Raw genomic sequence first — 57671 nt, 5'->3', positions numbered from 1 at the left:
GCTATGGGGTCAAGACGCCCTACACCATCTGCTTCGCGCTCTGGTGCCTCGCGACGGCCCTGACCGGTTTCACGAGCACCCTGATGGCGCTGGTGATGATGCGCGTCATCGTCGGAGCGGCCGAGGCCGTGGTGATGCCGGCCAGCTATCGCTGGATCCGCAACAATTTCAAGGAAGGCCAGAACGGCACGGCCGTCGGCTTCTTCGCCATGGGCAACAAGTTCGGGCCGGCCATCGGCGCGCCGGTCGCGGCCTGGCTGATCGTCAACTACGACTGGCGGATGATGTTCATCCTCACGGGCGTGGCCGGCCTGATCTGGCTTGTGCCGTGGGTGCTGCTGGTCAAGAACGACCGTCTCCGGGGCGAGGCGGCGGTGGCGCAGAAGGCCCAGGCCGCGTCGGTGTCCCTGGCCAGCATCCTCGCCAGCCCGCTGGTCTGGGGCGCGATGATCGTCAACTTCTGCTACGGCTACTTCACGTTCTACTGCATGACCTGGATGCCGGCCTATCTGGTCGAGGAGCGCGGCCTGTCGCTGAAAAGCTCGGGGCTCTACACATGCTTCAGCTTCGCCGGCATCGCCATCGTCGCGCTGATCGCCGGATGGGCCGCCGACAGGATCATCGCCCGGGGGGGCAACGCGGTTTTCGTTCGCAAGGCCTTCGTGATCGCCGGCTTCGTCGGCGCCTGCACCGTCCTGCTCGGCGCACGGGCCCCGTCTTTGGAGATGGCGCTGTTTTGGAACGTGTTCTCGCTGTCGTTCCTGGGCCTGGCCACGGCCAATAATCTCGCCCTCACGCGTCTTACCCTGATCCCCGCGCCGGCCGTGGGCCTGGTGACCGGCGTCCAGCAGGTGGCCACCAGCCTGGCCGGCGGGGTCGCGGCCAGCCTTTCGGGCTGGCTGCTGCAGGTCAGCGGCAGCTACGAGCTGCCCATGTTCGTGATCTTCGTTTTCCTGCTGATCGGCGCCCTTGCGACCTGGATCCTGCTGCAGCCCAAGTGGGCGCCCAAGGTGGCGCAAGCCGCGCCGGCGACGACCTAGTCCAGGAGGATGCTCATGACACAATCCCTCAGGCTCGAACGCTATACCCGAACCGCGGTGGTCCTGCACTGGCTCATCGCGATCCTGATCCTGGGCAACCTCATCCTGGCGCTCGTCTCGGCCAATTCCGCGGGACCGCTGCACAGGACGGCGCTCGATCTTCACAAGTCTGTCGGCTTCAGCGTGCTGCTGCTGAGTCTGGTCCGACTGGCTTGGCGCCTCTACCGGCCGCCGCCCCCGATGCGCGAGGGCAAGGCTTGGGAACGCGCGGCGGCCGAGATCGTCCACGTCGCCTTCTACTTCCTGATGGTGCTGATCCCGGTCCTCGGCTGGGTGGTCAGCTCGGGCGCCAAGACCCGCCACGCCATCAATGTGCTGGGCTGGCATGCGCCGTTCCTGCCCGTGATGTCGGGCAAGCAGTTCACCGGGCCGTTCATGGATACGCACCGGCTGCTGGGCTTCACAATGGCCGCGCTGCTGATCCTGCATATCGGCGCGGCGCTGAAGCACAGGTTCCTCGACAAGGACGGGGTGTTGGGACGGATGTCGCTGTGGCCGCGCCGATCACAGATCGAGCAGGATGCGGTCTAAGCCAGGTCCGAGCGCGACAATCAATGAGCGTCGCCACTGTTTGAATGACCCGGATGATCCGCGCTTGGTCATTCTTGGATCGACGATGCGCGACGAGCGCCTCGGAGGGTCTTCGCCCAGGGACGGGGACACCAAGGATTTTGGGAGGACGGCGCCCTTGAAGAGGCCCGCTTCAAGTCCGGCGCCCCAGAGCGCCTCGTATTTCGATCCGGAACGGGCGCTCTGGCTGTCGCGCCACATCCTGCCGCACGAGCACGCGCTGCGGTGCTGGCTGCTCAAGCGCCGCCAGCTTCTCGTCGATGTCGACGACTTGATCCAGGAGAGCTACGCCAAGCTGGCGGCGCTCAAGTCCGTAGGTCACATCGACAACCCGAAGTCCTATTTCTTTCAGACCGCTCAATCTTTGATCCTGCAGCAGGCCAGACGCGCCAAGGTGGTCTCGATCCTGGCGATTGAGAACCTGGAGGCTGCGGGCCTGACCGACGAGCTCTCGCCGGAGCGGCACGCCGCAGGTCGAGAGGAGTTGAGGCTTCTCAATCAGGTTCTGGCCGAGTTTCCGCGGCTGCGTCGCGAGGCCTTCCGGCTGCGCAAGGTCGAGGGTCTTTCACAGAAGGACATCGCCGCCCGCCTGGAGCTTTCGGAGAAGGCGGTCGAGAAGCACATCGCCAAGGCGGCGAGCCTGCTGATGAATTTCTACGGTCGTGGCGGGAAACGCGGATCTGGCGCATCTATGAGGGAGACCATCCGCATCCGGTTCGCGCGTGACCAGACGAGAGACTAGCAAGGACATCGATCGAGCGGCCGCCGCGTGGGTGGCGCGCACCGACCGTGGTCCGCTCACCGACGCCGAGCGCCTGGCCCTGAGCGCGTGGCTGGAGGCCGACGCCCGTCGCCAAGGCGCATTCGCCAGGGCCAATGCGGTGATGGCGCGGGCCGACGAGGCGCGGCACTCGACCCTGGATTCCGCCTACGCCCTGCGGTCAGTCCATGGTGGGCGTCGCCAGCTGGTCGCCGCGGGCGTGGTCGCCGCTCTGGGCGGCGTGGGCCTCTGGGGCGCGCGTTCGTGGAGCGCGCCGATGGTTCTGCGCTCCTCCAGAGGCGAGGTGCGCCGCGTGCCCTTGTCCGACGGCTCGAGCGTGACCCTGAACACCGCTTCGCTCCTGAAGGTGCGCTTCACCCCCCATGTCCGTGAGGTCGCGCTGCTGTCGGGCGAAGCGCTTTTCAATGTGGCGTCGGACCGCTCAAGACCCTTCACGGTTGAGGCGGGCGACGTGCGCCTGCAGGGGGGAGCGACCAGTTTCGTCGTGCGCAAGGACGACAAAGGCCCCGTGCGAGTCATGGTCCAGAGCGGCCAGGTGAAGATGAGCTGCAAGGGCGCGCCCGCGACGCTGGTCGTGGCCGCCAACGCCGCCGCCGTCGCGCCGGACGCAGGCCTTGGTGCGCGAACGCTACCGCCGCCGGTGCCGCTGGACGCCGACGAGGTCGCCCGTCGGCTCAGCTGGCAGGACGGCATGCTGGCCTTCAATGGCGAGACCGTGGGCGAGGCCGCGGCCGAGTTCGCGCGTTATTCCTCGACCCGCATCATCATCGAAGACCCCGCCCTGGCCGCCGAACCGTTGTCGGGCCTCTATGCGTCGAGCGACCCCGCCGGCTTCGCCCGCGGCGTGGCCTTGTCGTTCGGCGCGCGCGTGGTCAGCGACGCCGACGGCGTCCATGTCGTCCGCTAGCTTGGCTTCTCGCCGAGCCTCAAGCCGATCTTTCGAAAAATTTGCGCGGACGGCCGGGGGAAAGTCCGCCCCGATGCATCTATTCCCAAAACAAGCAGGCGACAGCCTGTCGAGGGGGGACGATGACTCGCTATTCACGCATGTTCTGTGGAGCGTCGCTGGCGGCGCTGCTGGCCGCAACTGGCGCCGCGGCCCAGGAACGCACCTTCGATATCGCCAGCGGCCCCGCTTCAAGCGCGATCCCCATGTTCGCGCGCCAAGCCGGCGTCCAGATCATCGCGCCGGCCGCCCGCCTCAAGGGCGTGGTCACGCCCGCGCTGAAGGGGCGACAAGACGCTCGTGTCGCGCTCAAGACCTTCCTGGTTGGAACCAATCTTGAGATCGCGTCCGACAATGGCTCGGTGGTGATCCTGCGCCAAGCGGGGGCCGCTCCTGCCCCCCAGGCCGGCCCGACGCCCGCCGCGGCCGCTCCGGTGAGCGCGCCGACGGACCCCGCCGATGACGGCGCGGCGTCGGTCACCGAGGTCGTTGTCACCGGCTCGCGCGTCATCCGCAATGGCAACAACAGCCCGACCCCGATCACGGTCCTCCCGGCGGACGACATCCAGCGCGTCCAGCCGACCACGATCGCCGATGGCCTGAACCAACTGCCGGTCTTCTCCAGCCCGCGCAACCAGTACGGCAATCCGAACGCCGGCGTCGGCGGCGGGGCGGGCGGCAACGCCGCCGCCAACCAGTTGAACCTGCGCAACCTGGGCTCGGTGCGGAACCTGATCCTGCTGGACGGCCATCGCGTGCCGCCGACCTCGGTCAACGGCATCGTCGATGTCGACATGGTCCCGCAGATGCTGCTGCAGCGGGTCGACACGGTGACCGGCGGCGTCTCGGCCGTGTATGGTTCGGACGCGGTGACGGGGGTCGTCAACTTCATCACCGACACCAAGTTCACCGGCGTCAAGCTCAGCGCCCAGGCCGGGGTTTCGAAATACGGCGACGCCGAGCAGCAGAGCGTCGGCGTCGCCTACGGGACGAACTTCGCCGACGCGCGCGGCCACTTCGAGATCAGCTACGAGCACCGCAACGACGAAGGCGTGGCCCGCCGATCGGACCGGCCGTGGTTTCACCAGCAGAGCATCAGCGGCGCGGGCACGACCGCGGCGCCCTACCAGCTCTACAGCGACGTCCGCCTGCTGAACTTCCCGTTCGGCGGCAAGATCACCAACGGTGTCCTGGCCAACCAATACTTCGCGGCCAACGGCGTGCTGAGCCCGTTCGCCAACGGCGCGGCGATCAATGGCTCCACCTGCTGCCAGGTCGGCGGGGCGGGCGGCTACTACGACTCCTCGCTGAAGGCGCCGCTGCGTAGCGATCAGGTCTATGGCCGGGTCGACTACGACGTGACCGAGACCGTCCATGGCTACGTGGCGGCCAGCTTCAACGACAAGCGCAACGAACAATTCCTCACGCCGCCGCTGATCAGCAACGTGACGATGAACAGCGCCAACGCCTTCCTGGCCCCTGCCTATCAGGCGCAGCTGGCCACGGCGGGGCAGACGACGTTCGCCTTCAGCAAGATGTTCGACCAGGCGCCGCGCCTGAATCCGGTGGCCGAAGAACGCCAGTACACGATCAATGCGGGCCTGGACGGCAAGTTCGGGGACTACAGCTGGGGGATCAACTACACCCACGGATCGGCGCGCCTGGCGACGACGCTGAACGCCAACCCGAACAACCAGCGCCTGGCCGCCGCGCTCGACGCGGTGATCAATCCGGCGACCGGTCAGCCGGTCTGCTACGCGGCCCTGGCCAACAGCGCCTACGCCAACTGCATCCCGCTGAACGTCTTCGGCCCGACCTCGGCCAACGAGGCGGCGATCAACTACATCATGGGCAGCACGCACATGACGGCCGATACGGGTCTCGACGCCCTGACCGGTGAGATCGGCGGCTCGCCGTTCTCGACCTGGGCCGGCCCGGTCAACGTCGCCCTGTCGGGTGAATACCGGAAGCTGAAATACCACTCGACCAGCGACGCCCTACCGACAGACCGGGCCAACTGTTCGGGCCTGCGCTACAACTGCACGGCTGCGACGGCGCTCTACCAGAACACCTTCGCCGCGCGCACGCCGGTCAGCGACACGGTCAAGGAGGTCGCCGCCGAAGTCGACGTACCGCTGCTGGCCGATTTCGCCCTGGCCAAGTCGCTGAACCTGAACGGCGCGGCCCGCTACACCAGCTACGAAACCAGCGGCAAGTACTGGACCTGGAAGCTGGGCGTCGACTGGCACCTGACCGACGATTTGCGCGTCCGCGGCGCCCGTTCGCGAGACATTCGCGCGCCGACCCTGGACGACCTTTACGCGCCGGCCTCGGTCAACACCCTGACCAACAAGGACGAACTGACCGGCCTGACGCCAGGCCTGTCCGCGGGCACCTCCCCTGTGCCCGGCCTGTCGGCGGGCAACGCCGGCCTGAAGGCCGAGATCGGCCACACCAGCACGCTCGGCGTGGTCTGGCAGGCTCTGCCGCGTCTGAGCTTCGCGCTCGACGCCTACTGGATCAAGATCACTGACGCGATCTCGAACATCCAGGGCTTCAACCCGACGATCCAGAAGGCCTGCTACGACAGCGGGGGCTCCTCGCCCTATTGCGCGCTGCAGACCCGCCCGCTGGGTTACGCCAACACCACGGCGGCCAACCTGGTCACCAGTTGGACCTCGACCGTCATCAATATCTCGGAGATCGAGAGCAACGGCGTTGACTTCGAGGCCAACTATTCGGGCGCGCTTTTTGGCCGGCCGCTGTCGCTGCGCGGTCTCGCGAGCTACCAGCCGCACATCTACTACCGCACGCCCGCCCTAGTGACGATCGACGCCGCCGGCAGCGCGTTCGGCACCAACGGTCTGCAGGCCAGCCCGAAATGGCGTCTGACCGGCTTCTTCCGCTACGCGGTCACCGACACAGTGACGATCGACGTGATGGAGCGTTGGAGAAGCGCGCTGAAGCACAGCGCCGATCCGACCCAGGTCTGGACCAACAACCACCTGGGGACCTTCGCCACGACCAACGTCAACCTCCTGTTCAAACCCAAGAACGGGTTCGGCGACGCCGAGTATTTCCTGAACGTCCAGAATCTCTTCAACGCCACGCCGCCGGCGACCGCCTTCTTCGGGGCGGCCACCATTCCGGGGCAGTTTGGCGGCTTCGCGATCGGCGACGATCCGACCGGCCGCTACGTCACGATCGGCGCGCGCATGAAGTTCTGATCCTCCCCCCGGGAAGCCTCATCTCCCGGGGATACTGCACCGAGGCGGCGAACCCTGGCGCTCACCCGCTGCGTCGTCGCCTCGGTCCTTTTTCCAGCGTCGCAACGCGGCGCCGGAAGAAACCATTTTCCCGCCGGGCTCGCGTCAGCGCGCTCGGCCTAGTCGGGACAACGCCTATGCTTGGACGACGCGCTGGCGCAACGATCGCCGCCCTTCTGACCTTGGCCCCCGCGAATGCATGGGCGCAATCCACGCCGTCGGCCGAGCGCGCGCCGGTCCGGATCGAGACGGGATTGCTGACCGGCGTCGCCGGCCGCGATCCCTCGATCACGGCCTACAAGGGCGTTCCCTACGCGGCGGCGCCGGTCGGCGCCTTGCGCTTCCGCCCGCCCGCCGCGCCCGCCGCATGGCAAGGCGTCCGCGCGGCCGATCGCTTTGGCGCCCTGTGTCCGCAACCCCAGGGCGGCGGACCGCCGCCGACGGGGGCGATGGACGAGGACTGTCTGACGCTGAACGTCTGGACCGGCGCGGCTTCGGCCAAGGAGAAACGCCCTGTCCTGGTCTGGATCTATGGCGGCGGTTTCCTGAACGGGACGGGGGCCAATCCGGAATTCGACGGCGAGGGCCTGGCTCGCAAGGGTGTCGTCGTCGTGACCTTCAACTACCGCCTCGGCGCGCTGGGCTTTCTGGCCACGCCCGAGCTCAGCAAGGAAGCCGAGAGCGGCGTCTCCGGCAACTATGGCCTGCTCGACGACATCGCCGTGCTCAAGTGGGTTCAGCGCAACATCGCCGCGTTCGGCGGCGATCCCGCCCAGGTTACGATCGCGGGGCAGTCCGCGGGCGCTGGCTCGGTGGGCTTCCTCACCATGTCGCCGCTGGCCAAAGGCCTGTTCCATCGCACCATCGCCCAGAGCCATTCCCGCTATCCCCGCGATCCGGACCTGCGGTTCCTGTCTGTGTCCTACCGGACCCGCGCGGCCGCCGAGAGCGCGGGCGCGGCCTATGCCGGAGCCCGTGGCGCCCGCACGCCCGATGAGCTGCGGGCTCTGCCGTGGCAAAAGCTGATCGAGGGCAGCGACGCCGTCGACGCCTCGGTTGAAACCGGCACGCCGGCCAAGCCGCCGCTGTTCCGCCCCGTGCTGGATGGCTGGGTGATCCCCTCCACCTATGACGTCGCCCTGGCCAAGGGCGCGTTCAACGACGTGGTCGTGGTGACCGGCAACAATCGAGACGAGACGGGAGCCGTCCCGGCCACGGCCTTCGCGACCCTGCGCGCCCGCACGGGTCCGCCGCGCGCCGGCGCCCCCCAGGTCAGCGTCACCTTGGCGGACTATGTCCAGGCCGCTCGGACCAAGTACGGCGCCCTGGCCGACGCGTTCCTGAAGCTCTATCCGGCGACGAACGACGACGAGGCCGCCTTGGCCAGCAACGCGGCGGCCTACGACAATAATCGCAGCTCGACCTATCTCTGGGCGGTCGAGCGCGCCAAGCGGACCACTCGGCCGATCTTCACCTACTGGTGGACCCACGCGCCGCCCGGACCGGGCCACGACCTGCGCGGCGCCTATCACGGCTCGGAGATCAACTACGCCTTCGGGAACCTCTACGCGACCGATCGGCCGTGGACGGCGGAGGATCGCGCGATCGCCGAGCGGATGTCGTCCTACTGGGCCAACATCATCAAGACCGGTGACCCGAACGGGGCGGGGCTGCCGACCTGGACGCCGTTCGATCCGGCCGCGCGCCAGGTCATGATGCTGGGCGACCAGTGGGGCCCGACCGCCGTCGCCGGCAGCCCCGAGAAACTCGATTTCTGGCGTCGGTTCTACGCCGCCCAGGCGGCCTGGTGAACGGGAGGGCTGAGATGATGAACTCGCGATCCGAACACCGCGCGGCGACGGTGCTGGGGGCGGCCGTGCTGGCCCTGGTGCTGGGCGCCAGCGCCACGCCGGCCTTGGCCTGGCAAGCCGCGACGTCACCGCCTGTCCAACTGGGGCCTGTGCGGGGCGAGGGATACAGGACGCAGTACCTGCGGCTGGCGCCGCAAGAGACCGAAGGCCTGCTCTACGAGCCGACACGGCCGGGGCCCAATGCCCGGATCGCGCTGGTCTATGCCCATCCCAACGCCAACACCTTCAACGAGCCGATCGGGCGGGAGATGGCCGCGCGTGGGTATCGCGTCGTGATGGTCAACCATCGGGGCGACACCGCGCCGGAAGCCTATCTGCCGTCGATCTCACGCGGCCTGGCCTTCGCGCGGTCCCTGCCGGGCGTGACCCGCGTGATCCTGGTCGGCCACAGCGGCGGCGGGCATCTGGTCACGCTCTACCAGAACGTCGCCGAGCATGGCCCGGCCGCCTGTAGCGGTCCGGAGAAGATTTATCCCTGCAAAGTCGAGGGGCTTTCGGACCTGACCAAGCCCGATGGCCTGATCCTGCTGGATCCCACCCTCGGGGCATTCCACCAGATGAGCGCGGTCGACCCGGCGGTCGGCGACGACCAGCGGATCGTCGCGTTGGACATGTTCGCGCCGGCCAATGGCTACGACCGGGCCGGCAAGCGCGCGATCTATAGCGCCGCGTTCGCCCAGCGGTTCTATCGCGCCCAGGCCGATCGCAACGCCCGAATCGTCGGCGAGGCTCAGGCGCGCCTACGGCTGATCTCGAACGGCGAGGGGCTCTTCACCGACGACGAACCGCTGGTGATCTCCGGCCTAGGGCAGCAGGCCGCTGGCGCCAGGCTCTATCAGCCCGACGTCGCCTTCGCGGCCCATACCAAGGCGGCCCACGCCCTGCTGCGCGCCGACGGGACGATCGGAGAGGAGGTCATCCGCTCGGTGCGTCCGCCCAGCGGCCAGCAGACGCCGGCGGCGCTGGGTTCGCTGAGCCTGATGACCCAGAACACCACGGTGCGGCGCTTCCTGGCCGCCTCGGCCATCCGCACGAGCGCCGACTACGCGATCACCGCCGACGACATCGTCGGGGTCGACTGGCGCTCGGCCATGACCTCCACCCCCGCCAACGCGGAGGGCGTCAGCGTGCCGACCCTGGTTCTGACCATGAGCTGCCACTACCTCGTCGTGCCGGACGAGATCATCTTCGACCACCTGGGCTCGAAGGATAAGACCTTCGCGGCCGTCGAGGGCGCGACCCACCTCTTCAACCCTTGCCGTCCCGAGTATGGCGACACGGTCAAGCGCACCTTTGACTTCGTCGACGGCTGGCTGAAAGGGACGGGGCGATTCTGATGGGCGCGGCGATCCCGGCCCTGTTGGCGGCGCTCGCCCTGCTAGGCCGCGGCGATCGCGCCTCGATCCCCTATGTCGACGCGCACTCCCACCTTCTGACGATCATGGCGCCCGACGAGGAGATCGCCTTGTTCCGCGCGGCGGGTCTGGCCGGGGTGGTGATCATGCATCCAGACCCGGAAGCGCTCGAGCGGGTGGCCAAGCGGCATCCTGGCTATGTCACGCCCTCGATCAGCCTGGCGCGCACCGCCGGAATGACGGGCTTGCGGCCAGGCCCCGAGGCCGTCTCGGCCTTTGCGCGCCTGCAGGCCAAGGGAAGCGTGTGCGGTTTCGGCGAACTGCCCACCCGCTACGATCCCGCCCTCTATCCGAGCGACGCGGCCTCGTTCGGCAGCCCGTTCCGCCAGCGAATCTATGCGCTCGCGCAGGGTCGCAAGACGCCGGTGTCGGCGCACGTCAGCCTGGAATCTCCGGAGACCATCGCCGCCGTCGAGGCCGTGGCCGCCGATCATCCTGACATGCCGCTGATCCTGGCGCACGCCGGATGGAGCGCCGAGGCCGACCTTATCGGCCGACTGATGGCGGGCCATCCCAATCTCTACGCGGACCTATCGATCCGGCTGGATCCGGCGCGAGCCGACAATCCCAATCTGCGCCTGTCGATCCTGACCGCCGACGGCGTCTTGAAGCCCGAATGGCGTGCGGTGATCGAACGGTTTCCCGGCCGGTTCCTGTTCGCCATGGACGTCACCGAGGCCAACCGTCACGGCCGCATCCCCGAGTTGCTGGCCACCGCCCGCCGGGCGTTCGCGCCGCTCCCCCGCGAGGTCGAGGACGCCGTGGCGCACGGCAACATCCAGCGACTGATGCGCGGCTGCCGCCCGCCTGGTCGCTAGCACCCCCGAATGGAAGAGACGTCATGCTGAAGTCGCTCCTCGTCATGACCGTCGTGGCCGTCGCGCCCTTCACGGTCCAGGTCCAGGCGGTCGAGCATCCCATCGGCCGCGCCGGCGCGCTCGTGCGCTATTGCGACGCCGACGTCACTGTGCGGGACAAGGACGGCAAGCTGGTCGTCGTGGCGATGGCCAAGGGCTGGACCGTGGTCACGGCGCGCCCGGTCCCGCTCGACGCCGTCAGGCCCGGCGACTTCGTGGCGACGATCAATCGCAATGTCGACGCCACCACCGGGCGCGCCAGCGAACTGCGGCTGTTCGAGCCGGGCTACCGTCCCGAGGTGGGCACCCACGACATGCCGCTGCCGGGCACCTCGATCACCCACGGGACCGTCGTAAAAGCGCGCAAGAGCCAAGCAGGCCTGGAACTGGACGTGACCTATCCCGGCGGCGGCCGCCGCATCCAGGTTCCGGCCGACATCCAGCCCATCGCCTACGACGTCCACCCTCGCGATTTCGCCAAGCCCGGCGTCAGCGTGTCGGCCGTGACCCGCCGTGACGCCGACGGTGTCTGGCGCGCTGGCCGGATCATGATCCAACCCTGAGACCCGGATCGAATATCTTTTTTGGAGATGACGATGTTCAAGAAGATCGCGATCGCGACCATGGTCGTCCTGTCGCTCTCGGCCGGGGCGGCGTTGGCGTTGGATGGCCGGGCCGTGATCGAAGCCCGCCAGGCCTATTTCAAGGGCATGGGCAAGGAGATGAAGGCCTTGAACGAAGGCGTTCGGTCGAACACCGACGACGTCGAGGCGCTGAAGCGCGGCGCCGCCGCGCTGAAGGCCGCGTCCCCGAAGATGATGTCGCACTTCCCGCGCGGCTCGGGCCCCGAGGTCGGGGTCAAGACCGGCGCGAAGCCGGAGATCTGGACCAAGGGCGCAGACTTCAAGTCTGACGCCGAGGCCTTCATGCGCGCCGCCGACAAGCTGGATGTCGCCGCCCGCACCGGCCAGATCGCGACGATGAAGCCGGCGGTCGCTGAACTGGGCGCGACCTGCAAGGCCTGTCACGACGCCTTCCGCAACAAGGACAACTGAGGCATGGCGCGCGCGGCCGTTGCGATCTGGGACCTGCCCATCCGCATTTTCCACTGGGCGCTGGTGATCCTGGTGGGCCTGGCCTGGTGGTTCCAGGAGACCGGGAACCTCAACCTGCACCGGATCGCCGGTTCCTCGGTCGTCGGGCTGCTGGTTTTCCGTTTCTGGTGGGGCGTCTTCGGCGGGACCACCGCGCGCTTCTCGACCTTCGTGAAGGGGCCCAAGGCGGTCGCGGCCTACGCACGGTCGCTATTCTCGGCGACCGGCTCGTCCCCGGGGACGGGCCACAATCCGCTGGGCGGCTGGAGCGTCATCGCCTTGCTCGCCTGCCTTGCAGCGATCCTAGCCGGCGGCTTGTTCGCGGTGGATGTCGATGGCCTGGAGGCCGGCCCGCTCTCGGTGTGGGTGTCGTTCGAGAGCGCGCGACTGGCTTCGAAGATCCATGGCCTGGCCTTCCAGGGCTTGGAGGCGCTGGTGGTGATCCATCTGCTGGCCATCGCCTTCTACGCCGTCTTCAAGCGCCGGAATCTTGTTGGGCCGATGGTGACCGGTGGCCAGGTTGAGCGCGCGGCGACGCGGGGGGCGGCCTGGGCGCTGGCGGTCGGGATCGCACTTGGCCTGGCGGCGACCTCCGTCCTGCTCCATCTGAGCGGAACATTCTGATGCGTACGCGACGAGAGACCGTCGGCCTGATCGGCGGCGCGGCCAGTATGGCGTTCGCGTCCGGTGCGAGCGCCAGGAGCGATGTCCACGCCACGGCGATCACCCAGGTGTTCGGCGACGGGCAGAAATTGACCGCCGTCGTCCTGGATTACGGCCAGGCGATCGACAAGACTCGCCTGACGGCCTCCAGTTTTAAGGAGGAGGGGCGCATCGTCACGCGCGTCTACGCCAACGCCATCCCCGAGCCGGCCAAGGCGCCCCGGGGCGATCGCTATGTCGTCGTCGAGTTGTCGCCCGCCGATCCTGACGCCGCGTTGTTCGTATCCGCCGGCCGCAGCTTCACGCGCCGTCCAGCCAAGGCCAGGGTGACGCAGGTCGCCGACGTGTTCGCCGGCTCCGGTCGCCGCTTCCGGTCCGGGGCCACGATCGAAACAATCGCCACCCGCAACCTGGTGGTCGACAGTTTCAAAGCGGCGCTGTTCGCTGACCCGACGACCGGCGACCGGCTGCCCTACAACCTATTCGTCCCGAAGAATTACGATCCGGCCAAGCGCTATCCGCTGGTGCTGTTCATGCACGACATGGGGGCCTGCGGCGCCGTCGTCGACACCGCCCTGGTGCAGGGCCTCGGCGCGGTGGTCTGGGCCGATGACGCCGACCAGGCCCGGCGCGAGGCGTTCGTGCTGGCCCCGCAATACCCCGCCCAGGTCGTCAATGACGCCTCGGAGGCCACGAGCTTTCTGGACACCACCGTCCATCTCGTCGAGCACCTGACTTCGCGCTTCGCCATCGACCGCGATCGCCTCTACACGACCGGACAATCGATGGGGGCGATGATGTCGATGGCGATGAATATCAAGTATCCGGACCTGTTCGCGGCCTCGCTGATCGTGGCCGGGCAATGGGACCCGGCCCTGGTCAAGCCGCTGGCCAAGGACAAGCTCTGGATCATCGTCTCCGAGGGCGACCTCAAGGCCTATCCCGGCCAGAACGCGATCACCGCCGTGCTCGAAGGCCAGGGCGCCAAGGTCGCCCGCGCGGTGTGGAACGGCGCATCCTCGCCCGAGCAGTTTGCCGCCGATGTCGCCGCGATGCGCGGACAGGGGGCGAGCGTGAATTACGTCGCCCTGCGCAAAGGCACCGTCGTGCCGCCCGGCCAGCCGGACAATGGCGGCAGCAATCACGTCAACACCTGGCGCATCGCCTACGCCATCGAGGGCATGCGCGACTGGCTGTTCGAGCAACGCCGATGAGCCGAGGAGGCAGCATTATGTCCATGGTTCGGGCCCTGGTGATTGCCGGTCTCGCGGTCGCCATGACCAGCCTGGCTGGAGCGGCGCTCGCCGAGTCCCTACGGGTCGGCGCGGTCAAGGCGGACATCACGCCGACCGACTTGACGGCGTTGAACCCCATGGGCGGCGGCGACTTCGCGCGGGTTCACGATCCGATCTTCGCCCGCGCTCTCTATCTGGAAAGCGGCGCGACGCGCGCGGCGATTGTCTCGCTCGACCTGATCGAAGTCGGCGACATGACGCCCCTGCGCGAGCGCATCGCCCGGGAGGTCGGGGTGCCTGTCGAGGGCGTGATGATCACCGCCACCCACGACCATAGCGCGCCCCGCATCGGCGAGGTCTCGCCCGGCGCCCTGGCTCACCCGGGCGGCTCGGAGTCGCGGGCCTATACCGCCATCGTCTACGACAAGATCGTCGCCAGCTTGAAAGCAGCCAAGGCCGGCGCGCGTCCGGCCCGCTACGGCGTCTCGCGCGGCCAGGTCGATGTCAGCGTCAATCGCGATGTCTATTCCGCCAAGGGCTGGTCGCTCGGCTTCAATCCCGATGGACCGTCGGACAAAACCCTTTGGGTCGCTCAGTTCGTGGAGCCTTCCGGCAAGCCGATCGCGATCCTGTTCAACTACGCCGTCCATAATGTCGTGACGATCGGAGCCAATGAAGTGGCTGGAGACCTCTCCGGCGTCGCCCAAAAGTACGTCGAGGACGGGCTTGGCCAAGGCGCCGTGGCGCTATGGACCATGGGGGCGGCAGGGGACCAGGATCCGCGCGTCTTTCCCCATATCGGCAAGACCGCGGGGGCGGCGGAGCGGGCCTTGGCCTATCGCGCCGCCGACGCGCAAGGCGTGATGGTCGGGGCCGAGGTCCTGCGGGTCGCGCGCGCCATGGACGATCTTTCCGGGACCGCGCGGCTGGCGGTCGAGGCTCGCGAGGTCTCCTGTCCCACCAAGAAGGGCGTGGCTCAGATGGACGACATGACGGCCGTGGCGGTTCCCGAGGTAAAGCTGCGCCTTGGTCTTGTCCTGCTAGGTGACGCAGCCTTGACCAGCGTGTCGGGCGAGGTCGTGACGAACATCTATGCTCGCCTGCGTGCAGAGTCGCCGCTGTCCGACACGGTGATGATCACCCTCGCCAACGACCGCATCGGCTACATCCCCGACGACGCCGCCTACGACCGGCCGATCTTCGAGGTCAACGGCGCGCCGGTCGCCCGGGGGTGCGCCGAGAACGCCGTCGTCGGCGGCCTGGTCGAGATGATCGACCGCAATCTGCACCGGGCGGAGTGAAGTCCATGATCCAAGGCACGATTGTCCACCGGGCGGCGGTCGCGCTTCTCGGCGCCATGGCGCTGCTGGCCGCCGCGGTCCCGGCGTCGGCGGAGCTTCGCGCCGGAGCGGGCAGGGCGGATATCGACCTGCCGGCCGACCTGCTGCCGATCCAGGGGTTCGGCGTGCAGCGCGATCCGCTGCAAGTTCGCGTGCTGGTCCTCGAGAACGACGGCCAAAGGCTTGCCCTGGCGGTCGTCGACCTGACCTCGATCTCAAGCGACGAGGTCGCGGCGATGAAGGCGGTCGTAGCCAAGGCCGCGACGGTCGACGCCGCCAATGTCGTCATCTCCGCCAGCCATACGTTTTCCGCGCCGCACATCATGCCGGCTGGCCGGCCGTTTCCGGGTCTGGCGTCCGCCGCCGAGCAGACCAGGAACGTCGCGTTCAAGGCAACAGTCGAAGCCGCCTTGCGGGACGCCGCCGCGCGAGCCGCGACAGCCGTGCGCCCGGCGCGTCTGGGGTTCGGCAAGGGCGTGACGGACATCAACGTCAATCGCGACCAGCACACGCCCGAAGGGTTCTGGCTCGGCGTCGACAGCGCGGGCGCTTCGGACAAGGAGCTGGCGGTGATCCGCATCGAGGATCTCCAGCGGAGGCCTCTGGCGATCCTGGCCAACTACGCCGTCCAACCGTCGGTGATGGACCAGTCCGTCGTCGAGAACGGGACCAAGGTCATCACCGCCGACCTCGCCGGCGCGGCCATGCGCCGGGTCGAGGCGCTCCATGGCGAGGGCCTCGTGTCCTTCTTCCTGATCGGCGCGGCCGGAGACCAGGCGCCGACCTTCAAGGCCCGCCGCGCGGTCGCCGACAAGGACGGGCGCCAGTCGGTGGCCGATATCGGCTCGCAGGGCTATCTGCTCATCGACCTGCTGGGCGAACGGCTGGCGCAGGATGTCATTCGCACCAGCGAGCACGTGCGCATGTCCGATGGGAAGGCGCCTCTCGCCCTGACCCATGGCGTGGTGACCTTCAAGGCCCAGGCGCGCCCCAAGTCGTTGCAGGATTTGCGCCCGACCAAGACCTACGCCTTCGTTCCGGAGGGCGAGGCGCCCGCACCGTACCTGGTCCTGAGGCTCGGAGACATCGCGGTGGTCGGTGTCCAGGTCGAGCTGTCCAGCCTCACTGGCCAGCGGATCAAGCAAGGCTCCCCTGTCCCGAACACGATCGTCGCGACCATGGTCGACGGCGCGGCCAAGTACATGCCGGACGTCGCCGCCTATGACAGGATCACCTACGAGGCGATGAATTCGTCCTACGCTCGCGGCTCGGCGGAGGTCCTCCAGGACGCCGTCCTCGAGGCGCTCAGAGTGAGCGCGCCGAGACAATAGGCCGCCGCGCCGCAGACGCTCTCAGCCCATCCAGCGACTGACGGGGACCGCCGACTCCTCGAGCGGTTGGGAGATCACGTCGATCAAGGTCGGGCCGTCGTGCGCGACGGCGGCGCGGACGGCTGCGTCCAGGTCATTGGGATCGGCGACGGTCCAGGCCTTCACGCCGAACGCTTCGGCGATACGGGCGTGGTTGGAGCGATTGAAGTCGACCGAGAAGTAGCGCTCGCCATAGCCGCTCTTCTGGCTGGCCTTGATCCAGCCGTAGGACGCGTTCGAGAACACGATCAGTGTGATCGGCAACTGTTTGCGGACGATGGTCTCCAGCTCGCCGACCGCGAAGCCGAAGCTGCCGTCGCCCATCACCGCCACCACCTTGGCGTTCGGCGCGCCATAGCTCGCGCCGATCGAGGCGGGCAGGGAGAAGCCGAGCGCCCCGTGGGCGCGGTTGGTGATGAACCGTCGACCAGCGGTGTTGAAGTCGTAGTAGCTGGAGAAGTAGGGGCAGGGCGTGCCTGGATCGGCGACGATCACGGCGTCACGGGGCAGGGCGGCCTGCAGGGCGGCCACCACCCGCTCTGGGCGGATCGGGCGGTCGGTCGACCCGGCGAGGCGCTCGAAGCCGGCGCGCTTGGCTTGGCGCACCGCGGCCAGGCGCTCGGCCGCGCCCGTCGAACGGGGCATGTTTTCCAGGCGGCGGGCGATCTCGGCAAGCAGGGCCGACAGGCAAAGCCTGGCGTCGCCGACCAGGCCAGCCTCGACCTTGTAGTTCGCGCCGACCACCATGGGGTCGATGTCGATATGCACGATCGGCACGTCGCGGCCGGGAACCTCGCCGTGTTCCGTTGTGGTCGAGCCGGCTCGGCAACCGACAAAGATCACGGTGTCGGCCGAGGCGACGACGTCTCGGGTCTCGTCGACGCCGCCATTGGCGCCGACCACGCCGACGGCCAGGGAATGGTCGTCCGGGATCACGCCATGGCCGCTGACGGTCGAGGCGACCGGGGCGTCCAGCAGTTGGGCGAGCGCCGCCAGTTCGGCCATAGCGCCCGAGATGATCGCGCCGCCGCCGCAGACGAAGACCGGTCGTTTGGCCGCCAGGATCATTTCGGCCGCGGCGGCCACCAGATCCGGCGAGGGACCGGTGCGGAAGGCAGGAAACTGGCCGTGCTCGGCCTGGGCCCAGATGTCGGCGTCGAAGGCGTGCTTCTGAACGTCGTAGGGCAGGCCGATGTGGGTCGCGCCGGGGCGGCCGGTGGTCGCGGCGCGGAAGGCGGTGCGGAAAACATGCGGGATCTGGCCGACGTGGTCGACGACCGTGTTCCACTTGGTCAGCGGTCGGAACAGCGCCTTCTGGTCCAGCTCGGTCAGCGGGTAGCGGCCACGAGCGGTCACGGGCACGTCCGAGGTGATCGAGACCATGGCGATCGAGGACTCGTTGGCTTCGATGACGCCCGGCAGGATGTAGGTCGCGCCGCCGCCGCTCGGGCCTTCGCATACGCCGATCCGGCCGGACAGGCGCGCATAGGCGTCGGCCATGTAGGCGGCGCTGCGTTCGTCGCGTGTCAGGATGTGGTCGATGCCGTGATCAAGACGCGCCAGCGCGTCGTAGAAGGGCAGGCTGGTGTCGCCGCACAGACCGAAAACATGCCTGACCCCGTGGGTCTGCAGCATCCGCACAGCGGCCTCGGCGCCCGTCATCATGATCCTGGATCCTCCTTGGACCTTGGTATCGAGGCGCCCTTTGAGGGGGCTATTCAAGACGGTGGGCGAGCTATCGGAACTGCGACCGACATTGCTGGACCGATATCATTGCGGGCGTTCGCGGCGTTAGAAGCGGCGGAGGCTCCCGGCGTCGGCGCGTGGCCGGGCGAGGAGAAGACATGGCCGATCCAAGGCATCCGTTCGCATTCCGGGACTTCCGCTTTTTCTGGACCGCGCGGCTGTGCTCGACCCTGGCCCAAAACACCCTGGTGATCGTCGTCGGCTGGCAGGTCTACGACCTGGCGCGCGCGACGATGGACACCAAGGACGCGGCGATGCAGTTGGGCTTCGTGGGCTTGGCCCAGTTCGCGCCGTTGTTCGTTCTGACCCTTGTGACCGGTTGGGCCGCCGACCGCTTCGACCGCCGCCTGATCGTCTGCCTCACGACGACTCTGCAACTGGCCTGCGCCCTCGCCCTGGGCCTGATGACCGGGACCGGCGCGATATCGCTGCCGGCCTTGATGAGCGTGGCGGTGTTCCTGGGCGTGGCGCGGGCGTTTTCGATGCCGGCCTTGAACGCCCTGGGACCCAACATCGTGCCGCCCGAGGTGCTGCCCCACGCGATCGCCACCAACGCCATCGCCGGGCGGGTCGGCTCGATCCTGGGGCCGGCCATGGGCGGCTATCTCTACGCGTGGAGCCCGCCATGGCCCTATGCGGCGAGCGTCGGGCTCTTCGCCCTGTCGCTGACCGGCATGCTGTTGCTCCGGCCCGTCGCGAGGATCATCGGCGAGCCGCGCAAGCCTTGGCTGCTGATGCTCGAAGGGCTGGTCTATGTGCGCGGCAACACGCTGGTCATGGGCGCGATCTCGCTCGACCTTTTCGCCGTCCTGCTGGGTGGGGCCACGGCCATGCTGCCGATCTTCGCGCGGGACATCCTGCATGTGGGGGCGGCGGGACTGGGGCACTTGCGCGCCGCGCCGGCCGTGGGCGCGATGGCGACGGCGCTGCTGTTCGCCTGGCGGCCGCTCAAGCACAATGTCGGGGTCAAGATGCTGGTCTCGGTCGCGGTGTTCGGCCTGGCCACCGTGATCTTCGGGGTCTCTCGCTGGATGCCGCTGTCCTTGGCTTGCCTGACCGTTCTGGGCGGCGCGGACATGTTGTCGGTCTATGTCCGCCAGTCGCTGATCCAGCTGTCGACGCCAGACCCGATGCGCGGCCGCGTCGGCGCCGTCTCGACTCTGTTCATCTCGGCCTCCAACGAATTGGGCGAGGCGGAGTCCGGCTTCCTGGCCGCCGTGATCGGACCCGTGGCGGCGGTGGTCGCCGGCGGCGTCGGCGCGATCCTCATCACGGGCCTCTGGGCCTGGAAGTTTCCGGCCCTTCGCCGGGCGCGGACCTTCGAGAGCGCGGCGAATGGATAGGGCCGCACACAGATCTGATCGACACGGTCGGGCCGCCGTGGGCGTAGCCTGCGGCTCCGGAAGGCCGCGTGCAGACGTGGCGTCGTAACATGAAGTCCGCCTGGCATGAGGCGGCGCGTCGTTGGAGGACCCCATGGATCGTCGACACTTCCTCGCCGCCCTGCCAGTCGCATTCCTGGCCGGCGAGGCGATGGCCGCGACGGTCAAGAAGGCGGCCGCGCCCAAGCGTCTGGGCGTGATGCTGATGAACCGTATCGGTCCGTCGTCGTCCGAACTCTACATCGCCAACGCCGACGGCTCCAACGAGCGCAAGCTGCTCTCCAGCTCGGTGTTCGACTACCACGCCAGCTTCAGCGCCGACGGCGAGTCGATCGTCTTCACCTCCGAGCGCAACGGCGACGGCCAGTCCGACCTTTTCCGCTGCGATCTGGCTGGAACAAGTGTCCAGCCGCTGGTGGTCGGCCCGTCCGTCGACGACGCCGGCGAGCTTTCGCCCGACGGCCGCCGCCTGGCGTTCGTCTCGACTCGCCAGGGCTATCGCACCAACATCTGGGTCAAGGATCTCAAGACCGGCAAGCTGACCAACCTGACCGGCGGCGAAGACGTCCAGGGCGACACGGCCTATCCGGACGGCTTCTACCGTCCGGCCTGGTCGCCGGACGGCAAGCACCTGGCCTTCTCGTCGGATCGCAACACCGACTGGCGCGGTCACAACGAGGGCCACGGCTGGGAGCACACCCAGGAGCTCAGCATCTATGTGATCGGCGTCGACGGGCGCGGCTTTCGGCGCGTGGCCTCCAAGCCGGGCTTCAGCCTCGGCTCACCCAAGTGGTCGCCCGACGGCAAGCAGATCGTGTTCTATGAGGTGCCGACGGAGGACACCTGGGGCTCGCGGCGTCCGGAGGGCGTGGCCAAGGTCGTGTCCCAGATCGTGTCGGTGGACCTGGCCACCAGTGAGCGAACCGAGCACACAAAGGGGCCCGGCCTGAAGCTGTTCCCGCAGTACCTGAACGCTGAGATCATCGGCTATCACCGCAAGGGCGGCGTCGATGAGGGCCTCGTCTACACCTCCGGCTTCGAGGCCGTGAAGCGATCGATCCGCTCCCCGGTCTGGTCGCCGGACGGGAAGTTGGTGATCTACGAGAAGGTCGGCTTCAAGGCTCGCCCGCAATTCAAGCCGCTCTACAGCTGGGATCGCGACTGGGCGTATAAACATACCGATGTCTTTCCGGTGCTGGCTCATGACGGCACGCTGGCGATCACCGAGAAGCAGCAAGGCAATTCCTCGCTGGTGACGATGAACCGCGACGGCTCGAACCGCCGGGTAGTGTTCGACGTCAACGGCAAGGGGTTGGATCCCGATCTCGTCAAGAAGGGCCTGGCGGGAGCCTTCCAGCCGGCGTGGTCGCCCGACAGCCAGTGGCTGGCTTTCGGTCTGGGGGTCTGGTTCCAGGAGCGGGCGCACGGCAAGGCGACCCTGATGCGGGTGCGCCGCGACGGGACCGGCTACGAGCCCCTGACGGACGGTTCAGTCCATTCCGGCTTCCCTAGCTACTCGGCCGATGGCAGGGAGATCGTCTTCCGCGTCTGGGGCGCGCAGGACAAGGGCTTGCGGATCATCAACCTGGACACCCGCCAGGTCAGGGTGCTGACCACGGAATACGACAACCTGCCGTTCTGGTCGCCGGATGGAAAGCGGATCGTCTTCACCCGCAAGGTCGACACCGTGAACTTCGATATCTTCACGATCCGTCCGGACGGATCGGACCTGCAGCGCCTGACCACCAATCGCGGCAACGATGGCCATGCGGTGTGGTCGGCTGACGGCCGCATCCTTTGGAGCACCGGCATGTACGGTTTCCGCGAGGAGGCCGCGCTCTACGACAACACCTTCCAACCCTACGGCCAGATCATGGTCATGAACGCTGACGGCGCCGGCAAGCGCCTGCTGACCGACAGCCTGTGGGAGGACTCCATGCCGCTGTATCTGCCCGATAGGTAAGGACGACGGCCTTCGCCGAAGCTATCGGCCGACGCGGGTTTTCGATCTCTCCGCCCCGTTGATCGCCTGTTCTACTTCAGTCTTGGGATGGTACGGCGCGAGCGCGCCGGGACCGTCTTCAGAACAACGCCCGTCCAAGAGAGACGTGGTGATCAAATAACAGGGAGGATACAATGAGGGGACTATCGTTCCGCGTCGGGCTGATGGCCGGCGCCTGCTTCGCCGCAGGGGCCGCCGGCGCCCAGGCCCAGACCACGCAGAACAATGAGCCGGCCGCGCTGGAAGAGGTGGTCGTCACCGCCCAAAAGCGCAGCGAAAACGTCCAGAACATCCCGGTCGCCGTGACCGCGGTCAGCGCCGAGAGCCTGACCAAGCAGGGTTCGGCCAACCTTCAGGCGCTGCAGGGCTCAGCTCCCAACGTCGAGATCAACTCCAGCAACGCCGCCACCGGCGTCGCCATTCGCGGCATCTTCTCGACCAATGACGGCCCGCAGGGTGACCCCGCGGTCGCCTATCACATCGATGGCGTCTATCTGGGCCGACCGCAATCGACCGGCGGCCTGATCTACGACATCCAGCAGGTCGAAGTGCTGCGCGGCCCGCAAGGCACGCTGTATGGCCGTAACGCCACGGCCGGCGCGATTAATGTGATCTCGGCGCGTCCGATCTTCGACTATGCCGGGGCGGTCGGCGCCGAGTACGGCTCGTACAACCAGTACGGCGTCAACGGCATGGTCAATGTCCCGTTCGGCGACAAGGTCGCCCTTCGCTTGGCCATGCGCACGCTGAAGCGCGACGGCTACGCCGCGGATGGCAAGAGCGACGACCAGGACTCGCGCGCCTATCGCGGCCAGCTGCTGGTCAAGCCGACCGAAGCTCTTTCGGTGCTGCTCGCGGCCGACTACGACCTGCGCAAGGGCGTGGGACCGGCGGCCTACAAGCTGGCCGTGGCGGGCGTCGATCCGCGCTCGACCAACCTGCTCAATCCCGGCGCCCACATCCGCAACAAGAACCAGGGCGCCCATGCCGAGGTGAACTGGGACCTGGGCCTGGCCACCCTGACGGTTCTGCCGGCCTATCACGAGCTGAACCTCGACAACCTCTACGCCAGCGACCGCCGCATCCAGCTGAACCAGAAGGCCAAGCAGCACTCGCTGGAAGTCCGCCTAGCCTCCAAGCCCGACCAGACGGTCACTTGGATCCTGGGCGCGTTCTACTGGGACGAACTGCAAAGCTCGTTCCAGACCCTGCTGGCGCCGCCGACCTCGGTACGCTTCGGCTATCCGACGATCGACGCCTATTCACGGGCCCTGTTCGGCCAGGCCACCTGGCACGTCACGGACAAGCTGCGCCTGACCGGCGGCCTGCGCTACACGGCCGACCAGAAGAAGCAGAACGGTGCGACCGAGGTGCGCAACCCGGCCGGGATCCTGCTGTCGCGCATCACCAACGCCGCCAACAGCGAATGGGAAGCCACCAACTGGAAGGCCTCGGCCGAATATCAGCTCGCTGAACGGTCGCTGATCTATGTGACCGCCGCGACGGGCTACAAGGGCGGCGGCAACTATGACGGCCTGGCCCCGAACTCCTATGAGCCCGAGCATGTGACCTCGTTCGAGGCTGGCTCCAAGAACCGTCTGTTCGACAACGCCCTGCAGCTGAACGTCACGGCCTTCCACTACAAGTACAAGGACTACCAGGCCAGCCAGCTGGGCTGCCTGAACCTGCCGGCGGGCCTGCCGAGCTGCACGGCCTCGGGCCGCCTGACCTACAACGCCGACAAGGCCACGGTGTACGGCCTGGAGCTGGAATCGCAGTGGGCGATCACCGCCAACGACCGCCTGGGCGTCGTCGGCGCCCTGACGCACTCGGAGTTCAACGACTTCGTGCTGCCGGTGACGCCGTTCTCGTCGGGCGGCGACTTCTCGGGCAATCCGCTGCCCAAGTCGCCAAGGTCGACCTTGACGGTGGACTACGCCCACCGCTTCGACCTGGCCAATGGCGGCACGGTCACGGCCGCGGCCCGCGCGCGCTTTGTCGCCAAGCAGTACCTGCTGTTCGACATTCGCAGTCCGATCATCAAGCAGGACGCCTACGGCACGGGCGACCTGAACCTGACCTACGAGGAGCCGGGCGGAACCTGGACCCTGACCGGCTACGCCAACAACATCACCGACGAGCTGGTGAAGTCCTACGCCTTCGCCACCTCGACCCCCGGGACCTTCTACGGCGCCTACCTGCCGCCGCGCACTTACGGCGTAAGGGTCGGCGCCCGGTTCTAGCCTACCCGGCCGGAAGCGGTCCCCGCCGCTTCCGGTCGCCTCTTCCCCGCAAACTCGACGATCTGGGCGAAGCTTCGGCTTCGCCCATCCTTTTGGGTCAGGCCAGGGTCTCGCCCGGCAGCAGCTCGGTGTCGACCTGGGCCTGGGCTTCGGCCGGATAGCGGGGACCATGGACGGCGTCGCCCTTGAACAGGACGTTGATCCGATTGACAACGTCCGGCGCCAGAATGAGGCTCGCCGCGCCGATGTTTTCCTCAAGATGGATCGGGTTGGTGGTGCCGGGGATGGGGACCACATGCTCGCCCCGCGCCAGGGTCCAGGCCAGCGACAGCTGGGCCGGTGTCAGGCCCTGCTCGGCGGCCAGGAGGTTGAAGTGCCGGACGGCCTGCAGATTGTGCGACAGGTTCGGCTCGACGAAGCGTGGCATCCGGGCCCGAATATCGCCCTTGGCGTAGTCTGCGTCCTTGATCGCGCCGGCCAGCAGACCCCGCGCCACCGGGGAAAAGGCGACGAAGCCCACGCCGAGGCGACGGCAGGCGTCCAGGACGGCGACTTCGGGATTGCGGACCATCGGCGAATATTCGGTCTGCACGGCCGCGATGGGGTGGACGGCGTGGGCGCGCTCCAGGGTGGCGGCCGACATTTCCGAGAGCCCGATCGCACCGATCTTGCCGGCCTCGACCGCACGCGCCAGGGCCCCGACCGAGTCCTCGATGGGCACGCGCTTGTCGAGGCGGTGCAGGTAGAAGAGGTCGATGTGCTCGACGCCCAGCCGCTGCAGGGAGCGCTCCAGACTGGCGGTGATCGCCGCGGGCGAGCCGTCCAGCACCCGCTGGGCGCCGACCATGTCCAGAACGCACTTGCTCGCCAGGACGTACTCGCTGCGCCGATGCCCGACCGCACGTCCGACCAGGCGCTCGTTGTTTCCGCCGCCGTAGAGGGCGGCGGTGTCCAGCAGGGTGACGCCAAGATCCAGAGCCCGGTTCAGCAACCGCCCGCCGTCCTGCGGCGATGGGGGCGCGCCGTAGGCATGGCTGAGGTTCATGCAGCCCAGGCCGATCGACGAGACCTGGAAGGGACCGATCTGGCGGTGGGGCAGGATGGTCACGACGAAGTCTCCCTATGGAACGTGCAGGAAGGCGATGCTGGTCGGTTTGGCGACCAGGATCGACTGGTCCGTTGAGGTCAGTTCGCCGGTGGCCGGGTCACGCGCCAAGACGGTGACCGTGCCCGAACCCTGGTTGGCGGTCAGCAGCCAGCGTCCGGTAGGGTCGAAGCCGAAGCTCCACGGTGTCTGGCCGCCCGAGGATATGCGCTGAACCTCCGTCAGGGCGCCCGATTTCTGGTCCACGGCATAGACCACGATGACGTTCTCGACGCGGATCGAGGCGTAGACGAAGCGGCCGTCGCGGCTCACCGCGATCTCGGCCCCGTTGACCGGCGGCTCGCCGCCGGCGCCAACGACACTGAGTTCCTTAAGCGCGCCCTTGCGGGCGTCCCAGCCGAAGGTCCGGATCGCCGGAACCAGCTCACTGATCAGGAAGACGAAGCGGCCGTTGGGATGGAAGTCCAGATGGCGCGGGCCGGTCCCGGGCGGGACGCTCACGGACGTCGCCGCGGCCGGCCCGAGGCGCCGCGCGCGACGGGCATAGGGATGGACGAAGACCTTGTCCGCGCCGAGATCGGCGACCAGCACGAACTGGCCCGTCGGACACAGCGCCACGCCGTGGGCGTGGGCGCTCTTCTGGCGAGGCGAGGGGCCGGAACCCTGTTCCTGCTGCACCGAGGCCGGGGGTTCGAGGCCGCCATCAGCGCGCAGGGGAAGCGCGGCCACGTGGCCCGAGCCGTAGTGGGCGACCAGCAATCCACGCGCCCGCGCGTCCAGCGCCAGATGCGTCGGTCCGCCACCGCCGGATTCGACCGTCGAGACCAGGGTGAGGGCGCCGGTCTTCCGGTCGGCTTTCAGGGCGTGGACCTTGCCCAGCGTCTTGCCTTCGTTGCCGGTCTCGCTCACGGCATAGAGCGAGGGGCGGCTGGGATGGGCCACGATCCAGGTGGGGCGGGCCAGCTCGGCGACGACACCGATGGGCGTCAGCTTGCCGGTGTGCGTGTCGAGCCGGGCGGCGAACACGCCCTGGCCAGCCTGGTTGCCTTGGGTTCCGACATAGACCAGTTGCTGGCCCTTGGAGGCGGCCTCGACGGTGGGCGCGGCTAGAAGGCTCAGCGCGCCGGAGGCGACCGCGCGGCGGGTCGGCGCGTTCAGCTTGGAATAGATCATCGGGTCTCCTGCCGCGGGCTTCTCAGGTCTTCAGCACGCTGTCGAGCCAGGGAACGAGGGCGTTCCAGACGCTCGGTGAGAAGATGGTAGCCGTCGCCGCTCGCTCCGCCGCCAAGTTCGGCGAGCGGAGCGATTGAATCGGCGTCAGCCCGCCCTGCGAAGCATGGTGGGCGTCGTGGCGTCCGCCGTGTGGCGGCGCAGCAGGTCGATGAAGCTCTGGTGCAGCTTGGTCGGAAGCCAGTCCGAACGCATGGTCACGCCGATGGCGGGCGCGGGCTCGATCGGGCCGAAGGGCAGGGACACCAACTCGCTTTCGTGCATGAGCTCATAGGTGGTCATCAGGGCCAGCCGATCGCTGCGGGAAAGCAGGTGGCGGACGATGGGCAAGGCGCTGGTGGCGATGGAGGTCTTCGGCGCGTCCCTGCCTTGGAACAGGCGCTCGAAGCAGGCGCGGCGGCTGGCGCCCGGCGTGCCCACCACCCAATCGTAGCGCAGCAGATCCTCGACGTCGACGCCGCCCTTGCGGGCCAGGGGGTGGCCGCGCCGGGCCACCACCATATAGGGCGTGCGGGCCAGGGCCTCGTTGGTCAGGTCTTCGCCCTTGGTTTCCTGGACCAGACCGATCACAAAATCGACTTCGCCGTCGCGCAGGCGCTTGAGCATCTCCGAGGCGCTCTCGTTGACGATCTTGACGTCGACCTTCGGGTTGGCGCGGACGAATTCATCGAGCACCGAGGCCAGCAGCACGCTGCCGCCGAACGGCATGGCGCCGATGGCGATCTGGCTGGCGGCGCTGCCCTGGGCGGCCTCGATCTCGTGGATGCCCCACTCGATCTCCTGGGTCGCCAGCTTGATGCGGCGGCCGAACTCGACGCCGGCCGGAGTGACCACTACGCCGGCGGCGGTGCGGTAATAAATCGACTTCTTGAGATTGCCCTCCAGGTCGCGCGCCGCGCGCTGCAGCGAGGCCTGCGAGAGCGCCAGAGCCTGGGCGGCCTCGGCGAAGGAACCGCTCTCTACGATGGCGATCAGGCTGCGGGCCTGGGAGCGCGAGATGCGCTTGGCGATCAGCGGCGCGGCCTCGGGGGCGCCGGGGACGCCCAGGGTGATCAGGGCCTGCTCGAACTGTTCGAAGAGGCGCGTGGCGCGACGGTGGAAGATCTCGCCCAGCTCGTTGAGATAGCTACCGCTGGCGCGGCGCTCGAGCAGGACGGCGCCGATCTGCAATTCCAGCTTGGCCAGCGCCTGGGTCACGGCCGGCTGGGAAAGATTGCATTCCTCCGAGGCCCTGCGGACGCTGTTCAACCGGCCCACGCTTTCGAACAGCTTCAGCTGCCGAAAACTGAGCGACGCGGCCCTGGCTTCAGGATCCATGTCGATCATTTTTAGTCCTCCCAATGGCCAAGCGCTAACAGGAATCTATCGGGGTGGAAACTGGCCCGGCTGTCGCCGAAGTGGACGGAATAGGGGCTGCGGCGCCCCGGCGCGATCCTCGCGAAGCGATCCGGTCAGGCCCTCGGCGATTCGCGGAAACTCCCGGAAAACATCCGGATTTTCCCAGATATTCCTGGGTTTTGCGGGTTGCGGCCGGTGCGGATTTGGTTGCGCGTGAAACGAGTTTGCCGGCGGCGCGAGGGCGATTTCGAGCGATAAGAAACACGCTCCAGTTCGCCAGATCTATTACACGATGTGACGCAAAACTTATCAGCCGGCGCGGCGAACCTATCGCCGACGCGGGGTTCCGCCGATAGGAAATGGCGCGCGCCCTCAAGGTTTCGCGGCGGGCCGGTTGCGATCGGGCGAGGTCGAACGCCTTTGTCAGGACGAACGGGGCGCCCCCTGGTCCGATGACCGCGGCCAGCTCCCCGGATATTGATGAGTCCTGAGGAGAGGAAATTGGCCGGGAAGGTACATCTTAAGATCGCCGTAGCGGAACATCCGCATACGTCGGCCATCCGCAGCGGCGCGATACCTATCGAGGGCGTCGAGGCCGAGATCATCACTGTCAAACCGCAGATCGGCGCGTTCCGCCGGATGGTGCGCGACGTCGAGTTCGACGTCTGCGAGATCGCCCCCACGACCTACATCATCGCTCGGGCCTACGGCGCGCCGTTCGTGGCGCTACCGATCTTCGTGGTCCGCCGCTTCCACCACTCCGGCATGCTGGTGCGTCCCGACGCGGGGATCGCCACGCCCAAGGATCTGGAAGGCAAGAAGGTTGGGGTGCGCGCCTATTCGGTGACGACCGGCGTCTGGCTGCGCCAGGCGTTGATGGACGACTGCGGTCTGGATCCCTCGAAGGTGACCTGGGTGGTCGATGACGAGGAGCACGTCCGGGAACTGAACCTGCCCGGCAATGTGATCCACGCGACCCGCCCGTTGGCCGACATGATGGCCGATGGCGAACTGTCGGCCGGGGTCGAGGGCGCGGCCGGCATCGGTCGCACCGGCGCCCCGACGGGGGGCTGGCAGGAGGTCGAGGCCAACTATCCAGACCTGCTGCCCAACGCCGCCGATTTGGAAGCCGACTACTTCCGCCGCACCGGCGTCTATCCGATGCACGGCACGATCGTGGTGAAGGACTCCGTGCTGGCCGAACACCCGTGGATCGCCAAATCGCTCTACGACGCCTTCAAGCGCGCCAAGGACGAATGGCTCGAACGGTTGCACGCCAATGGCCCGCAGGACGCCACCGAGAAGAAGTACGTCAGGCTGATGGACATCGTCGGTCCCGATCCACTGCCTTACGGGATCGAAGCCAACCGCCCGACCATCGAAGCCCTCGAACAGACCGCCTTCGCCCAGGGCCTGACGCCCCGACGGATGAGCATGGACGAGCTGTTCGTCGATCCGGACAAGCTGTGAGCCGAGGAACCAAGACCATGATCATCGACTGCCACGGCCACTTCACCACCGTGCCCAAGTCGTTCCGCGACTGGCGCCAGGCGCAGGTCGACGCCGCCAACGATGCGGTCAACGCGCCGCCGGTCTCGGGCGCGCACGTCAGCGACGACGAAATCCGCGAAGGCGTCGGCAACGGCCAGCTCAAGCTGCAGCAGGAACGAGGCAGCGACCTAACCCTGTTCTCGCCGATCGCCGGCCTGATGAGCCATCACCTGGGCAACGAACGCACCAGCCTCCAGTGGGCGGAGGTCTCCAACAACCTCGTCAAGCGGGTGACCGAGCTCTATCCGGACAACTTCGTCCCGGTCTGCCAGCTGCCGCAGTCGCCCGGCGCGCCGCCGGCCAACTCGATCCCCGAATTGCGCCGCTGCGTCGAGGAACTGGGCTTTGTCGGCTGCAACCTGAATCCGGATCCGACCGGCGGCTACTGGACCGGCAAGCCGATGACGGACCGCGAATGGTATCCGCTGTACGAGGCGCTCTGCGACCTGGACGTTCCGGCCATGGTCCACGTGGCGGCCTCGTGCAATCCGAACTTTCACGGCACGGGCGCCCACTATCTGAACGCCGACACTTCGGTGTTCATGCAGATCCTGCAAAGCGATCTGTTCAAGGATTTCCCGACCTTGCGCCTGGTCATTCCGCACGGCGGCGGGGCGGTGCCCTACCACTGGGGTCGCTATCGCGGCATGTCGCTGGAGATGGCCAACCGGCCACTCGAAGGGCTGCTGGACAACATCTTCTTCGACAGCTGCGTCTATCACCACCCAGGCGTCGACCTGCTGACCAAGGTCATTCCGTCGAAAAACGTGCTGTTCGGTTCTGAGATGATCGGCGCGGTGCGCGGCAAGGATCCGAACACCGGCCACTACTTCGACGACACCAAGCGCTATGTCGACGCGTGCGTCAGCCTGACCGACGAGGACCGCTACAACATCTTCGAAGGCAACGCCCGCCGGGTCTATCCGCGCCTCGACGCGCAACTGAAGGCGCTCGGGAAATAATCCAACCGTTTCAAGTCCCTACGAAGGCGCGACCCGGTATCCCCGCGTCGCGCCTTTCGCGTTTTTGGCGGCCCTAAACTTATACCTCGCCGCATAGCTTCGACTGCTCCGCGGCGGCGATCTCGCGGACGATGGCTTCGAACAAGCGGCGGTGACGAGCCCGCCGGAAGCCACGCTAGGGAGCGCCCATGTCCTCGGTCATCGACATCCATCCGCACGTGATCTCGGATGACGAAGTCCGCTATCCGCCAGCGCCGCTATTCGGCAAGCGCTCGGACTGGTCGCAGGAGCGGCCCTGCGTGGTGGAAACTCTGATCGCGGCCATGGACGAGGCGGGCGTAGCCAAGGCGGCCGTGGTCCATTCCTCGACCACCTACGGCTTCGATAACAGCTATGTCATCGACGCCTGCAATCGCTACGGCGACCGTCTGAACGCCGTCGGCTCGGTGGACGTGCGGGCTCCGGACGCGATCGAGACGATCAAGGCCTGGACCGACAGGGGGCTCGCCGGCCTGCGGATCTTCACCGGCGGCAGCACCAAGGACTTTGACCCCAGCGAACTGGAAGATGAAAGCGCCTATCCCGCCTGGGAACTGCTGGGCGAACTGGGGCTGACCATGTGCATCCAGACCGGTCCCGTTGGCCTGCCGCAGGTGACGACCCTGGCCAGGCGCTTCCCGAACGTGCCGATCATCCTCGATCACCTGGCCCGGCCGGAGGTCGCCGACGGCCCGCCCTACGAGGCCGCCCAAAGCCTGTTCGACCTGGCCGAGATTCCCTCGATCTACCTGAAGCTGACGCCCCGGATCATGGGCGACAGCGTCAAGGGCGCGGCCACGGCCGAAACCTTCTTCCCCAAGCTGGTCGAGGCGTTCGGCGCCCATCGCCTGGCCTGGGGCTCGAACTTCCCGACCTCGCCGGGGACGCTTTCGGAAATCCTGGCCACCGCCAAGCAACGCCTGGCCTCGCTTTCGGACGAAGACCAGAGCTGGGTCTTCGGCAAGACCGCCCTGTCGCTCTATCCCAAGCTTGGCGCATAATAATGAGAAAGGCAGGGGAGCAACGCATGGCCAGCACCAGTGAGGCCGCCACGATCTCGGCCAATGAGCCCGTGGCCGCCGCGGCCGCCACGGTTCCGCCCGCCTGGAAACGGTGGTCGATCCTGGCGCTCTTGGCCATCGGCGCCCTGATCGCGTTCGTGGATCGCACCAGTATCTCGTCGGCCCTCGCGACGCCGTCGTTCAAGGCGCATTTTCACCTCTCCAACCTCGACCGCGGCTGGATCAACTCGGCGTTCTTCTGGTCCTACGCGGCCCTGCAGATCCCGATGGGCTGGGTTGTCGACCGTTATGGCGTGAAGAGGGCCTATACGATCTGCTTTGTCCTGTGGTGCGCGGCGTCGGCCTTGACGGGTTTAGCCACGACCCTGATGGCGCTGATCGTCATGCGCCTGATCGTCGGCGCGGCCGAGGCGGTGGTGGTTCCGGCCAGCTATCGCTGGATCCGCAACAACTTCCATGAGGGCGAGAGCGGCACGGCCGTTGGCCTCTACATGCTGGGCAACAAGTTCGGGCCGGCCATCGGTGCGCCCGTCGCGGCCTGGCTGATCGTGGCCCAGGACTGGCGGGCCATGTTCGTGATCACCGGCGCCGTCGGCCTCGTCTGGCTGCTGCCCTGGCTGTTCATGGTCAAGAACGACCTGCCGCAAAAGAGCGAGATGGTGGCGGTTCGCGCCAAGGCCTCGGCGGTGCCAATCAAGAACATCCTGGCCAGTCCCCTGGTCTGGGGCACCCTGGTGGTCAACTTCTGCTACAACTACTTCACTTTCTACTGCATGACCTGGATGCCGGCCTATCTGGTCGAGCATCGCGGCCTGAGCTTGGCGAAGATGGGGCTCTATTCCTTCTTCAGCTTCGCCGGCATCGCCATAGTGGCCTTGGTCGCCGGCTGGGCCGCCGACAGGTTGATCGCCCGCGGCGGCGATGCGGTCGTTGTCCGCAAGAGCTTCGTCGTCGCCGGCTTCCTGGTCGCCTCGACGGTCATTCTGGGCGCCAAGACCAACGACACGGCCACGGCCCTGTTCTGGAACGTGTTCTCGCTGTCGGGCTTGGGCTTGGCCACCGCCAACAACCTGGCGCTCTGCCGCCTGACCCTGATCCCCAAGCCCGCCGTCGGCGTGGTCACAGGCATCCAGCAGGTGGCCGTCAGCCTCGCCGGAATGGTCGCGCCGATCCTGTCCGGTTGGCTGCTGGACGTCAGCGGCGGCTACACGGCGCCGATGTACGTGATCTTCGCCTTCCTGCTGCTGGGGGCCCTGACGACCCTGTTCGTCCTGCGCCGCGAGTGGGCTCCGAAGGTGCCCGAAGGCGTCGAGATCTGACCCCCAGCCCGGCGCGAAGCGATCACGCCGAGCCCGAAACGAATTGGCGAGCCAGGGGCAGGACCCCTAGGTCTCGCTGATCAAGGAGACGCGTAGATGGCCAAGATCGTGTTTGGCATGGCGGTCCCGCACAGCGGCATGCTTGGGCAGGCGCCCGAGGACTGGCTGACCAACGGCGAGCGGGATCGCAAGAACCCCGAGCTCTGGTTTCGCAATCGCACCTGGACCTATCCTGAGCTGGAAGCCCATCGCGGCGCCGCCTTCGAGCCCTTCCTGACCATCGAGGAGCGCGCCGAGCGCGCGGGCCGTTGCCGCGCCGCGCTGGACAAGATGGCCGACGCCTATGCCCGCGCCAAGGTCGACGTCGCCATTGTGCTGGGCAAGGACCAGAAGGAGATCTGGCCCGACCAGTCGCCCTCGATCACCATCTACACCGGCCAGGACGTCCACAACGGCCCGCCGCAGCGCAGCGTCTACGCACCCGATCACCACGTCGTGCACAAGGCCTATCCGGAGCTGGCGACCTATCTGATCAAGACCTTCCAGAAGGAGGGCTTTGATCTCAACGACCTGCAAGCGTGGCCGGAAAACGTTTGGATGGCCCAGCGCCAGGGCACGAAGCCGGACTATCCGGTCGTGCCGCACGCCTACAGCTTCGTCTATCACCAGATCATGGGCGATCAGCCGCCGCCGCACGTGCCGGTGCTGTTCAACCTGTTCTATCCGCCGACCCAGCCGTCGATGAGCCGCTGCATCGAATTCGGCCGCGTGCTGCGCGACGCCATCGAGGCCTGGCCCGACGACGTTCGCGTAGCGATCATCGCCTCGGGCGGGCTGTCGCACTTCGTCAACGACGAAGAGTTCGACCGCGACGTGATGGAGAAGCTGGCGGCCTATGACTACGACGGCCTCGCCGCGATCCCGGACGGCTACTACCAGTCGGGCACCTCCGAGGTGAAGATCTACAGCATCGTCATGATGGCCCTGCAGCACACCGGCGCCCAGATGAAGCTGGTCGACTACGTGCCGTGCTGGCGCACCGCCGCCGGCACCGGCGAGGGCATGGGCTTCATGTACTGGAACCCCGAAGAAACCGCTGAAGCGGTCTGACTGGAAAGAACGATATCCGCATGAGCGACACTCGCCTGAACGGCATCATTCGCGCGTGGGAAGCCGGCAAGCCGGCCTTCACCTGCTTCGCCAAGGCCGACAAGCAGTCGGCCATCGACCTCTCGGACTCGCCCTACGACGGCCTGGTCTTCGAGATGGAGCACAATCCCTGGGACATGTCGGCCCTGGGTGATGCGCTGCAGTACCTCTTGAACCGCAAGCAGATCCATTCGGCCGCGACCCTGGCGCCGCAGGTCACCCCGATCGTGCGGGTGCCGGCCAACGGCGTCGAGATGAACCAGGCCTACGCCAAGCAGGCGCTGGATCGGGGCGTCTATGGCGTGATCTGGCCGCACATCAACGACGTCGCCCAAGCCTACAACGCCGTGGCCTCGTGTCGCTATGGCCGTCCGAAGAACGCGCCCCTGTACGAACCGCGCGGCGTGCGCGGCGACGGGCCGGCCACGGCCTCGCGCTATTGGGGCCTGTCCATGGCCGAGTACTACGCCAAGGCCGACGTCTGGCCGTTGGCCCCCCAGGGCGAGCTGCTGGTCGGTTTGATGATCGAGAGCGTCAAGGGCGTCGAGAACCTCGACGAGATCCTCAAGGAGGTGCCCGGTATCGGCTTCGTGCTGATCGGCGAGGGGGATCTTTCGCAGGAGATGGGCTTCCCGCGTCAGTATGACCATCCGGACGTGCGCGACGCGATGAAGAAGGTCGCCGAGACGTGCGTGCGCCACGGCGTGCCGGTCGGTAATCCGCACACCAACGCCGGCAACATCGATCGCCTGCTGGCCGAGGGCTACCGTTTCCTGATGGCCGCCCCGCAGCGCTCGTACGGCGTGGTCGGCAAAGGCAAGGAACTGGCCGGCTACTAGGCCAAGGATTTCCAGGATGGGGCCGGAAATCTATCGCTTTCCGGCCCGTTTGGATTGGGGCGCCGCCCCTTGGAAATGATCTCTCTTCTGCTTGAGCGAACACGCGTCGCAGCACGCGAAACGCCAGTGGAGGAGTTGAGATGAACGGCGCCGAAAGCCTTGTGAACACGCTGGCCGATCAGGGCGTCGAGGTCTGCTTCGCCAATCCCGGCACGTCGGAAATGCACTTTCTGGCGGCGCTGGAAAATCCCCGGATGAAAAGCGTGCTGTGCCTGTTCGAGGGCGTGGCGACGGGGGCCGCCGACGGCTGGTATCGTATGCGCGACAAACCGGCGAGCACCTTGCTCCACCTCGGCCCGGGGCTCGCCAACGGCCTGGCCAACATCCACAACGCCAAGCGCGCGGGCTCGGGGATGGTCAACATCATCGGCGAGCACGCCAGCGCGCACCTGAAGTATGACGCGCCCCTGACCTCGGACATCGAGGGCCTGGCCCGTCCGCTGAGCCATTGGATCCGCCGCGCCGACAACTCGGCGTCGATCGCGCTCGACACCGCGGCCGCCGTGGCCAAGGCCGGCGAACATCCGGGCCAAATCGCGACCCTGATCCTGCCGGGCGACACCTCGTGGGGCGATGCGGGCGAGCCGCCGAAAACGGTCCGCGCTACGGTCACGCCCAAGGCGCCGGACCAGGCTCGCGTCGAGCATGTCGCCAAGGTGCTTGGCGCCGAAGAGCCCACGCTGATCATCTTCGGCGGCAAGTCCATGCGGGGCAGGGCGCTCGAGCTGGCCGGCCAAGTCGCCGCCAGGACGGGCGCGCGCCTGGCCACCCAGTTCTTCAGTTGCCGGATCGAACGTGGCGTCGGGCGCACGCCGCTGGAGCGCATTCCCTACGCCGTGCCCCAGGCCGTGGCCTTCCTGAAGGGCTTCAAGAACATCGTCACGGTCGAGACGGGCGAACCGATCGCCTTCTTCAGCTATCCGGACAAGCCCAGCCTGCTGAAGTCGCCCGAAAGCACCGTGCATAGCCTGGTGACCACCGGCGAGGACAGCGTCCTGGGCCTGGAAATGCTGCTGGACGCCTTGGGCGGGCCGAAGGTCGCGGCCCGCTTGCAGCAGCGCGTCGACGACGGCGTCCCGACCGGCAGGCTGGAGCCGACCAGCATCGCCCACGCCCTCGCCAGCGCGATGCCCGAACACTGCATCCTGGTCGACGAGTCTTTGACGACTGGCCGGGAGTCCATGGGCCTTACGGCCGGCGCCCTGCCGCACGACACCATCCAGAACATGGGCGGATCGATCGGCTACGGCACGCCCGTGGCGACTGGCGCGGCCTTGGCCTGCCCGGACCGCCGGGTCTTCTGCATGGTCGGCGACGGCAGCGCCATGTACACGATCCAGTCCCTGTGGACCCAGGCGCGCGAAAGCCTGAACGTCACGACCATCATCTTCGCCAACCACAGCTATCAAATCCTCAAGACCGAATTCGCCAATATGGGCTTCGGCGCGCCGGGCCCGCAGGCCCTGGCCATGATCGACATCGACAAGCCGCGCATCGATTGGGTGGCGATGGGGACCAGCATGGGCGTCCCCTCGCACCGCGTCACCGCGGCCGAGGACTTCCACAAGAGCATGGTCAACTCGGTCCGCGAGCAAGGGCCCGTGCTGATCGAGGTGGCGCTCTAAGCGCGCCCAAAGGCTTGAGAAGGCCAAGAGCCAACAAGAGGGCAAGGGAACAATGACCGACACAACGACTGGCGTCCTGACACTGAAGACCAACCTGGCCGACTATCCGGTCACCAAGGCCATGAAGGACGGCCGAGTGACCTCGGACATCGTCAAGCTGGACTACTGCGGCCCCGAACAGGCGCACAACGGCTTCAAGGACATGGTCCGCCGCAACCAGTACGACGCCGGCGAACTGGCCATCGTCACCTATTTGCAGGCCAGGTGCTACGGGAAGCCGTACGTCATGCTGCCGGCTCCGATCTCCGGCCGCTTCCAGCACCACTGCGCCGGGTTCAACAAGGCGCTCGGCCATCTCGACCCCAAGGACATCGAGGGCAAGCAAATCGGTGTTCGCACCTATGCCCAGACCACGGGCCTGTGGATCCGCGGCGTGCTGCAGCATGAGTATGGCGTCGATCTGGACAAGGTCACCTGGATGACCACGGGCGATGGCCACCTGGAGGAATACTCGGACCCGCCGAACTGTGTCCGGCTGCCCAAGGGCTCCGACATCGGCCAGATGATGCTGGATGGCGAGTTGGCGGCGACCCTGCAAGGCGTCGACCTGCCCAAGGATCCGCGCGTCCAGCATCTGGTGCCGGACCCGTTCAACGCCGCCAAGGCCTGGTACGAGCGCGAACAGGTCGTGCCGATCAATCATGTCTTTGTCGTCCACGAGAACATTGCGAAGACCCGCCCCGACGTGGTGCGCGAGATCTATCGCATGATCGTGGAGAGCCGCGCCCTGACCGAGGGCGGCGCGCCGGCGGTCTTTCCGCCGTTCGGGCTTGAGGCCAACCGAAAGGGCCTGCAACTGGCGATCGACTGGTCGTTCGAGCAGAAGATCATTCCGCGCAAGCTGTCGATCGACGAACTGTTCGACGACACCACGGCAGCCTTGGGCTAGCACCGATCCGCACCGGCGTGCGACCGGTCGGAAAATGAATGGTCGCACGCCTGAAACCAATAAGATGGACGTCGGAAAGGCGACGCATCCTCGAAAGGCGGCTTTGAACACGCCGCGACAAACAAGAAAAACAGTCGAGGTCGGGCGCGAACGACTGCGTCGTCTCTCGGCATAAGGGAGGGACAGATGAAGAAGCTCACCACGAGCATAGCTTTGCTTGCGGGAGCGAGCGCGGCCGCGCTCGCCACGACCGCTTTTGCTCAAAGCGCGCCGCCCAAGGAGACCGACACCGCAACGGTCGACGAAATTCTGGTCACCGGTTCGCGCGTCATCAGGAATGGCGACGCCAGTCCCTCGCCGGTGACGGTCATGCCGGCAGAGGACCTGACCAGGGCCAGTCCTGGCTCGACGCTTGCCGACGCCCTTAACACCCTTCCGACCTTCGCCGGTTCGCGCGGCGCGACCAGCAACCCGACCACGACAGGCACCGCCGCCGGCGGCAACGGCGCGGCCAACCAGCTGAACCTGCGCAATCTCGACGCGGTCCGCACCCTGATCCTGATGGACGGCAAGCGCGTCCCGCCGACCCTGTTCAATGGCGTCGTCGATGTCGACATCATCCCGCAGATGCTGGTCGAGCGTGTCGACGTGGTGACGGGCGGCGTCTCGGCGGTCTACGGCTCCGACGCCGTCGCCGGCGTGGTCAACTACGTGATCAACAAGAAGTTCAACGGCGTTCGCGCCGAGACCAGCTACGGCGTGTCCGAGCAGGGTGACGGCGCCAAGTTCGACGCGGCGTTCGCGGCTGGCGCGGCCCTGAGCGATCGCTTTCACATCGAGGGCAGCTATGAGTTCCGCAAGGAAGACGGCATCGATCGCCGTTCGGACCGCGACTGGCTGAACCAGTGGGGTGTCACCGGCGTCGGCACCGCGGCCAACCCTTACGTCCTGCAAGGCAATCTGCGTCAGAGCGCCTTTCCGTTCGGCGGCCTGATCACGACGGGCGCCCTGGCCAACCAGGTGTTCAAGGCGGACGGGGTGCTGAGCGCCTTCCAGAACGGCGTTGCGACCGGCACCGCCGGCGTGCAGGTCGGCGGCGACGGCGGCTACTGGGACTCCGGCCTGGTCGCGCGTCTCAAGGGCCACCAGATCTTCGGGCGGATAGACTACGACGTCTCCGACGATGTCCGGATCTACGCCCAGTTCTCCGGCAACCTGAAAAAGAACACCAATTTCGCCGAGACCAATCAGCTCAATGGCATCACCCTCAGCCGGGCCAACGCCTTCCTGCCGGCCCAGTATCGCGCCCTGATCCCGACCACCGAAACCACCTTCCGGTTCAGCAAGTTGATGGGCGAGGCGCCACGCGTCTCGGCCGACGCCGACAGCAAGCAGTGGGTCTTCAACACCGGCATCTCGGGCGAAGCGAACGGCTTTTCCTGGGGTGTCGACTATGTCCACGGCAGCGCCAAGCTGACCACGGCGCTGAAGAACACCATCAACCGCCAGAAGCTGGGAGCGGCGCTCGACGCCGTCACCGATGCGTCAGGCAAGGTGGTCTGCAACATCACCCTGACCAATCCGGGCCTGGCCGACGGCTGCGTGCCGATCAACGTCTTTGGTCCGACGGCCTCGTCCGCGGCCGCTCTGGCCTACGTCACCGAGACGATCCACTACAACTCGCTGACCAAGATGGACGATATCTCCGGCCAGCTGTCGCACGGCCTGTTCGACCTCGGGGCGGGGCCGGTGAACGCGGCGATCTCGGCTGAATGGCGCAAGGTTTCGTTCAAGTCGACCAGCGACTCGACGCCGGCCGATCTCGTCAACTGCACGGGCGTTCGCTTCAACTGCACCGCGGGCGCGACGCGCAACGAGTTCGTGTTCGGCCAGACTCCGAACGGCGTCAGCCAGACCGTCTGGGAAGTCGCCAGCGAGTTCGACGCCCCGCTGTTGCGCGACAAGGCCTTCGCCCAGAGCCTGAACGTCAACGGCGCGGCCCGTTACACCAAGTACAATACCAGCGGCCAGTATTGGACCTGGAAGGTCGGCGTGGCCTGGGAGATCGCCGATCCGCTGCGGGTGCGCTTGACCCGTTCGCGCGACATCCGCGCGCCCACCCTGTTCGACCTGTTCTCGCCGATCACCTCGGTCACGGTCCGTCCGACCGACTTCCTGACTGGCCTGGCCCCGACCGTCGCGTCGATCGACCAAGGCAATCCGGAGCTGAAGGCCGAGATCGCCGACACCCTGACCGGCGGCCTGGTGTGGAAGGCGACCTCGAACCTCAGCTTCACGCTCGACGCCTACAAGATCACCATTGAGGACGCGATCACCCAGATCCAGGGCCAGACCCAGGCGATCCAACAGGCGTGCTATGACAGCGGCGGCGCCTCGCCGTACTGCCAGCTGCAGGTGCGCCCGCTGGGCTATACCGACAAGTCGGCCGCCAACGCAGTGACGGCGTGGCTGACCCAGCGCATCAACCTTTCGCAGATCAAGACCAAGGGCCTCGACTTCGAGGCCAACTATTCAGGCTCGCTGTTCGGCCGGCCGATGACCGCCCGTCTGCTGACGGCCTATCAGCCCGAGCTTCTCTACATCCAGCCGAATGTGCCGAACCTCGATCAGGGCGGGGTCGGCTTCGGGCCGGGCGGCCTGGGCGCCACGCCGTCGGTGCGCGTTACCGCTTTCTTTCGCTTCAAGCCGACCGACCGCGTGACGGTGGACATCACCGAGCGCTGGCGCAACGCCATGAAGCTGGGCGGCGATTCCTCGCAGGTCTGGGTTAAGAACCGCATCGACGCCTTCGCCACGACCGGCCTCAATGTGTCGTGGGAGCCCGACGTCGCGTTCGCCAACCTGCAGGTATATGCGAACGTCCAGAACCTGTTCGACGCCGACCCGCCTCCCGGCGCCTATTCGGGCAACGGCACGCGCAGCGGCCTGCGGGACGGCTTCGCCATCGGCGACGATCCGCGCGGACGCTTCTACACCGCCGGCCTGCGCATGAAGTTCTGATGCGGGCCTAGCGAGATTCAGCGGGCGGCTTTGGGGGAGATCCCGGGGGCCGCCCGTTTTGTTTCTGGCTCCCGATGACGAGGATTCCGACGATGGCTTCACCCCGTCGACCCGCCCGCATCGCGGCATTGCTGGCCCTGACGGCCGGTCTGGCGCTGGGGGGCGCAGCCCGGGCCGAAACGGCCGCCGCGTGCCGCACGCTGCTGGTGGTCGAGAAGGGCGACGGCGACGTCGCCGCGATCGACGTCGGCAGCGGGGCCGTCTTGTGGCGTGCGCCGGGCGGGATCGACCCGCACGAGATCGTTGTCGCGATCGACGGATCACGGGCCTTCGTCAGCAACTACGGCGGGCCGGGCGGCGTACTGCACCACCTCTCGGTGATCGACCTGCCAGAGGGCGCGCCGCTGCCGTCGATCGACCTCTGGCCCATGCGCAGTCCGCATGGCCTGGCTGCGCATGATGGATCCATCTGGTTCACGGCCGAGTCCAGCAAGGCGGTCGGGCGCTACGACCTGGCCACGGGTCGGGTCGCATGGACCTTGGGCCTTGGCCAGGACCGCACGCACATGATCGCGGTGGACCGGGCCGGAACGATCGTCACGGCCAACGCCAATTCGGGCTCGGTCAGCATCGTCGAGCCCGCCGCAGTGACGTTCGGCCCGGGGCCGCCCCGCAAGGATTGGAAGGTCACCCAGATCGCGGTGGGGGAGGGCCCCCAGGGGATCGACATCTCTCCCGATGGCCGCACGGTCTGGGTCATGGCCGCCAAACGCGGCGTGGTGTCGGTGATCGAGGTCGCGAGCAAGACGGTCGTCGGCCAGGTGGAGCTGCCCTGGAAGTCCGGCAATCGCCTGAAGCTGACTCCCGATGGACGCTTGGCCCTGGTCGCCAGCGAGCAACTGGTCGCGATCGACACCCAAACCCGCACGCTCCGGACGTTGGCGCTCGGCGAGACACGGGCCGAGGGGATTGTGATCGCCCCGGACGGCCATCGCGCCTTCGTTGCCTTGCCGGCCGAGAACCGGGTGGCGGTGGTCGCCCTGCCGGAGATGCGGCTCGAGGCCTACATCGCCACGGGCAAGTCGCCTGACGGCTTGGCCTGTGCGCCGGCTTCGGGACGCTGAGGCCTGGGTTCAGACCAGCCGATCCGTCGCCCTGCTCGGACGCGAGCGCTACGCGACGCGTCGCGGCGCGCCACCGACGGCTTCCGGCGCGGAAACCAGCAGATGGGCCCGGAGCAGCTCGATCAGTTCCAGATGGAGCTGCGAGGGCTGGCGGTCGGCGCGACGAACGACATCGATCCCCAGTCCTGCTTCGATCGGAGCGAACGGCAGCTTTCCGAGCGCCAAGCCGCCGCAACGACTTTCATGCTCGGTCATCAGCGCCAGCCTGTCGCTGCCCGCGACGAAATGGCCGACGATAGCCCCCTCGGACGCCGCGAAGGCGACCTGAGGGGGGCTCATACCGGCAAAGAGCGCCTCGCGCGCCGTCTCGCGCGCCGAGCCGGGCGTTCCGCCGACCCAATCGTAGGCGATCAACTGATCGAGCGTGGCGGCTTCTGCGCCGCTCAACGGATGCCCGGGCCGTCCGAAGACGAAATAGGGGGTCCTGACCAGCCGCTCCTTGACGAGGTCGTGGCCGGTCTCCTCGATATCGCCGACCACCAGGTCGACTTCGCCCGCGCGCAGCCTGTCCACTAGTTCAACGGGGCCTTCGCGGAGCACGGTAATGCGGGCGCCGCAATGCCGCATCGCCAGGTCGGCGAGAACCCGCGCCAGGAAGCGATTGCCGAACGCCTGAGCCGCTCCCACGACGATCGACGTCTCGGCGCGGGCCTGCTGAGCGTGCAGTTCACGGACACCGAGCGCCACCTCGTCCCGCAGGGCGCGGACGCGCTCGGCGAAGCGCCGACCCTCCAGGCTCAAACCCGTTCCGTCCGGCGTGGGGACGAAGAGCGGCCCGGTCCGTTTTTCCAGGGCGCGGGCCGAACGCCGAAGTCCCTCCCGCGTCACTCCCGTCGCGCGCGCGGCCAGTTCGAGCGACCCTGTTTCGAGTACGGCCGACAGAGTTCTCACCTGGGCCGGGGTCAGGCAATTGGCGACGGCCTTGTGGTCCACCGGGCCCAAGTCCGAGATCGTTTCGTCGAGTTGGTCGCAGATCCGGCCGACCCGCGCATGAAAGGTCTTGCCGGGCGGCGTCAGCGCCATACCGCCCGGGCCACGCTCCAGCAACGTCACCGCGATCTTGGCTTGAAGCACCGAAAGAGCCTGGGTCGCGGCGGGTTGCGACATACCGCATGCGCGGGCGGCGCGCTGAAGGCCGCCGTATCGCTCGACGGCCGCGAACAGCTTCAATTGCCTGAAGCTGATCGAGGCGCCGCGATCGTGCACGTCCCGCGTCTGCATCATCTGTCGTCGATCCACCGGTCACCCGTGTAGCGGACCGCGATTGCTGTCTCGGATACCATCGACACGCATTCTCCACCAAATCGGCCCCGTCAGACAAGATCGGGCGCCCGCTCGACGCGATCGCTTTCGCGTCGCCCCCGGTCGTCACGCCTTTCGGCTCAATTGGCGTGAAAGTTATATATCTCCGATAAAAACAAATATGTCCCCGCGCGAGCGGTTGCGGGAGGGTGCGCACAAAGAAAACAAATCAAGGGGAGAAAACGTGCGTATCAGCCATCCGCTATCGAAGGCCCTTCTGCTGAGCACCAGCGCGTTCGCATTGGCGACCTCAGCGCACGCTCAAGAGGCGGCAAACGCCAGCGCCACCGTGGCCGAGGTGATCGTCACCGGTTCGCGTATTCCCACGAACGGCAACAACAGTCCGACGCCGCTGACGGTCGTCAGCACCCAGCAATTGCTCGCCTCGACGCCGACTTCGGTCGCGGCGGCCCTGCAGCAGCTGCCCGTATTCCAGAACTCGATGGGACAGAACAGCGGCACCGGCGGTGGCAACGGCGGGCCGAACGGCGCCGCCAATGCGCCCAATATCCGTAGCCTCGGCCTCTATCGCACGCTCACCCTGTTCGACGGCAAACGGCTCCAGCCGAGCACCGACACCGGCCTGGTGACGATCGACATGTTCCCGCAGATGTTGTTGCAGCGAGTCGATGTGGTCACAGGTGGCGTCTCGGCCGTCTACGGGTCGGACGCCATCTCCGGCGTCGTCAACTTTGTCACCGATTCCAAATTCAACGGCCTTTCGATGAAGGTCCAGCGCGGCGTTTCGGAGCGCGGCGACGATCGGACCACTGATCTTGGCCTCGCCGTCGGGGCGAACCTGTTCGGGAGCCGCGGCCACATTGAGGCGAGCCTCGAATACAACGACGATCCCGGGATTCTCGACATGTTCAGCCGCGATCTGGGCCAGCTTTGGCAGGTTGAGGGCAGCGTCGCCGGTTCGACAGCGACGCCGGGCTCGGCGGCCAATCCGTTCAAGCTCTATTCAAACGTCCACAACGCCTCGCTGACGGCGGGAGGCCTGATCCGGTCGGGCGCTCTGGCGGGGCAGACCTTCACCGCCAATGGCGTTCTGTCCCCCTTCCAGAGCGGGACCGCCACCGGCACGTCAGGGTTCCAAGTCGGGGGCGACGGCGCCTACAACAACGACAGTTCGCTGAAAGGCGCCCTGCGCGCGAAGCGCGCCTTCGCGCGGTTCGACTACGACGTCACCGACGCGGTTCACTTCTATCTCGAAGGGTTCGGCGCGAAAAACCGCAACCAGTACAACGACACCACGCTCAGCATGACCAACGTCGTGCTGCGGACGCAAAATCCGTTCCTTCCGGCCGCCTATCAGACGGGCACGGCGACGACGACCTTCACCCTGAGTAAGCAGCTTGGCCCGCAACTTGGACCGCACACCAAGACCTTCGACCTCGACAGCTACTATGTGAACGGCGGTCTCGAAGGCGACACCGGCGGCGTCCACTGGGAACTGGGCGCGGCGCACGGGGTGTCGACCCAGACATGGACCACGGCGCGTAACATAAACTTGCAGCACCTGGGCGCCGCGCTCGACGCAGTTTCGGTCGGCGGGAATATCGTGTGCCGTATCAATGCCGACGCGATCACCACCAACGACGACGCCGCGTGCGCGCCGTTCAATCCCTTCGGCCCGACCGCGGCGTCGGCCCAGTCGATCGCCTATCTGACCGATCGAACGGTCGCCAAGGCCAAAGGCAGTATCGCTGACCTCACCGGCTCCGTCGCCGGCTCGCCGTTCGCAACCTGGGCGGGGCCGGTCAACGTCGCGCTGTCGGGTGAGTGGCGCCGCGTCGGCCTATCGGGTACCAGCGAGATCCCCCCGGAGGACAAGGCCAACTGTTCGGGCATTCTCTACAATTGCACCCAGGGCACGACCAATCTTCACCAGGTTACCTTTGGCGTCACGCCGCTGGTGCATCAGACGGTCAAGGAGGCGGCTCTCGAGGTCGAGGTTCCGCTGCTCAAGGACGCGGCCGTCGCTCAGAGCCTGAGCATCAATCTCGCCGCCCGTTACGCCGACTACGACACCTTCGGCGGTGCGTGGACCTGGAAGGTCGGTGGGACGTGGAAGATCAACGACGACTTGACCATTCGCGCGACCCGTTCGCGTGATTTCAGGGCGCCCAACCTCAACAATCTCTACGGTCCCGGCACGGTCAGCCGCGCCACGGTGATCGATCAACTAACCGGCGCCACGCTGGTCAATGCGCCCAACCAGGCCGGCGGCAATCCCGATCTGAAGCCCGAGATCGGCAATACGATCACCGCCGGCGTCATTTATCGGCCGCGATGGCTCGCGGGCGCCAGCGTGTCGGTCGACCTCTACGCCATCAAGATCAAGGATGCGATCACCGCGCTGAACGGCGCGAACGTCTCGGTGCAAAAGCTGTGCATTGCGAGCGGCGGCGCATCGTCGCTTTGCGACCTGATCGTTCGCCCAAACGGCTATGGCGACACCAGCCCGGCCAATAGCGCGACCTACTTCTACAGTCGCTCAGTCAACGCCGCGGAGATCTACACCAAGGGCGTGGACGTGGAGTCCAGCTACGCGGCCCGTCTTTTCGGCCGGCCGCTGTGGCTCCGTGTTCTGACAACCTACCAGCCCGTGTTGCGGCAAGACACGCCCAGTATCGGCGTCGTCGACGTGGCCGGCTATGCCTATGCGCCCGCCGGCGGCCTGGGTTCGACCCCGAAATGGCGTGTGACCAGCTTCGCGACCTATGAATTGACCGACCAGTTCAAGGTCGCCGCGTCGGCCCGCTGGCGCAGCGCGGTCGCCTGGAACACCGACACGACGCTTGTCTACGCCGAACCGAAGATCGCGGCCTTCTGGACGGCCAACGTGAACCTCAGCTTCTCGCCTGAGCTCGAGACCCTGCGGCCTGAGTTATTCCTCAACATTCAGAACATCTTCGACAAGAAGCCGCCGATCGCAATCAACTCCTCGGCCGATGCCGGGCGGTTTGGCGCCTATCTCCAGTCTGACGACCTGGTCGGTCGCTACTATACGGCAGGTGTTCGTCTCAAGTTCTGATCAACACATAGAAATCTAAGGCCTTGGAGAGCTCGGGACTATGAATCGTAAAATCTCACGGTTGGCTTTGCTGTCGACAGCACTGTTCGCGCCGTTGGTCGTCGCGGCGGCCGTCATCGCGCCCGCCCAATCGGCGCCCCCTTCCGCCCCCGCGAGCGGCGCGCTCCTGGCGGGCGCTGCGCGGGTCGATATCACCCCCGCCGTCGAGGACCTGCCCAAGCCGTTCGAATCTATCGAGAGTCGGCTCTATGTCCGCACGGTAGTGCTGGACTCGGGCGGCAAGCGCGCGGTTCTGGTCGTCGGCGACTTGCCGATGTTCGCGCCCGACATCTTCGACGACGTGATGACGCGGATCTCCAAGGAGGCCGGCACGGCGCCGGAGAACATTATGCTCGCCGTGACCCATACGCACGACACGGTGCGGATGGACAACAATCCCGTCGGCATCATCCTTCCCGGGTCCGAGAAGATTACCCGCATCACCACCGCGGCGATTCTGTCCTCCGTGAAGCAAGCCATCGCGAACCGCCAGCCGGCGAAGGCGGGCTACGCCAACGGCGTCTTCCGCCTGGCCGGGCGCAGTGACGCCGGCGCTGGCGCCGAGGGGGCGGCGGTGAGCGGCCGGACCCAGAGCGCGGACGCCTCGATTGGTGTGTTCAAGGTCGAGACCTTGGCGGGCGAACCCATCGCCCTGATGGTCAGCAACGGCCCCGGGCCGGGCGTGCCGGGTCTCGGCGGCGGCGGAAGACGGCCGAAGGTCAGCGCCGACATGGTCGGCATGGCCGAGCGCTATATCGAGCAACGCTATGGCGACAAGGTGGTGGCGATGTACACGGTCGGCGCGCCGATGGGGATCGCGATGAACCCGGGGCGCAAAGGGCCGGGACTTGTCCCGCCCGAGCCGAACACCGTCAAGGGCGCAGTGGCCACCGTTCTGGGCGAGGAGGTCATCGCGACCGCGCTCAAGATCAAGACTTCGGAAAAGCTGACGATTTCAGGCTCGCTCGAAGTCCTGATGTGTCCCGGCAAATCGACCTCGCCGCTCAACAATCCCGGGTCATGCTCGGACGCGCCCGACTCGAAACTGCCCCGGTGCGTCTTCACCGACACCGACATCGCGCCCGTTCCGTTGCGGTTCGGGACGATCCAACTGAGCGACTTCACGATCGTGCATAGCGACGCGAACGTCATGCCCTCGCTCTGGACGAAGGTGAAGCAGGGCGCGCCCAAGCCGGCGAACACGATGCTGGTGTCGCTGGGATATGGGCCTGTCCACTACGTCGTTCCCGACGAGGACTACCCCACCAACAGCTATCCCGTGACGGCCAGCATGGTGAAGCGCGGCTGCGCGGCGACCGGCTTCGTCAACGGCGCGCTCAAGATGGTCAACGCGTCCAAGGCGAGCGGCGGCTAATGGCCCGCGACGGGCGCTTCAATCAGACAGGATCGAGATCGACCATGGCAGATGTCCAACCAGGCAAGTTCCACCCACAAGCCGCGTTGAAGGGTTACGCGCTCAACCGCATGTGTTTCACGCTCAATGCGGCGGAAAACCGCGCCGCCTTCACCGCCGACCCGGACGGCTATTGCGCGCGGTTCGGCCTGAATGAAGAGGAACTCGCGGCCGTTCGGTCGCGGGAAAAGAAGCTGTTGTTCGCCGCCGGCGGCAACATGTACTTCCTGGCCAAGCTCGATCGGGTTCCCAAGCCGGAGGGGGCGCGCTGATGGCCGCCGTCATAGGAGGGCTGGGGACCAGCCACGTGCCAATGATCGGCCGGGCGATTGCGGCCAACAAACAGACCGAAGTGCCGTTCGCGCCTTTCTTCGCCAGCTTCGGGAGGGTCCACGAATGGCTGGGCGAGGCCAAGCCCGACGTCGTGATCGTTTTCTACAACGATCATGGCCTCAACTTCTTCCTCGACAACATGCCGACCTTCGCGATCGGGGTGGCGCACGACTATCGCAACGCGGACGAAGGCTGGGGGCCTCCCGAGCCCAGGACATTCCGCGGGGATGCCGAACTGGCCTGGCACATCGTCGGGTCCCTTGTCGCCGACGAATTTGACGTCTCGACATGCCAGGAAATGATCTTCGATCACGCCGGGATCACCGCGCTGGACCTGCTGTTTCCGGCGGATGGCCCGGGGCACGGCCAAGTACCCGTCGCCACCATCCCGATCATGATCAACGGCGTCCTGCCGCCTTTGCCGACCCCCGCGCGCTGCTACAAGCTGGGGCAGGCCATCGGCCGCGCCATCCGATCCTTCCCGAGTGATCGCAGGGTGTTGCTGGTCGGCAGCGGCGGGCTCAGCCACGAACTGGGCATCAGCGGCAAGATCAATCAGGAGTTCGACCGGCTCACCCTCCAGAAGATCGAACACGATCCTGAAGCCCTGACTCGTTTCACCAACGACCAGATCGTCGATCTCGCCGGCGCCCAGGGTTTGGAACTCATGACTTGGCTGGCCATGCGCGGTGCGGCCTCGGGCGGCGAAATCGTGACCAGCATCTACCACGCGCCGATCTCGCACACGGGCGGCGCGATGATGCTGATCGACACGCGCGAAGGTGAACGTTCATGACCGATTCCGTCGCGTTGAAAACGACAGCTGAAAAAGCGGCGTCCGACTCTAAGCATTGGGGCATTATGCTGCTCCTCTCGGTCGGCGTGCTCATCGCGTACGCTGATCGGTCGAGCATCGCCGCGGCCTTGGCCAACAAGGGTTTTGTCCACCATTTCGGGATGACGGCCGTCGGCCGTGGGCAGGTCGGGGCGGCGTTCTTCTGGTCTTACGCGGTCGCTCTGATGCCCCTGGGCTGGGTGGTCGATCGATACGGCGCGAAAATTCCCTACGCCATCTGCTTCGGGCTGTGGTGCCTCGCCACCGCCGCGACCGGCGCGATGCCGGCCTTGATGGGCATCGTGATCATGCGCTCGCTCGTGGGGGCGGCCGAGGGGATCGTAATGCCGGCGAGCTATCGCTGGATCCGCCACAATGTTCCTGAGCGTCATACCGGCGCTGCGCTCGGAATATTCTCCTTTGGAAACAAAGTCGGCACAGCCATTGGCGCCCCACTGGGCGCGTGGCTGATCTCCGCCTCGGACTGGCGTCTGATGTTCGTGATCACCGGAGCGTGCGGCCTGCTGTGGCTGATCCCGTGGATGACGCGCGTCCAGAGCGATTTTCCGCGCAAGGACCAGCGCGCGGAGGCAGGGCGGCGGGCCCACTCGGTCTCGTTCCAACGCATCATCACCTCGCCGGTGGTCTGGGGTGGGATCATCGTCAATTTCTGCTACAGCTACTTCGTCTTTTTCTGCATGACCTGGATGCCGTCCTACCTGGTCGAGCAGCGCGGGCTCTCGCTCACCAATTCAGGCCTCTACACCTTCTTCAGCTTCGCCGGCATCGCGATCGTCGCCGTCGTCGCGGGCTGGGCGGCGGACCGGATTATCGAAAAGGGCGGAGACCCCGTGATGACGCGCAAGGCGTTCATCGTCGCCGGCTTCATCGGCGCGACCACGGTGCTCTTCGGCGCCTACGCGGACAGCCTTGGGGCAGCGCTGTTCTGGAACATCTTCTCGCTGTCCTGTCTCGGCCTCGCCAGCGCCAACAATTTAGCGCTCACCAAGGTCACGCTGATCCCCAGGCCCGCCATTGGGATGATCGTTGGGGTTCAACACGTCGCGGCGGGCCTCTCTGGCGGAGCTGCCGCCAGCATCTCCGGCTGGCTACTCCACGTCAGCGGCGGTTACCGGCTGCCGATGTCGGTGATCGTGGTGTTTCTCGTGATCGGGGCCGCTTCGTCGGTCGTCCTGTTGCGGCCGAAATGGTCGCCGAAGGTCTCGGGCGAGGAAGGCCGACCAGACCTCCGAGGCTGATACCGCAGAGCATTCTGGCCGGGTAACGTCGGAGGATCGCCGAACCGGCTTGGGCGACGGGTGCTTTCAGCGCTGGCTTGTTGCGGTTGCTCCAGGACGAATCCACATTCAGCGCAGCCAGAGCACGATGGCGGCGAGGCGTATGAAGGCGAGGTAGTGGTCGGTCATCCGGTCATGGCGGGTCGCGAAGTGTCGGAAGTACTTGAGCTTGTTGAAGCATCGCTCGACGAGGTTGCGCGCCTTGTCGCCGGCTTCGTCGTGGGGGATACGGTCACCATAACGCCTGTATACGATGACGGTATAATCCGCCCCGACGGTGATGAGTTTCCCATCCGTAAAGAGCGCGCGAGGCGTGACTCATACAAAAACAGCACAGAGTTCATTAGCGTTCTGGAGAAGGACGATCCTGCATTTCAGGCTGCGCGCGGCGTTTGGCATCCAAGGGCGCGGGCGCCGTTTGGGACGATCCAGCTGCGCTCTCGGGCATCTGCGCCCCTAACGTGGAATGTGGCGCCAACAGCGCTCCAGAGACAAGTGCCAAGGTCAGGCGACGTCTGTTCACGCTGAAGCTCCGGTTGCTCAAGCCTCAGATCGTGTCTTTTCTTCTCGCAACAAGGGCGCGAGAGGTCTTTCTCATGTCCGGGTAGGGTCGTTCATCGCCGGGAGCATCGAGCCAGCATTAGGACATTCGGCGGTGTTGCCACCCAGCGGACTTCCTAACTTCGGCAGTGAGTGGAAATCAAACGGTGGTGGACCAGTCAAAACGCCGCCGCAATCTTGGGTCGCAATGCCGCTGGCTAGGGAGAGCGCCATGCGCAGATTTGCAATCGCCATCATTGTCCTGTCTCTATCGCAAGCCCCGGCTTGGGCGGGAAACACATCGCCGCCTTCGAATTCTCCATCGCCGCTAAACTGTATCGACGCGGCAGGACATCGGGCGGTCTGCGGACCAGATCCTTCTAACGTTCTGCGCGAATGCCGAGCTGCGGACGCGTTTGGTGCCTGCCCGCAAGACCCGAAGTGCTTCAAGGCGGACGGCTTGCAGGTTCGGTGCGTGAGGCCCGTCACCGTGGTCACTTCGCCAAAGCGCTAGGGATGAGCCGAGACTTCCCGCCGGCAAGGGGTCGGGAACCGAAACACGCTCCCTCGCGAATATCGGACCTACCTTCTCGCGTCAGTGTCGATCAGGCCGTCCCGACCTCGCGCCCCACCGGCGTCACAACGGAGTTTGGCGCGGATCTGGTGCGGCAGCGTGTGGCCGTCCAGCCATCTCGATGGCCAAGGCGCGGGCCAAACCTGTCGATTGCCGGAGGCCCGGCATCGGATCGTCAGGTCGCTCTTGATCCGGCGAACCGTGGGCCAGATTTGCGCCACGGCTCACCCCCGCGCGGACGAGGTCAGGCCGGCTTCTTCGGGCATGATGCCGGCGTCCAGCAGCGTTTCGACCAGCCAGGCGCGGCGCCGCCGCGCGTCGGATCGATCAAAGCCGTCCTGATAGCCGCCTTTCATCAGGCGAATGATCGGCATGGGTCCGCCGCAACCCTTCATCGGGCAGGTCGCCGCCCGCTGAACACGGTCTATGGTCCAACCCAGGTGCTTGCGCAGCCGTCGGCTCAGCATCTCCCGGCGGCCCCAAGTGCGCTCCATGCCGCAGTACTGGCACTTGAACCACAGGTCGTGACCCGCCTCGACGCAGGCGATCAGGCGCGTGGACGCGACCTTGGGGCTCAGTTGCGCGGCCTTGCGACGATCACTGTCGCTGGGCTCAGGCATCGGGCGGGATGTTCCGACCGATCATGTCGGGATTGCTCCCGAAATAGAAGCCGCGGCGCTTGGTGAAGAACTCGGCCGCCACGTCGATCGCCGCGATGATCACGAGCATCATGTGATAGTGCGCGCTCGCTGTCGGCAGATTGCGCAACTGCCCAACGCACGCCTCTCGGGCCGGGCGTAGTCCTTCGAAGAAGGCGACCGGGTCGCTGAGACCTCGCCGGCTGTGCCTAGCGGTCATGGCGACCCGCCAGAACGGTTGTCGAGGCGTGCGGGATCGCCCGCGCAAGAGGGGGGTAAGGTCGCATTGGCGGCTCCGATGTTCCGCTAATGTTCTCGTTCCGGCGGGGGCGAGAGTCAATCAGCCGAGCGTTGTCGCCTCAGGATTCTTCGACAGCCATGGCGGCCGACACAGGCGCTCATCCCATCAAGGGCGCGTTGGAGAGGCTGGTCGTTCAGGCCCCACGTTCTTCGCCGCCGCCCTGGCGTCTGCGCGCTTCAGCGCGGGCCAAGCCCTCGGAGGGCGTCGACCAGCTCAATCGGATGGCCGCTCGCGGACAGGCGGTCGAGCCACTCGGCCAGTTCATCGGCGTCCTGGATGTCCAGGCCCGTCTGAGCGACCCCGGCGACGACGGCCGGCCAGCCGGTGAAGCGGTCAAAGACCGTCCAGCCGTCCACGTCCTCGCGCAGGTCAAATCGGTTTGGCATGCGCGAAGGTTCGCGCCGATCGCGCCGGTTTTCAAGGGGAGGCGGCGTCAGGGTCGCTTCCAGGCTCCCCGGCCGGCGCGGCGCGCCTCGGCCTCGGCCGCAGCATAGGCGCCCTTGCTGTAGCGCCGATATTCGGTGGCCAGGCCCGAGCGGATTTGGGCGGCGTTGATATCCGGACTGGCGTTCGACCAACAACGGCCGACAAAGCGGCGATACCTGTCGCGGTCGACAAAGCGGCAGCCGACGCGGCCGCGCGTCAGGCCGATCAGTTCGTCGCGCGCCTCATAGGCCAGCGGCTCGGCCGGGATCTTGCCGCGGCGAACCTCCGGCGCGTCGACGCCGAACAGGCGCACCCGTTCGGAGCCGCAACGCAAGGTGTCGCCGTCGTGAACGCTTGGGGCGGTGCAGGCGATGATGGCGGCGAGGACGGCGGCGAAGATCATGCCGGGCTTGTAGGCGATGTCGCCCCTGTCGCGGAAGCGGCGGCTCCATGGATATCGACGGCTCGCCGTCCCGCCCGCCCCGCCCGTCGCGGCGGTCGATGATCGCAGGACGCCCGGCCGGGCCTTTGGCCCGGATAAGGCCATCGCGCTGCGCGCGATGACTTCTTTGAAAGCCTTTCCCCAGAAAGCGGGGTGGGCGGCGCGCCGGTATAGGCCCGCCAGGGTCGGCGGCAAGCCGGCCAAGAGGCCGGCTCCTCCACTGCGTTGCGGCCCTTCGGGTGCCGCCGCCCCTTGCGGCGGGCCTAACCGGCTTCTTCGCCGCCCACCCCCCTTTCCGGGGAAAGGATGTGGGGTTTGGGGCGGTGAAGGAGCACCCTCATGCGCCCCACCGGTCAACGCCGAACCTCCGCCGCCAAGGCTCGCGCCTCATCGGCCGCCGCCGCGCCCGTTTCCGCTACGCCCTCCCGGCGGGGGTCTGGGTCAGGCGAGGTCAGCCTCTATGACGAGGTCACCCGCAAAATCATCGCCCAGCTGGAGGCCGGGCGTCTGCCCTGGGTCCAGCCGTGGGGCAGGGCGGGGGGCGCGGCCCTCTCACTGCCGCGCAACGGGATCACCGGGCGGCGCTACTCCGGGGTCAACATCCTGTTGCTGTGGGGCGCCGTCGTCGCGCATGGCTATCCCTCGCAAGGCTGGCTGACCTTCAAGCAGGCCCTGGCGGCCGGGGGCTGCGTGCGCAAGGGCGAGCGCGGGACGAGCGTGGTCTATGCCGACCGCTTCACGCCCCGCGCCGAGCAGGAACGCGCCGCCCGCGACGGCGACGCGCCGGGCAAGGTCGCCTTTCTAAAGCGCTTCACGGTCTTCAATCTGGCCCAATGCGAAGGGCTGGTCGGCGCCGACCCCGAGCCCGCCCCCTTGCCCGAGCGGCAGGTGGTCCCGCACGCCGAGGCGCTGATCGTCGCCACCGGCGCCGACTTCCGCATCGGCGGAAACCTGGCCTTCTATTCGCCCTCGCACGACTTTGTTCAGGTCCCGCCGCAACCGGCCTTCGGCGACCAGATCAACTATTACCGCACCGCTTTCCACGAGCTGTCGCACTGGACGGGCCACGGCTCGCGCCTGGACCGCGACCAGTCCGGCGTGCGTGGCGGCAAGGCCTATGCGCGCGAGGAACTGGTCGCCGAAATGGGCGCGGCGTTCCTGTGCGCCAGTCTCGGCATCGTCCCGACCGTGCGTCACGCCGACTACATCGGGTCGTGGCTGGAGGTGGTGCGCGAGGACAATCGGGCCATCTTCCGCGCCGCCTCGCAAGCCAGCAAGGCCGCCGATTTCCTGCTGGCCTTCAGGCCGGACGCCCCACCGCCCGCCGCTGATCGCGTCTTGCTCGCGGCGCAGGATCGGGAGCTGGTCGCATGATCCTCCTTTCCCAAACCCTTCGCGCGCGGCTGCTGATCAATGGCGCGGTCGACGTCGAAACCGACCACGTTCCGGTGGTCAAGTTCTTCAATCCGCTCGGGGCGGGCCGCTGGCTCGTCACCGAGATGGACCAGGACGGCGACACCCTGTTCGGGCTCGCCGATCTAGGCGAGCCCGAACTTGGATCGTTCAGCCTCGCCGAGATCGAGGCCGTGCGCCTGCCGTTCGGCCTGACCATCGAGCGCGATGTCTACTTCTCCACCGGCCTGCCGCTGTCGGTCTGGACCGCCGCCGCCCGGCGCACCGGGTCGATCTCCGCCGCCGAGACCCTGCTGAAGGTCATCGCCCGCAGGGACGGGGGCGCGTCATGACCCTCTACACCGCCCAATGCGGCTATGCGGGCTACTACGCCCACGTCGGGCAGGTCGAGGCCGAGGGCGTCGAGGCCGCCTGCGAAGCCGCCGTCGCCCAGGCCAACGACAGCGCCGGCTGGCGTGCGCTGGACCATGTCGGCCCCACCTTCGTGGACGCCATCGCGGTCGGGGAGGGCGACCCGTGGCTGGACGGCGCGTCCGCCTTGCCCGTGCCGCTGTTGTTCACCGAGGGCGGCGAGACCGCCCTGGTTCACATCGTCATGGAGGGCGGCGCCATTCATGAGGTGGTGTTCGCCGGGGCGCCGTGCCGCGTCCTGATCACCGACTACGCCGTGGAGGGGCCGGACCCTGGCCCGCGCGAGACCGACGCCCACGAGCGGCCGGTCCTGGCCTTCCGCTTGGGCCCTCGGCCCCCCCGATCCCGATCCTGAAATTCCGCGCGCCGGGGCCCGCCCCGACGCCGGAGCCCTGCGCCAATCCCGGCGCATCCCCGACCCCGCCCGCCGCCTGGACAGCATCACGGACGGGGTCGGTTCCACCCCTGAAAAACAGGAGCGTTCGCTATGAGACTTGCTTTTGCCGATCCCCGCAACATGACCATCTCGCCGCTCAACATGCACTTTGGGCGACCCGCGCCGGACGTCTCCGACATCCGGCCCTCGATCGGACAGCGCGGAGTGTTGTTCCCCATGCTCGTCCAGGAGAAGTTCGCCGACGGCGTCGTCGTGCCCGGTCATTTCGCGGTCGTGGCCGGGGCGCGCCGCCTGACGGCGGCCCAGGCCGAGATCGCCGCCGGGGTCGAGATCGACCCCGTGCCGATCTGCATCCTCGATCCCGGCGACGACGCCGCCGCCACCGAGGCCTCGCTGATCGAGAACTTGCAGCGCCTGCCGCCGGACGAGGTCTCGACCTGGGAGGCGTTCGCCAAACTCGTCAAGCAAGGCCGCACGACGCAGGAAATCGCCGTCACCTTCCACATGACCGAGGCGGTGGTGAACCGGACCCTGGCGCTCGGCAATCTTCTGCCGCGCCTGCGAAAGCTCTATCGCGCCGAGAAGATCAACGTCGGTACGATCCGCCTGCTGACCCTGGCCACCAAGTCGCAACAGAAAGCCTGGCTGGCGATCTACGACGATCCCGACCAGCCCACCCCGCTGGGACAGGGCCTGAAGAACTGGCTGTTCGGCGGCGCGTCGATCCCGACCCGGCACGCCCTGTTCAGCCTGGACGACTATCCCGGCGCGATCATCGCCGACCTGTTCGGCGAGGACAGCTACTTCACCGATCCAGGCCTGTTCTGGACCCACCAGAACGCGGCCCTGGCGGCCAGGCGCGAGGCCCTGCTGGCGCAGGGCTGGAGCGCGGTGGAGGTGCTGGAGACCGGGCGGTCGTTCGACGCCTGGAAGCATGAACGGGTGTCCAAGGCCAAGGGCGGCAAGGTCTATCTGTCGGTCAGTCATCGCGGCGAGATCACCGCCCACGAAGGCTTCCTGACCGCCAAGGAGGCCCGGCGCGCCCGCGCCGCCGCCGACAAGGCGGCGCGCGGCGAGAGCGGCCGGGCGGGCCCCACGACCGACCGGGCCGAGGTGACAGGCGCCCAGCAGAGCTATATCGACCTGCACCGCCGCGCCGCCGTCCGCGCGGTCCTGGCCAGCCATACGGGTGTCGCCCTGCGGCTGCTGGTCGCCCACGCCGTGGCGGGCTCGCACCTTTGGACGATCAAGGCCGACCCGGCGCGGGGCGGGAACCAGGCGGTCAGCGCCAGTCTCGAGACGTGTCCCGCCGAGGCCCGCTTTCGGGCTCAGCGCGCGATGGCCGCCGCCCTGCTGGGCGCCGATCCCGAGCGCGATCTGGTCGGCCAGCGGCGCGAGGGCGGCGCGGCGGGCGTCTTCGCCAAGCTGCTGTCCTTGCCCGACGCCGACGTCCTGGCGGTCGCCGCCGTGGTCATCGGGGAGACCCTGGCCGCCGGGAGCGCCGAGGTCGAGGCGGCGGGGGCGTTTCTGAAGATCGACATGGGCGAGTTCTGGACGCCGGACGAGGCCTTCTTCGACCTGATGCGCGACCGCGAGGCGGTCAACGCCATGCTCAAGGAGGTGGGCGGCAAGAAGGTCGCCGACGGCAATCTGACCGAGAAGGTCAAGACCCAGAAGGCGATCCTGCGCGACTTCCTGGACGGGACCAACGACCGGCCCAAGGTCGCCCGCTGGACGCCCAAATGGCTGACCTTCCCGGCGGGCGCCTATACGCGCAGGCCGTTCGCCACCGCCCAGCGGAGCAAGGCGGTCGCGCCGCTGCTGCGCGGCGTGCGCTTGCCTTCGCCCGCCAATGTCCCGCCTCCGGCCGTGACCCTGGCGGCCAATCCCAACCCGGCCATTCTCGCCGCCGGATAGGCCCCGGCGTCCTGTCGTCAGTCTTGCTCCCGGGTCTTCGGACCCGGGGGTTTGTTTAGGGACGCATCCGGAGCCAGCCCCCGCGCCAGCGACGCGGGAGCCGCCAAGCTCAGGGTTCCGGCGTTCAGACCAGGACGTAGCCAGGCGGGCTGAAGGGATCCGGATCGGCGATCCGCCGCGCGGCGACGGCGCGGGGACCCAGCGCCGGATAGGCCAGGGTCAGGGCGATGTAGGGCCGGCCGTCCGCATCGATGCGGTTGAAGCCTGGACCCAGGTCGACGCCATCGAAGTCGGTCAAGATCGTGGGGTTCGTCGGGATGGTCCGACCCCGCCAGGGTCGGCAGGATGGCGATGCCGGGCGGCCTCGAAGGGGCGAAGACGGCCGTGATAGACGCCGGAGCCGGTGAGGGTGAGCGCCGATGACGGCCATGGGGGTGTCCTCTATCTGGCGTCCGGCCGGGCCGATCCCCGACTTGGCTTGACCCTATGGACGGCCCAGACCGCCAGGAACCATCGCGCCAGAGCTTTTTCCCCGCCGCCCCGAGGGGCGGCTCCTCGCGCCCGCTTCGCTACAAAAAGCCCTGTCGCTCCGGTCCTTCGCTGTCGCTTCGGCCCTCCGGGTCCCGGCGGCCTGGGCCGTCCATAACGGGCGCCTGTCGCCGGGGATCGGCCCGGTCGAACACCAGACAGAGGACACCCCCATGACCGTCATCGGCTTTGTCACCCTCACCGACTCCGGCGTCTATCACGGCCATCTTCACACCTTCAATGTCCGCGCCGACATCGCCATCCTGCCGACCCTGGCGGGACCGGACCATCCCGACGAACCCCACTACCTGGTCCGCTTCGACGGGATCGACCTGGGGCCAGGCTTCAACCGCATCGATGCGGACGGCCGGCCCTACATCGCCCTGACCCTGGCCCACCCGGAGCTGGGTCCCCGCGCCATCGCCGCGCGGCTGATCGCCGATCCGGATCCCTTCAACCCCCCTGGCTACGTCCTGGTCTGGACGCCGGAGCCCTGAGCTCGGCGGCTCCCGCGCCGCTGGCGCGGGAGCTGGCTCCGGATGCGGGCTC

Annotated in this window: 47 protein-coding genes and 1 pseudogene (1 of these 48 running past the window's edge); 37 read left to right on the top strand and 11 right to left on the bottom strand. The window is 67.2% G+C overall.

The genetic code is table 11. From position 1 onward, the window contains the following. From ACIPQB_RS22805 to ACIPQB_RS22740, 14 genes are all read left to right on the top strand, one after another. On the top strand, positions 1–1040 hold the 3' portion of the coding sequence (locus ACIPQB_RS22805; RefSeq protein ID WP_446487538.1) for an MFS transporter. Its footprint begins 187 nt before the window's first position; the window shows 1040 of its 1227 coding nt (coding positions 188–1227); its start codon lies beyond the left edge, outside the window; the stop codon is at positions 1038–1040. Positions 1041–1055: 15 nt separating this feature from the next. After that, positions 1056–1631, top strand: a complete 576-nt coding sequence (locus tag ACIPQB_RS22800; protein WP_446487537.1) for a cytochrome b — start codon at positions 1056–1058, stop codon at positions 1629–1631. Between the two features lie 157 nt (positions 1632–1788). Next, positions 1789–2412: a sigma-70 family RNA polymerase sigma factor gene (locus tag ACIPQB_RS22795; RefSeq protein ID WP_446487536.1), complete on the top strand. Its 624-nt coding sequence runs from the start codon at positions 1789–1791 to the stop codon at positions 2410–2412. Beyond that, the gene (locus tag ACIPQB_RS22790; RefSeq protein ID WP_446487535.1) at positions 2393–3358 is read left to right on the top strand and encodes a FecR family protein; all 966 of its coding nucleotides are present in this window, start codon (positions 2393–2395) and stop codon (positions 3356–3358) included. Before ACIPQB_RS22795 ends, ACIPQB_RS22790 begins: the two co-directional genes overlap by 20 nt. A gap of 122 nt (positions 3359–3480) precedes the next feature. Beyond that, positions 3481–6624 (top strand): TonB-dependent receptor domain-containing protein, encoded by a 3144-nt coding sequence (locus tag ACIPQB_RS22785; RefSeq protein ID WP_446487534.1) that lies wholly within the window; start codon positions 3481–3483, stop codon positions 6622–6624. A 176-nt stretch (positions 6625–6800) separates the two neighbouring features. Further along, the gene (locus ACIPQB_RS22780) at positions 6801–8474 is read left to right on the top strand and encodes a carboxylesterase/lipase family protein (RefSeq protein WP_446487533.1); all 1674 of its coding nucleotides are present in this window, start codon (positions 6801–6803) and stop codon (positions 8472–8474) included. A gap of 14 nt (positions 8475–8488) precedes the next feature. Then, positions 8489–9871: an alpha/beta hydrolase family protein gene (locus ACIPQB_RS22775; protein WP_446487532.1), complete on the top strand. Its 1383-nt coding sequence runs from the start codon at positions 8489–8491 to the stop codon at positions 9869–9871. Continuing rightward, positions 9871–10767 carry an amidohydrolase family protein gene (locus tag ACIPQB_RS22770; RefSeq protein WP_446487531.1) on the top strand — a complete coding sequence of 299 codons (897 nt, stop codon included), beginning with the start codon at positions 9871–9873 and terminating at the stop codon, positions 10765–10767. The genes ACIPQB_RS22775 and ACIPQB_RS22770 overlap by 1 nt, the downstream gene beginning before the upstream one ends. A 23-nt stretch (positions 10768–10790) precedes the next feature. Beyond that, positions 10791–11369: a hypothetical protein gene (locus ACIPQB_RS22765; protein ID WP_446487530.1), complete on the top strand. Its 579-nt coding sequence runs from the start codon at positions 10791–10793 to the stop codon at positions 11367–11369. 33 nt (positions 11370–11402) lie between these two features. After that, positions 11403–11861 (top strand): c-type cytochrome, encoded by a 459-nt coding sequence (locus ACIPQB_RS22760; protein WP_446487529.1) that lies wholly within the window; start codon positions 11403–11405, stop codon positions 11859–11861. Positions 11862–11864: 3 nt separating this feature from the next. Continuing rightward, the gene (locus tag ACIPQB_RS22755) at positions 11865–12524 is read left to right on the top strand and encodes a cytochrome b/b6 domain-containing protein (protein ID WP_446487528.1); all 660 of its coding nucleotides are present in this window, start codon (positions 11865–11867) and stop codon (positions 12522–12524) included. Further along, a complete protein-coding gene (locus ACIPQB_RS22750; protein WP_446487527.1) occupies positions 12524–13777 on the top strand; it encodes an alpha/beta hydrolase-fold protein in 1254 nt (417 codons plus the stop codon). Before ACIPQB_RS22755 ends, ACIPQB_RS22750 begins: the two co-directional genes overlap by 1 nt. 17 nt (positions 13778–13794) lie before the next feature. Then, positions 13795–15099, top strand: coding sequence for a neutral/alkaline non-lysosomal ceramidase N-terminal domain-containing protein (locus ACIPQB_RS22745; protein WP_446487526.1), 1305 nt, complete (start codon positions 13795–13797; stop codon positions 15097–15099). Between the two features lie 5 nt (positions 15100–15104). Further along, complete coding sequence (locus tag ACIPQB_RS22740) at positions 15105–16469, top strand: hypothetical protein (RefSeq protein WP_446487525.1); 1365 nt, start codon at positions 15105–15107, stop codon at positions 16467–16469. A 21-nt stretch (positions 16470–16490) separates the two neighbouring features. On the opposite strand, the gene ACIPQB_RS22735 is transcribed toward ACIPQB_RS22740, so the two are convergent. Then, a complete protein-coding gene (locus ACIPQB_RS22735) occupies positions 16491–18173 on the bottom strand; it encodes a thiamine pyrophosphate-binding protein (protein WP_446487524.1) in 1683 nt (560 codons plus the stop codon). A 179-nt stretch (positions 18174–18352) separates the two neighbouring features. Between ACIPQB_RS22735 and ACIPQB_RS22730 the strand changes: the two genes are divergently transcribed. From ACIPQB_RS22730 to ACIPQB_RS22720, 3 genes are all read left to right on the top strand, one after another. Continuing rightward, complete coding sequence (locus ACIPQB_RS22730) at positions 18353–19597, top strand: MFS transporter (RefSeq protein ID WP_446487523.1); 1245 nt, start codon at positions 18353–18355, stop codon at positions 19595–19597. Positions 19598–19730: 133 nt separating this feature from the next. Next, positions 19731–21599, top strand: a complete 1869-nt coding sequence (locus tag ACIPQB_RS22725) for a TolB family protein (RefSeq protein WP_446487522.1) — start codon at positions 19731–19733, stop codon at positions 21597–21599. A 173-nt stretch (positions 21600–21772) separates the two neighbouring features. Next, positions 21773–23881: a TonB-dependent receptor gene (locus ACIPQB_RS22720; RefSeq protein WP_446487521.1), complete on the top strand. Its 2109-nt coding sequence runs from the start codon at positions 21773–21775 to the stop codon at positions 23879–23881. A gap of 97 nt (positions 23882–23978) precedes the next feature. Here ACIPQB_RS22720 and ACIPQB_RS22715 read toward each other — a convergent pair whose 3' ends face one another. The 3 genes from ACIPQB_RS22715 to ACIPQB_RS22705 form a co-directional block, all read right to left on the bottom strand. Next, the gene (locus ACIPQB_RS22715; RefSeq protein WP_446487520.1) at positions 23979–24989 is read right to left on the bottom strand and encodes an aldo/keto reductase; all 1011 of its coding nucleotides are present in this window, start codon (positions 24987–24989) and stop codon (positions 23979–23981) included. A gap of 12 nt (positions 24990–25001) precedes the next feature. Next, positions 25002–26159, bottom strand: a complete 1158-nt coding sequence (locus tag ACIPQB_RS22710; protein WP_446487519.1) for a lactonase family protein — start codon at positions 26157–26159, stop codon at positions 25002–25004. A 144-nt stretch (positions 26160–26303) separates the two neighbouring features. Then, positions 26304–27542, bottom strand: coding sequence for a LysR family transcriptional regulator (locus ACIPQB_RS22705; RefSeq protein WP_446487518.1), 1239 nt, complete (start codon positions 27540–27542; stop codon positions 26304–26306). Positions 27543–28055: 513 nt separating this feature from the next. Here ACIPQB_RS22705 and ACIPQB_RS22700 point away from each other — a divergent pair. The 10 genes from ACIPQB_RS22700 (at position 28056) to ACIPQB_RS22655 (ending at position 41214) form a co-directional block, all read left to right on the top strand. Next, positions 28056–29024 carry an ABC transporter substrate-binding protein gene (locus tag ACIPQB_RS22700; protein ID WP_446487517.1) on the top strand — a complete coding sequence of 323 codons (969 nt, stop codon included), beginning with the start codon at positions 28056–28058 and terminating at the stop codon, positions 29022–29024. Positions 29025–29041: 17 nt separating this feature from the next. Further along, the gene (locus ACIPQB_RS22695; RefSeq protein ID WP_446487516.1) at positions 29042–30067 is read left to right on the top strand and encodes an amidohydrolase family protein; all 1026 of its coding nucleotides are present in this window, start codon (positions 29042–29044) and stop codon (positions 30065–30067) included. 188 nt (positions 30068–30255) lie between these two features. Then, positions 30256–31107: an amidohydrolase family protein gene (locus ACIPQB_RS22690; RefSeq protein WP_446487515.1), complete on the top strand. Its 852-nt coding sequence runs from the start codon at positions 30256–30258 to the stop codon at positions 31105–31107. A 26-nt stretch (positions 31108–31133) separates the two neighbouring features. Beyond that, entirely contained in the window at positions 31134–32447 is a 1314-nt protein-coding gene (locus tag ACIPQB_RS22685; protein ID WP_446487514.1) for an MFS transporter, read from the top strand. Between the two features lie 96 nt (positions 32448–32543). Then, positions 32544–33557 (top strand): DODA-type extradiol aromatic ring-opening family dioxygenase, encoded by a 1014-nt coding sequence (locus ACIPQB_RS22680; RefSeq protein WP_446487513.1) that lies wholly within the window; start codon positions 32544–32546, stop codon positions 33555–33557. Positions 33558–33577: 20 nt separating this feature from the next. After that, positions 33578–34435 (top strand): HpcH/HpaI aldolase family protein, encoded by an 858-nt coding sequence (locus tag ACIPQB_RS22675; RefSeq protein WP_446487512.1) that lies wholly within the window; start codon positions 33578–33580, stop codon positions 34433–34435. A gap of 140 nt (positions 34436–34575) precedes the next feature. Beyond that, complete coding sequence (locus tag ACIPQB_RS22670) at positions 34576–36120, top strand: acetolactate synthase large subunit (RefSeq protein ID WP_446487511.1); 1545 nt, start codon at positions 34576–34578, stop codon at positions 36118–36120. A 52-nt stretch (positions 36121–36172) separates the two neighbouring features. Beyond that, positions 36173–37069, top strand: coding sequence for a hypothetical protein (locus ACIPQB_RS22665; RefSeq protein WP_446487510.1), 897 nt, complete (start codon positions 36173–36175; stop codon positions 37067–37069). A 186-nt stretch (positions 37070–37255) separates the two neighbouring features. After that, positions 37256–40090 (top strand): TonB-dependent receptor domain-containing protein, encoded by a 2835-nt coding sequence (locus ACIPQB_RS22660; protein ID WP_446487509.1) that lies wholly within the window; start codon positions 37256–37258, stop codon positions 40088–40090. Between the two features lie 92 nt (positions 40091–40182). After that, the gene (locus tag ACIPQB_RS22655) at positions 40183–41214 is read left to right on the top strand and encodes an outer membrane protein assembly factor BamB family protein (RefSeq protein WP_446487508.1); all 1032 of its coding nucleotides are present in this window, start codon (positions 40183–40185) and stop codon (positions 41212–41214) included. Between the two features lie 48 nt (positions 41215–41262). Here ACIPQB_RS22655 and ACIPQB_RS22650 read toward each other — a convergent pair whose 3' ends face one another. Next, on the bottom strand, positions 41263–42498 hold the full coding sequence (locus ACIPQB_RS22650; RefSeq protein ID WP_446487507.1) for a LysR substrate-binding domain-containing protein: 1236 nt from the start codon (positions 42496–42498) through the stop codon (positions 41263–41265). Between the two features lie 199 nt (positions 42499–42697). Here ACIPQB_RS22650 and ACIPQB_RS22645 point away from each other — a divergent pair, with 199 nt between their 5' ends. From ACIPQB_RS22645 to ACIPQB_RS22625, 5 genes are read left to right on the top strand one after another with little or no spacing between them, the layout of a single operon-like run. After that, the gene (locus ACIPQB_RS22645; protein ID WP_446487506.1) at positions 42698–45616 is read left to right on the top strand and encodes a TonB-dependent receptor domain-containing protein; all 2919 of its coding nucleotides are present in this window, start codon (positions 42698–42700) and stop codon (positions 45614–45616) included. Positions 45617–45656: 40 nt separating this feature from the next. After that, complete coding sequence (locus ACIPQB_RS22640; RefSeq protein WP_446487505.1) at positions 45657–47030, top strand: hypothetical protein; 1374 nt, start codon at positions 45657–45659, stop codon at positions 47028–47030. Positions 47031–47074: 44 nt separating this feature from the next. After that, positions 47075–47341: a hypothetical protein gene (locus ACIPQB_RS22635; protein ID WP_446487504.1), complete on the top strand. Its 267-nt coding sequence runs from the start codon at positions 47075–47077 to the stop codon at positions 47339–47341. After that, positions 47341–48198, top strand: coding sequence for a class III extradiol dioxygenase family protein (locus ACIPQB_RS22630; protein WP_446487503.1), 858 nt, complete (start codon positions 47341–47343; stop codon positions 48196–48198). The genes ACIPQB_RS22635 and ACIPQB_RS22630 overlap by 1 nt, the downstream gene beginning before the upstream one ends. Then, the gene (locus tag ACIPQB_RS22625) at positions 48195–49496 is read left to right on the top strand and encodes an MFS transporter (RefSeq protein ID WP_446487502.1); all 1302 of its coding nucleotides are present in this window, start codon (positions 48195–48197) and stop codon (positions 49494–49496) included. The genes ACIPQB_RS22630 and ACIPQB_RS22625 overlap by 4 nt, the downstream gene beginning before the upstream one ends. 108 nt (positions 49497–49604) lie before the next feature. On the opposite strand, the pseudogene ACIPQB_RS22620 reads toward ACIPQB_RS22625, so the two are convergent. The 5 genes and pseudogenes from ACIPQB_RS22620 to ACIPQB_RS22600 form a co-directional block, all read right to left on the bottom strand. Further along, a pseudogene (locus ACIPQB_RS22620) lies at positions 49605–49733 on the bottom strand (IS5/IS1182 family transposase); the annotation flags it as partial. A 1140-nt stretch (positions 49734–50873) separates the two neighbouring features. Continuing rightward, positions 50874–51269 (bottom strand): hypothetical protein, encoded by a 396-nt coding sequence (locus tag ACIPQB_RS22615; RefSeq protein ID WP_446487501.1) that lies wholly within the window; start codon positions 51267–51269, stop codon positions 50874–50876. Further along, a complete protein-coding gene (locus tag ACIPQB_RS22610) occupies positions 51262–51507 on the bottom strand; it encodes a hypothetical protein (protein WP_446487500.1) in 246 nt (81 codons plus the stop codon). The genes ACIPQB_RS22615 and ACIPQB_RS22610 overlap by 8 nt, the downstream gene beginning before the upstream one ends. Before the next feature lie 257 nt (positions 51508–51764). Next, positions 51765–51974 (bottom strand): hypothetical protein, encoded by a 210-nt coding sequence (locus ACIPQB_RS22605; protein WP_446487499.1) that lies wholly within the window; start codon positions 51972–51974, stop codon positions 51765–51767. 47 nt (positions 51975–52021) lie between these two features. After that, positions 52022–52417: a thermonuclease family protein gene (locus ACIPQB_RS22600; RefSeq protein WP_446487498.1), complete on the bottom strand. Its 396-nt coding sequence runs from the start codon at positions 52415–52417 to the stop codon at positions 52022–52024. A gap of 378 nt (positions 52418–52795) precedes the next feature. On the opposite strand from ACIPQB_RS22600, the gene ACIPQB_RS22595 reads away from it, so the two are divergent. The 4 genes from ACIPQB_RS22595 to ACIPQB_RS22580 all read left to right on the top strand — a co-directional run bounded on the left by ACIPQB_RS22595 (position 52796) and on the right by ACIPQB_RS22580 (position 56594). Beyond that, on the top strand, positions 52796–53830 hold the full coding sequence (locus tag ACIPQB_RS22595) for an ArdC family protein (protein ID WP_446487497.1): 1035 nt from the start codon (positions 52796–52798) through the stop codon (positions 53828–53830). Next, a complete protein-coding gene (locus ACIPQB_RS22590) occupies positions 53827–54201 on the top strand; it encodes a DUF2958 domain-containing protein (RefSeq protein ID WP_446487496.1) in 375 nt (124 codons plus the stop codon). Before ACIPQB_RS22595 ends, ACIPQB_RS22590 begins: the two co-directional genes overlap by 4 nt. Continuing rightward, the gene (locus tag ACIPQB_RS22585) at positions 54198–54635 is read left to right on the top strand and encodes a hypothetical protein (RefSeq protein ID WP_446487495.1); all 438 of its coding nucleotides are present in this window, start codon (positions 54198–54200) and stop codon (positions 54633–54635) included. Before ACIPQB_RS22590 ends, ACIPQB_RS22585 begins: the two co-directional genes overlap by 4 nt. A 132-nt stretch (positions 54636–54767) precedes the next feature. After that, the gene (locus tag ACIPQB_RS22580; RefSeq protein ID WP_446487494.1) at positions 54768–56594 is read left to right on the top strand and encodes a ParB/RepB/Spo0J family partition protein; all 1827 of its coding nucleotides are present in this window, start codon (positions 54768–54770) and stop codon (positions 56592–56594) included. A gap of 124 nt (positions 56595–56718) precedes the next feature. Here the strand turns inward: ACIPQB_RS22580 and ACIPQB_RS22575 are convergent, their stop codons facing one another. Then, complete coding sequence (locus ACIPQB_RS22575; RefSeq protein WP_446487493.1) at positions 56719–56892, bottom strand: hypothetical protein; 174 nt, start codon at positions 56890–56892, stop codon at positions 56719–56721. 403 nt (positions 56893–57295) lie between these two features. On the opposite strand from ACIPQB_RS22575, the gene ACIPQB_RS22570 reads away from it, so the two are divergent. Further along, a complete protein-coding gene (locus ACIPQB_RS22570; protein WP_446487492.1) occupies positions 57296–57619 on the top strand; it encodes a DUF736 family protein in 324 nt (107 codons plus the stop codon). Positions 57620–57671: the final 52 nt, after the last annotated feature.

It is taken from the genome of Caulobacter sp. LARHSG274, from assembly GCF_052871235.1.
Note: the sequence above shows the minus strand (reverse complement) of the source record. Positions and strands in the feature narration are given on the sequence as shown.

Excerpts from the sequence above, each read along its gene's own strand:
- ACIPQB_RS22800 (WP_446487537.1), top strand. The coding sequence starts at position 1,056 with ATGACACAATCCCTCAGGCTCGAACGCTATACCCGAACCGCGGTGGTC.
- ACIPQB_RS22785 (WP_446487534.1), top strand. The coding sequence starts at position 3,481 with ATGACTCGCTATTCACGCATGTTCTGTGGAGCGTCGCTGGCGGCGCTG.
- ACIPQB_RS22780 (WP_446487533.1), top strand. The coding sequence starts at position 6,801 with ATGCTTGGACGACGCGCTGGCGCAACGATCGCCGCCCTTCTGACCTTG.
- ACIPQB_RS22775 (WP_446487532.1), top strand. The coding sequence starts at position 8,489 with ATGATGAACTCGCGATCCGAACACCGCGCGGCGACGGTGCTGGGGGCG.
- ACIPQB_RS22770 (WP_446487531.1), top strand. The coding sequence starts at position 9,871 with ATGGGCGCGGCGATCCCGGCCCTGTTGGCGGCGCTCGCCCTGCTAGGC.
- ACIPQB_RS22765 (WP_446487530.1), top strand. The coding sequence starts at position 10,791 with ATGCTGAAGTCGCTCCTCGTCATGACCGTCGTGGCCGTCGCGCCCTTC.
- ACIPQB_RS22760 (WP_446487529.1), top strand. The coding sequence starts at position 11,403 with ATGTTCAAGAAGATCGCGATCGCGACCATGGTCGTCCTGTCGCTCTCG.
- ACIPQB_RS22755 (WP_446487528.1), top strand. The coding sequence starts at position 11,865 with ATGGCGCGCGCGGCCGTTGCGATCTGGGACCTGCCCATCCGCATTTTC.
- ACIPQB_RS22750 (WP_446487527.1), top strand. The coding sequence starts at position 12,524 with ATGCGTACGCGACGAGAGACCGTCGGCCTGATCGGCGGCGCGGCCAGT.
- ACIPQB_RS22745 (WP_446487526.1), top strand. The coding sequence starts at position 13,795 with ATGTCCATGGTTCGGGCCCTGGTGATTGCCGGTCTCGCGGTCGCCATG.
- ACIPQB_RS22740 (WP_446487525.1), top strand. The coding sequence starts at position 15,105 with ATGATCCAAGGCACGATTGTCCACCGGGCGGCGGTCGCGCTTCTCGGC.
- ACIPQB_RS22735 (WP_446487524.1), bottom strand. The coding sequence starts at position 18,173 with ATGATGACGGGCGCCGAGGCCGCTGTGCGGATGCTGCAGACCCACGGG.
- ACIPQB_RS22730 (WP_446487523.1), top strand. The coding sequence starts at position 18,353 with ATGGCCGATCCAAGGCATCCGTTCGCATTCCGGGACTTCCGCTTTTTC.
- ACIPQB_RS22725 (WP_446487522.1), top strand. The coding sequence starts at position 19,731 with ATGGATCGTCGACACTTCCTCGCCGCCCTGCCAGTCGCATTCCTGGCC.
- ACIPQB_RS22720 (WP_446487521.1), top strand. The coding sequence starts at position 21,773 with ATGAGGGGACTATCGTTCCGCGTCGGGCTGATGGCCGGCGCCTGCTTC.
- ACIPQB_RS22710 (WP_446487519.1), bottom strand. The coding sequence starts at position 26,159 with ATGATCTATTCCAAGCTGAACGCGCCGACCCGCCGCGCGGTCGCCTCC.
- ACIPQB_RS22705 (WP_446487518.1), bottom strand. The coding sequence starts at position 27,542 with ATGATCGACATGGATCCTGAAGCCAGGGCCGCGTCGCTCAGTTTTCGG.
- ACIPQB_RS22695 (WP_446487516.1), top strand. The coding sequence starts at position 29,042 with ATGATCATCGACTGCCACGGCCACTTCACCACCGTGCCCAAGTCGTTC.
- ACIPQB_RS22690 (WP_446487515.1), top strand. The coding sequence starts at position 30,256 with ATGTCCTCGGTCATCGACATCCATCCGCACGTGATCTCGGATGACGAA.
- ACIPQB_RS22685 (WP_446487514.1), top strand. The coding sequence starts at position 31,134 with ATGGCCAGCACCAGTGAGGCCGCCACGATCTCGGCCAATGAGCCCGTG.
- ACIPQB_RS22680 (WP_446487513.1), top strand. The coding sequence starts at position 32,544 with ATGGCCAAGATCGTGTTTGGCATGGCGGTCCCGCACAGCGGCATGCTT.
- ACIPQB_RS22675 (WP_446487512.1), top strand. The coding sequence starts at position 33,578 with ATGAGCGACACTCGCCTGAACGGCATCATTCGCGCGTGGGAAGCCGGC.
- ACIPQB_RS22670 (WP_446487511.1), top strand. The coding sequence starts at position 34,576 with ATGAACGGCGCCGAAAGCCTTGTGAACACGCTGGCCGATCAGGGCGTC.
- ACIPQB_RS22665 (WP_446487510.1), top strand. The coding sequence starts at position 36,173 with ATGACCGACACAACGACTGGCGTCCTGACACTGAAGACCAACCTGGCC.
- ACIPQB_RS22660 (WP_446487509.1), top strand. The coding sequence starts at position 37,256 with ATGAAGAAGCTCACCACGAGCATAGCTTTGCTTGCGGGAGCGAGCGCG.
- ACIPQB_RS22655 (WP_446487508.1), top strand. The coding sequence starts at position 40,183 with ATGGCTTCACCCCGTCGACCCGCCCGCATCGCGGCATTGCTGGCCCTG.
- ACIPQB_RS22650 (WP_446487507.1), bottom strand. The coding sequence starts at position 42,498 with ATGATGCAGACGCGGGACGTGCACGATCGCGGCGCCTCGATCAGCTTC.
- ACIPQB_RS22645 (WP_446487506.1), top strand. The coding sequence starts at position 42,698 with ATGTCCCCGCGCGAGCGGTTGCGGGAGGGTGCGCACAAAGAAAACAAA.
- ACIPQB_RS22640 (WP_446487505.1), top strand. The coding sequence starts at position 45,657 with ATGAATCGTAAAATCTCACGGTTGGCTTTGCTGTCGACAGCACTGTTC.
- ACIPQB_RS22635 (WP_446487504.1), top strand. The coding sequence starts at position 47,075 with ATGGCAGATGTCCAACCAGGCAAGTTCCACCCACAAGCCGCGTTGAAG.
- ACIPQB_RS22630 (WP_446487503.1), top strand. The coding sequence starts at position 47,341 with ATGGCCGCCGTCATAGGAGGGCTGGGGACCAGCCACGTGCCAATGATC.
- ACIPQB_RS22625 (WP_446487502.1), top strand. The coding sequence starts at position 48,195 with ATGACCGATTCCGTCGCGTTGAAAACGACAGCTGAAAAAGCGGCGTCC.
- ACIPQB_RS22615 (WP_446487501.1), bottom strand. The coding sequence starts at position 51,269 with ATGCCTGAGCCCAGCGACAGTGATCGTCGCAAGGCCGCGCAACTGAGC.
- ACIPQB_RS22610 (WP_446487500.1), bottom strand. The coding sequence starts at position 51,507 with ATGACCGCTAGGCACAGCCGGCGAGGTCTCAGCGACCCGGTCGCCTTC.
- ACIPQB_RS22605 (WP_446487499.1), bottom strand. The coding sequence starts at position 51,974 with ATGCCAAACCGATTTGACCTGCGCGAGGACGTGGACGGCTGGACGGTC.
- ACIPQB_RS22600 (WP_446487498.1), bottom strand. The coding sequence starts at position 52,417 with ATGATCTTCGCCGCCGTCCTCGCCGCCATCATCGCCTGCACCGCCCCA.
- ACIPQB_RS22595 (WP_446487497.1), top strand. The coding sequence starts at position 52,796 with ATGCGCCCCACCGGTCAACGCCGAACCTCCGCCGCCAAGGCTCGCGCC.
- ACIPQB_RS22590 (WP_446487496.1), top strand. The coding sequence starts at position 53,827 with ATGATCCTCCTTTCCCAAACCCTTCGCGCGCGGCTGCTGATCAATGGC.
- ACIPQB_RS22585 (WP_446487495.1), top strand. The coding sequence starts at position 54,198 with ATGACCCTCTACACCGCCCAATGCGGCTATGCGGGCTACTACGCCCAC.
- ACIPQB_RS22580 (WP_446487494.1), top strand. The coding sequence starts at position 54,768 with ATGAGACTTGCTTTTGCCGATCCCCGCAACATGACCATCTCGCCGCTC.
- ACIPQB_RS22570 (WP_446487492.1), top strand. The coding sequence starts at position 57,296 with ATGACCGTCATCGGCTTTGTCACCCTCACCGACTCCGGCGTCTATCAC.